Source organism: Tistrella arctica (genome assembly GCF_039630945.1).
Taxonomy (GTDB): Bacteria; Pseudomonadota; Alphaproteobacteria; order Tistrellales; family Tistrellaceae; genus Tistrella; species Tistrella bauzanensis.
The window spans coordinates 745,080-800,637 of sequence record NZ_JBBKTV010000001.1 but is presented as its reverse complement, the minus strand read 5'-3'; the positions used below and the strand labels follow the sequence as shown (position 1 = coordinate 800,637).

At 64.6% G+C, this 55,558-nt stretch carries 57 protein-coding genes, 1 tRNA gene and 1 pseudogene (2 of these 59 only partly in view); 39 read left to right on the top strand and 20 right to left on the bottom strand.

What is annotated here, in order from left to right; translation table 11 throughout:
* Together WG924_RS03730 and WG924_RS03725 are read right to left on the bottom strand one after the other, a co-directional pair.
* Window positions 1-192: the beginning of a DUF2285 domain-containing protein gene (locus WG924_RS03730; RefSeq protein WP_345931657.1), read on the bottom strand. Its footprint begins 570 nt before the window's first position; the window shows 192 of its 762 coding nt (coding positions 1-192); its start codon is at window positions 190-192; the stop codon falls past the left edge of the window.
* Window positions 193-501: 309 nt separating this feature from the next.
* Window positions 502-852: a DUF2958 domain-containing protein gene (locus WG924_RS03725; RefSeq protein WP_034008069.1), complete on the bottom strand. Its 351-nt coding sequence runs from the start codon at window positions 850-852 to the stop codon at window positions 502-504.
* Window positions 853-1,092: 240 nt separating this feature from the next.
* Between WG924_RS03725 and WG924_RS03720 the strand changes: the two genes are divergently transcribed.
* Window positions 1,093-1,398, top strand: a complete 306-nt coding sequence (locus tag WG924_RS03720) for a helix-turn-helix domain-containing protein (RefSeq protein WP_128313424.1) — start codon at window positions 1,093-1,095, stop codon at window positions 1,396-1,398.
* Window positions 1,399-1,461: 63 nt separating this feature from the next.
* On the opposite strand, the gene WG924_RS03715 is transcribed toward WG924_RS03720, so the two are convergent.
* Window positions 1,462-1,776 (bottom strand): DUF736 domain-containing protein, encoded by a 315-nt coding sequence (locus tag WG924_RS03715; protein ID WP_034032508.1) that lies wholly within the window; start codon window positions 1,774-1,776, stop codon window positions 1,462-1,464.
* 814 nt (window positions 1,777-2,590) lie between these two features.
* On the opposite strand from WG924_RS03715, the gene WG924_RS03710 reads away from it, so the two are divergent.
* A complete protein-coding gene (locus tag WG924_RS03710) occupies window positions 2,591-3,109 on the top strand; it encodes a GNAT family N-acetyltransferase (protein ID WP_345931656.1) in 519 nt (172 codons plus the stop codon).
* Window positions 3,110-3,316: 207 nt separating this feature from the next.
* Here the strand turns inward: WG924_RS03710 and WG924_RS03705 are convergent, their stop codons facing one another.
* On the bottom strand, window positions 3,317-5,368 hold the full coding sequence (locus WG924_RS03705; protein ID WP_345931655.1) for a ParB/RepB/Spo0J family partition protein: 2,052 nt from the start codon (window positions 5,366-5,368) through the stop codon (window positions 3,317-3,319).
* A gap of 80 nt (window positions 5,369-5,448) precedes the next feature.
* Window positions 5,449-6,273 carry a DUF932 domain-containing protein gene (locus WG924_RS03700; RefSeq protein ID WP_345931654.1) on the bottom strand — a complete coding sequence of 275 codons (825 nt, stop codon included), beginning with the start codon at window positions 6,271-6,273 and terminating at the stop codon, window positions 5,449-5,451.
* A gap of 626 nt (window positions 6,274-6,899) precedes the next feature.
* Here WG924_RS03700 and WG924_RS03695 point away from each other — a divergent pair.
* Window positions 6,900-9,212, top strand: coding sequence for an ATP-dependent nuclease (locus WG924_RS03695; protein ID WP_345931653.1), 2,313 nt, complete (start codon window positions 6,900-6,902; stop codon window positions 9,210-9,212).
* The gene (locus WG924_RS03690) at window positions 9,205-11,151 is read left to right on the top strand and encodes a UvrD-helicase domain-containing protein (protein WP_345931652.1); all 1,947 of its coding nucleotides are present in this window, start codon (window positions 9,205-9,207) and stop codon (window positions 11,149-11,151) included. The genes WG924_RS03695 and WG924_RS03690 overlap by 8 nt, the downstream gene beginning before the upstream one ends.
* Before the next feature lie 138 nt (window positions 11,152-11,289).
* Here WG924_RS03690 and WG924_RS03685 read toward each other — a convergent pair whose 3' ends face one another.
* The 4 genes from WG924_RS03685 to WG924_RS03670 all read right to left on the bottom strand — a co-directional run bounded on the left by WG924_RS03685 (window position 11,290) and on the right by WG924_RS03670 (window position 14,748).
* The gene (locus tag WG924_RS03685) at window positions 11,290-12,360 is read right to left on the bottom strand and encodes a PDDEXK nuclease domain-containing protein (protein WP_345931651.1); all 1,071 of its coding nucleotides are present in this window, start codon (window positions 12,358-12,360) and stop codon (window positions 11,290-11,292) included.
* Entirely contained in the window at window positions 12,357-13,556 is a 1,200-nt protein-coding gene (locus tag WG924_RS03680) for a tyrosine-type recombinase/integrase (protein ID WP_345931650.1), read from the bottom strand. Before WG924_RS03680 ends, WG924_RS03685 begins: the two co-directional genes overlap by 4 nt.
* A gap of 280 nt (window positions 13,557-13,836) precedes the next feature.
* Complete coding sequence (locus WG924_RS03675) at window positions 13,837-14,043, bottom strand: cold-shock protein (RefSeq protein WP_188578213.1); 207 nt, start codon at window positions 14,041-14,043, stop codon at window positions 13,837-13,839.
* Between the two features lie 498 nt (window positions 14,044-14,541).
* Window positions 14,542-14,748 (bottom strand): cold-shock protein, encoded by a 207-nt coding sequence (locus WG924_RS03670; protein WP_188578215.1) that lies wholly within the window; start codon window positions 14,746-14,748, stop codon window positions 14,542-14,544.
* A gap of 656 nt (window positions 14,749-15,404) precedes the next feature.
* On the opposite strand from WG924_RS03670, the gene atpD reads away from it, so the two are divergent.
* From atpD to WG924_RS03625, 9 genes are read left to right on the top strand one after another with little or no spacing between them, the layout of a single operon-like run.
* On the top strand, window positions 15,405-16,877 hold the full coding sequence (atpD, locus tag WG924_RS03665) for a F0F1 ATP synthase subunit beta (RefSeq protein WP_345931751.1): 1,473 nt from the start codon (window positions 15,405-15,407) through the stop codon (window positions 16,875-16,877).
* Window positions 16,874-17,305: a F0F1 ATP synthase subunit epsilon gene (locus WG924_RS03660; protein ID WP_345931649.1), complete on the top strand. Its 432-nt coding sequence runs from the start codon at window positions 16,874-16,876 to the stop codon at window positions 17,303-17,305. Before atpD ends, WG924_RS03660 begins: the two co-directional genes overlap by 4 nt.
* Window positions 17,302-17,640 (top strand): AtpZ/AtpI family protein, encoded by a 339-nt coding sequence (locus tag WG924_RS03655; protein ID WP_345931648.1) that lies wholly within the window; start codon window positions 17,302-17,304, stop codon window positions 17,638-17,640. The genes WG924_RS03660 and WG924_RS03655 overlap by 4 nt, the downstream gene beginning before the upstream one ends.
* On the top strand, window positions 17,637-17,981 hold the full coding sequence (locus WG924_RS03650) for an N-ATPase subunit AtpR (RefSeq protein ID WP_345931647.1): 345 nt from the start codon (window positions 17,637-17,639) through the stop codon (window positions 17,979-17,981). Before WG924_RS03655 ends, WG924_RS03650 begins: the two co-directional genes overlap by 4 nt.
* Window positions 17,978-18,748: a F0F1 ATP synthase subunit A gene (locus WG924_RS03645; protein ID WP_345931646.1), complete on the top strand. Its 771-nt coding sequence runs from the start codon at window positions 17,978-17,980 to the stop codon at window positions 18,746-18,748. The genes WG924_RS03650 and WG924_RS03645 overlap by 4 nt, the downstream gene beginning before the upstream one ends.
* Window positions 18,745-18,993, top strand: a complete 249-nt coding sequence (locus WG924_RS03640; RefSeq protein WP_345931645.1) for a F0F1 ATP synthase subunit C — start codon at window positions 18,745-18,747, stop codon at window positions 18,991-18,993. The genes WG924_RS03645 and WG924_RS03640 overlap by 4 nt, the downstream gene beginning before the upstream one ends.
* Window positions 18,994-19,005: 12 nt before the next feature.
* The gene (locus WG924_RS03635) at window positions 19,006-19,743 is read left to right on the top strand and encodes a F0F1 ATP synthase subunit B family protein (RefSeq protein WP_345931644.1); all 738 of its coding nucleotides are present in this window, start codon (window positions 19,006-19,008) and stop codon (window positions 19,741-19,743) included.
* Entirely contained in the window at window positions 19,740-21,344 is a 1,605-nt protein-coding gene (locus tag WG924_RS03630; protein ID WP_345931643.1) for a F0F1 ATP synthase subunit alpha, read from the top strand. The genes WG924_RS03635 and WG924_RS03630 overlap by 4 nt, the downstream gene beginning before the upstream one ends.
* Window positions 21,341-22,234: a F0F1 ATP synthase subunit gamma gene (locus WG924_RS03625; protein ID WP_345931642.1), complete on the top strand. Its 894-nt coding sequence runs from the start codon at window positions 21,341-21,343 to the stop codon at window positions 22,232-22,234. The genes WG924_RS03630 and WG924_RS03625 overlap by 4 nt, the downstream gene beginning before the upstream one ends.
* Window positions 22,235-22,263: 29 nt before the next feature.
* Here the strand turns inward: WG924_RS03625 and WG924_RS03620 are convergent, their stop codons facing one another.
* On the bottom strand, window positions 22,264-22,548 hold the full coding sequence (locus WG924_RS03620) for a hypothetical protein (protein ID WP_345931641.1): 285 nt from the start codon (window positions 22,546-22,548) through the stop codon (window positions 22,264-22,266).
* Window positions 22,549-22,944: 396 nt separating this feature from the next.
* Here WG924_RS03620 and WG924_RS03615 point away from each other — a divergent pair, with 396 nt between their 5' ends.
* Window positions 22,945-23,337: a TfoX/Sxy family protein gene (locus WG924_RS03615; protein ID WP_345931640.1), complete on the top strand. Its 393-nt coding sequence runs from the start codon at window positions 22,945-22,947 to the stop codon at window positions 23,335-23,337.
* 4 nt (window positions 23,338-23,341) lie between these two features.
* Here WG924_RS03615 and WG924_RS03610 read toward each other — a convergent pair whose 3' ends face one another.
* Entirely contained in the window at window positions 23,342-24,244 is a 903-nt protein-coding gene (locus WG924_RS03610; RefSeq protein ID WP_345931639.1) for a class I SAM-dependent methyltransferase, read from the bottom strand.
* A 93-nt stretch (window positions 24,245-24,337) separates the two neighbouring features.
* Here WG924_RS03610 and WG924_RS03605 point away from each other — a divergent pair, with 93 nt between their 5' ends.
* Window positions 24,338-24,787: a helix-turn-helix domain-containing protein gene (locus WG924_RS03605; protein ID WP_345931638.1), complete on the top strand. Its 450-nt coding sequence runs from the start codon at window positions 24,338-24,340 to the stop codon at window positions 24,785-24,787.
* Here WG924_RS03605 and WG924_RS03600 read toward each other — a convergent pair whose 3' ends face one another.
* The gene (locus WG924_RS03600) at window positions 24,788-25,438 is read right to left on the bottom strand and encodes an NHL repeat-containing protein (protein ID WP_345931637.1); all 651 of its coding nucleotides are present in this window, start codon (window positions 25,436-25,438) and stop codon (window positions 24,788-24,790) included.
* A 9-nt stretch (window positions 25,439-25,447) separates the two neighbouring features.
* Window positions 25,448-26,668, bottom strand: coding sequence for a helix-turn-helix domain-containing protein (locus WG924_RS03595; protein WP_345931750.1), 1,221 nt, complete (start codon window positions 26,666-26,668; stop codon window positions 25,448-25,450).
* A gap of 219 nt (window positions 26,669-26,887) precedes the next feature.
* On the opposite strand from WG924_RS03595, the gene WG924_RS03590 reads away from it, so the two are divergent.
* Window positions 26,888-27,085 carry a hypothetical protein gene (locus WG924_RS03590; RefSeq protein WP_345931636.1) on the top strand — a complete coding sequence of 66 codons (198 nt, stop codon included), beginning with the start codon at window positions 26,888-26,890 and terminating at the stop codon, window positions 27,083-27,085.
* An 8-nt stretch (window positions 27,086-27,093) separates the two neighbouring features.
* A complete protein-coding gene (locus WG924_RS03585; protein WP_345931635.1) occupies window positions 27,094-27,786 on the top strand; it encodes a DUF899 domain-containing protein in 693 nt (230 codons plus the stop codon).
* A 62-nt stretch (window positions 27,787-27,848) separates the two neighbouring features.
* Here WG924_RS03585 and WG924_RS03580 read toward each other — a convergent pair whose 3' ends face one another.
* From WG924_RS03580 to WG924_RS03565, 4 genes are all read right to left on the bottom strand, one after another.
* A complete protein-coding gene (locus tag WG924_RS03580; RefSeq protein ID WP_345931634.1) occupies window positions 27,849-28,157 on the bottom strand; it encodes a DUF4387 domain-containing protein in 309 nt (102 codons plus the stop codon).
* Window positions 28,158-28,197: 40 nt separating this feature from the next.
* Window positions 28,198-28,755, bottom strand: coding sequence for an NAD(P)-dependent oxidoreductase (locus tag WG924_RS03575; RefSeq protein WP_345931633.1), 558 nt, complete (start codon window positions 28,753-28,755; stop codon window positions 28,198-28,200).
* A gap of 56 nt (window positions 28,756-28,811) precedes the next feature.
* Window positions 28,812-29,630, bottom strand: a complete 819-nt coding sequence (locus WG924_RS03570) for a LysR family transcriptional regulator (RefSeq protein WP_345931632.1) — start codon at window positions 29,628-29,630, stop codon at window positions 28,812-28,814.
* 78 nt (window positions 29,631-29,708) lie between these two features.
* Entirely contained in the window at window positions 29,709-30,743 is a 1,035-nt protein-coding gene (locus WG924_RS03565; RefSeq protein ID WP_345931631.1) for an aldo/keto reductase, read from the bottom strand.
* Here WG924_RS03565 and WG924_RS03560 point away from each other — a divergent pair.
* Window positions 30,651-31,526: a TetR/AcrR family transcriptional regulator gene (locus WG924_RS03560; protein WP_345931630.1), complete on the top strand. Its 876-nt coding sequence runs from the start codon at window positions 30,651-30,653 to the stop codon at window positions 31,524-31,526. The two genes, WG924_RS03565 and WG924_RS03560, sit on opposite strands and share 93 nt — an antisense overlap.
* Before the next feature lie 22 nt (window positions 31,527-31,548).
* Here the strand turns inward: WG924_RS03560 and WG924_RS03555 are convergent, their stop codons facing one another.
* Window positions 31,549-32,502, bottom strand: coding sequence for a quinone oxidoreductase family protein (locus tag WG924_RS03555; RefSeq protein ID WP_345931629.1), 954 nt, complete (start codon window positions 32,500-32,502; stop codon window positions 31,549-31,551).
* A 123-nt stretch (window positions 32,503-32,625) separates the two neighbouring features.
* Here WG924_RS03555 and WG924_RS03550 point away from each other — a divergent pair, with 123 nt between their 5' ends.
* The 4 genes and pseudogenes from WG924_RS03550 (at window position 32,626) to WG924_RS03535 (ending at window position 36,747) form a co-directional block, all read left to right on the top strand.
* Window positions 32,626-33,576 (top strand): AraC family transcriptional regulator, encoded by a 951-nt coding sequence (locus WG924_RS03550; protein WP_345931628.1) that lies wholly within the window; start codon window positions 32,626-32,628, stop codon window positions 33,574-33,576.
* A 128-nt stretch (window positions 33,577-33,704) separates the two neighbouring features.
* Window positions 33,705-33,804 (top strand): annotated as a pseudogene (locus WG924_RS03545) (IS5/IS1182 family transposase); the annotation flags it as partial.
* Between the two features lie 175 nt (window positions 33,805-33,979).
* A complete protein-coding gene (locus WG924_RS03540) occupies window positions 33,980-35,884 on the top strand; it encodes a P-loop NTPase fold protein (RefSeq protein WP_345931627.1) in 1,905 nt (634 codons plus the stop codon).
* A gap of 557 nt (window positions 35,885-36,441) precedes the next feature.
* A complete protein-coding gene (locus WG924_RS03535; RefSeq protein ID WP_345931626.1) occupies window positions 36,442-36,747 on the top strand; it encodes a hypothetical protein in 306 nt (101 codons plus the stop codon).
* 606 nt (window positions 36,748-37,353) lie between these two features.
* On the opposite strand, the gene WG924_RS03530 is transcribed toward WG924_RS03535, so the two are convergent.
* Window positions 37,354-37,443: transfer RNA gene (locus tag WG924_RS03530), tRNA-Ser, on the bottom strand.
* Between the two features lie 804 nt (window positions 37,444-38,247).
* On the opposite strand from WG924_RS03530, the gene WG924_RS03525 reads away from it, so the two are divergent.
* From WG924_RS03525 to WG924_RS03445, 17 genes are all read left to right on the top strand, one after another.
* Entirely contained in the window at window positions 38,248-39,396 is a 1,149-nt protein-coding gene (locus tag WG924_RS03525; RefSeq protein WP_345931625.1) for a lytic murein transglycosylase, read from the top strand.
* A gap of 41 nt (window positions 39,397-39,437) precedes the next feature.
* A complete protein-coding gene (locus tag WG924_RS03520) occupies window positions 39,438-40,421 on the top strand; it encodes a septal ring lytic transglycosylase RlpA family protein (protein WP_345931624.1) in 984 nt (327 codons plus the stop codon).
* Between the two features lie 36 nt (window positions 40,422-40,457).
* Entirely contained in the window at window positions 40,458-41,717 is a 1,260-nt protein-coding gene (locus tag WG924_RS03515) for a D-alanyl-D-alanine carboxypeptidase family protein (RefSeq protein WP_345931623.1), read from the top strand.
* Complete coding sequence (tmk, locus tag WG924_RS03510) at window positions 41,714-42,388, top strand: dTMP kinase (RefSeq protein ID WP_345931622.1); 675 nt, start codon at window positions 41,714-41,716, stop codon at window positions 42,386-42,388. The genes WG924_RS03515 and tmk overlap by 4 nt, the downstream gene beginning before the upstream one ends.
* Window positions 42,388-43,536 (top strand): DNA polymerase III subunit delta', encoded by a 1,149-nt coding sequence (locus WG924_RS03505; RefSeq protein ID WP_345931621.1) that lies wholly within the window; start codon window positions 42,388-42,390, stop codon window positions 43,534-43,536. Before tmk ends, WG924_RS03505 begins: the two co-directional genes overlap by 1 nt.
* Before the next feature lie 85 nt (window positions 43,537-43,621).
* Window positions 43,622-45,178 (top strand): methionine--tRNA ligase, encoded by a 1,557-nt coding sequence (metG, locus tag WG924_RS03500; protein WP_345931620.1) that lies wholly within the window; start codon window positions 43,622-43,624, stop codon window positions 45,176-45,178.
* A gap of 33 nt (window positions 45,179-45,211) precedes the next feature.
* On the top strand, window positions 45,212-46,015 hold the full coding sequence (locus WG924_RS03495; RefSeq protein ID WP_345931619.1) for a TatD family hydrolase: 804 nt from the start codon (window positions 45,212-45,214) through the stop codon (window positions 46,013-46,015).
* Between the two features lie 15 nt (window positions 46,016-46,030).
* Window positions 46,031-46,861 (top strand): MBL fold metallo-hydrolase, encoded by an 831-nt coding sequence (locus WG924_RS03490; protein WP_345931618.1) that lies wholly within the window; start codon window positions 46,031-46,033, stop codon window positions 46,859-46,861.
* 27 nt (window positions 46,862-46,888) lie between these two features.
* Window positions 46,889-47,365, top strand: coding sequence for a hypothetical protein (locus WG924_RS03485; RefSeq protein ID WP_345931617.1), 477 nt, complete (start codon window positions 46,889-46,891; stop codon window positions 47,363-47,365).
* Window positions 47,366-47,460: 95 nt separating this feature from the next.
* Window positions 47,461-47,799: a YkvA family protein gene (locus WG924_RS03480; RefSeq protein ID WP_345931616.1), complete on the top strand. Its 339-nt coding sequence runs from the start codon at window positions 47,461-47,463 to the stop codon at window positions 47,797-47,799.
* A gap of 87 nt (window positions 47,800-47,886) precedes the next feature.
* Window positions 47,887-48,450 carry a sigma-70 family RNA polymerase sigma factor gene (locus WG924_RS03475; protein WP_345931615.1) on the top strand — a complete coding sequence of 188 codons (564 nt, stop codon included), beginning with the start codon at window positions 47,887-47,889 and terminating at the stop codon, window positions 48,448-48,450.
* Window positions 48,434-49,204, top strand: a complete 771-nt coding sequence (locus WG924_RS03470; RefSeq protein ID WP_345931614.1) for an anti-sigma factor — start codon at window positions 48,434-48,436, stop codon at window positions 49,202-49,204. Before WG924_RS03475 ends, WG924_RS03470 begins: the two co-directional genes overlap by 17 nt.
* 145 nt (window positions 49,205-49,349) lie before the next feature.
* Entirely contained in the window at window positions 49,350-50,069 is a 720-nt protein-coding gene (locus tag WG924_RS03465; RefSeq protein WP_345931613.1) for a Bax inhibitor-1/YccA family protein, read from the top strand.
* 107 nt (window positions 50,070-50,176) lie between these two features.
* A complete protein-coding gene (locus WG924_RS03460; RefSeq protein WP_345931612.1) occupies window positions 50,177-50,791 on the top strand; it encodes a DUF2076 domain-containing protein in 615 nt (204 codons plus the stop codon).
* A gap of 650 nt (window positions 50,792-51,441) precedes the next feature.
* Window positions 51,442-52,464 carry an LLM class flavin-dependent oxidoreductase gene (locus WG924_RS03455; protein ID WP_345931611.1) on the top strand — a complete coding sequence of 341 codons (1,023 nt, stop codon included), beginning with the start codon at window positions 51,442-51,444 and terminating at the stop codon, window positions 52,462-52,464.
* A 170-nt stretch (window positions 52,465-52,634) separates the two neighbouring features.
* Entirely contained in the window at window positions 52,635-53,474 is an 840-nt protein-coding gene (gene mazG, locus WG924_RS03450) for a nucleoside triphosphate pyrophosphohydrolase (protein WP_345931610.1), read from the top strand.
* Between the two features lie 48 nt (window positions 53,475-53,522).
* Entirely contained in the window at window positions 53,523-54,278 is a 756-nt protein-coding gene (locus tag WG924_RS03445; RefSeq protein ID WP_345931609.1) for an SDR family NAD(P)-dependent oxidoreductase, read from the top strand.
* A 201-nt stretch (window positions 54,279-54,479) separates the two neighbouring features.
* Here the strand turns inward: WG924_RS03445 and groL are convergent, their stop codons facing one another.
* A protein-coding gene (gene groL, locus WG924_RS03440) for a chaperonin GroEL (RefSeq protein WP_345931608.1) crosses the window boundary here: on the bottom strand, window positions 54,480-55,558 show its 3' portion. The gene runs 568 nt beyond the window's last position; only the last 1,079 of its 1,647 coding nucleotides appear in the window; its start codon lies off the right edge, out of view; it ends in the stop codon at window positions 54,480-54,482.

Genomic DNA, 55,558 nt, shown 5'->3' with positions numbered 1-55,558 from the left:
CGCCGGGTCTTCCAGTAGGCGCAAACCCCAGCGATGCGCCGTGTCTGGCCCGCGATGACGGCGAAGCCAGTCGAGCCGGTAGTCGGGATGCCTGCGCAAATACTCCCAAGCGAGCGCGAGCGCATCCAGCCAAAAGACATACAGGTATGCGGCAGTCGGATACCAATGCGCGAGGTGATTAGGATTGACCATGGCGCCTCCTCCTGCGAACAGGACTCGCCGCCACGGAAGAACTACGCGCTACATCGCCATCGTCAGAGCGTCATGGGTTAAAAAGGCGAATGGGGTTGTCAAGACCGATTGGCTCCGATGCGTTGCGATATTCGTCTCAATGATGCGGCGGCAGCGCCCCGAACTTGGAGTGCTGCACAGGCCAGCCTGCCGCAGCCCGCGCTGGGCATCATGTCTATTTGGATCAGACTGGTCGGGCTACGCCGCAAGAATGCTGATTAAGACCTGCCCGGTATGACGCCAGACTGAAAAAGTCACAGTCGGCCGTATTCAGTCCGGGATCGCGCCGTCGCGCTCGGCCAGCCGGGTGTACTCCGACAGCGTGCGTGTGGGGCGGAAATAGCGGTCGCGCAGCACGGGCTGCTGGCGCGGCCCGACGATGCCGGCCAGCTCGGACAGCTTGACGGTTCCCTGCGCCGGCATCCCGATTCCCAAGTCGATGAGACCCCAGGCGGTATCGCCATCGGCGGGATCGAGTGCGGCCAGCAGCCAGGTCACATGCGCGTCCGGCGTGAACAGCCGCACCACGGGCACCGGGTCGATGGCCCGGCCAGCGGCGCGGGCCTCGCCGTTGGCGAGCAGTTGCGCGCGCTCCGGGACGGTGGCGAGTGGCTGGGGCATGGTCGGCAATCCCACAAATCCAATGATGCACGGATGCGGTTTCACGCCCAAGCGCAGAACCGCCAAACCGGATTTACGCCTTCGTGCGCAAGCACGGATGCGCCTGCGTGGCTTTGCCGGAACCCGCCGATGCGGATTTCCGTGAAGGCACAAAAACGTAGAACACCAAATGAACACTATAGATTGTAGCTCTATAGGGCGCAATGGGCTGTCATCTTGGTTTTTCGAGGGAAACCATAGGTGGCGGCTGGGAACTCATTGGCGAAGGCGTTGAAGACAGTCAGGAAGGCGCGTGGCTTGAGCCAGGAAGCCTTCTCTGACGTGTCCAGCCGTACCTATATGAGTACCCTGGAGCGCGACCTGAAAAGCCCGACCCTGCACAAGTTGACCGAGCTATGCGAGGTAATGGAGATCCACCCGCTCACGCTGCTGACGCTGGCCTTTGCGGGCGACAGCCCGCGCAAGGCCGACGAGCTGCTGGCGCAGGTGCGCCGGGAGCTGGAGGCGGTGTTGAGCGAACGCGATGCGGCGAAGCCGCGCGCGTGATGCGGTGATGTGCTGCGAACAGCAGCACAGCGCCCCGCCGCGATGGGCGGGGCGCTGCGGCGGTCACGCCGCCTTGGGCTTGCTGCGCGACCAGATCAGGTCGTGCGTGCCGTCCTCATTCTCGATCAGGCGGGCATAGACTGTCGCCGGGAACGAAGGATCGTCGAGGGATACGGACACGTAAGGCCGCCCGGCCTCGCTGGTCTTCTTCCACGCCGCGCCGATGTCGTGGCCGGCCGCCTGAAGGCGGAAGTCCGGGGCGTTCTCGGTGTCGCCCTTGTCGTTGGGAACCAGCTTGACCTTGACGTTGAGCGTCAGGGTGCGAAGCGTGCCGGTGAAGCCGTCTTTGTCTGCGGTGAAGGTGCCGATGTTGGCCATGATGATTCTCCTTTCGGTTGAACAAGATTCGCGCCCATCGCGTCCTTGTTGTGATCCGGCCGGCGGGGGACGGGCTGGCTGCACCGCTTGCGGTCGCAACGCAGTGGAGAGCCGGGAGGCGAAAAGAATTTGCCGCGCGAGGAAGCCGCGTAGCGGCGGGGAAATTGTTTTCGCCGGACGGTTGCAGCCATAAGCCCGAGGCGCAGCCGCGCCACCGCCAGGATTCACAACGAGACAAGGACGCCTTGGGCCGAACCGCTCCGAAAGGAGATGGGGCCGACTCGGCATCCCCGCCCGAAGGCTTCTCCGGCTCGCCCGCTGACGCGGGCCAGGTCAACCACCCGACGACAGGCGAGAACGCCCCCGCCGCACCTGGCGGCGCCGCTCTTGAGGCGTGGCGTGGAAGCTCCATAGCGATGCCGGGCGGGTTGTCCGTGAACCGTCCTTCGTGACGTGATGGGCAGGAACCGCCAGCGTTGAGGACGGCACGCACCTGCACAACCTGCCGCAGCGAGCGCCAGCGTGTTCGCCAGCGCCCCGCCCATCGCGGCGGGGCGCTGGCCGGGCCGATCCGGCGCAGCCGGTTCGGCGGCATCGAGGGGCGCCAAGCATCGCGCGGCGGGGATAGCCCGCAGGGCTTTCCCCTGGAGGCAAGCGAAGCGCGCAGCGCCGCAGGCGCGAAGGCGTGAGGGATTGAAGCCGAATGGCCGTGACAGCGAAGTCGGCACGGGGCGCAGCCCGAAAGCCCGGCGGCGCTGTGCGCCGACACGCCCAGGCCGTTCTATATTTTCAGGAAGCAATCGAAGACAAGCCCATGACCCTCCAGCTCCGACACGAAACCCCGGACGACATTGCCGCCATCGAGGCCGTGACCATCGCCGCGTTCGCTGATGCACCACACACCAGCCACACCGAGCAATTCATCGTGCGCGCCTTGCGTGCCGCCAACGAACTGACGCTTTCCATCGTGGCCGAAGAACATGGGCGCGTCGTCGGTCACGTCGCGCTGTCGCCAGTAACGATCACCCATGAGCACGGGCGAAAGACCGAGGGCTGGTATGGGTTGGGGCCGATCTCCGTCCTGCCGCCAAGGCAGGGGCAAGGCATCGGTTCGCGCCTGATGGAACAGGCGCTGTCTGAACTGCGGGCTATGCAGGCCGCAGGCTGCGTGCTGCTGGGCGATCCAACGTACTACACGCGCTTTGGCTTCCAGGCCCATGCGGGCTTGCAACTGCCGGGCGTGCCGCCCGGCTATTTCATGGCGCTGGCCCTGCATGGGACAGTGCCGGAAGGCATCGCGCACTACAGCGATGCCTTCAACGCCGCCGCCTGAGCCAGCGCGAAGGCGGCGGCGTTTTAATTCGGCTATTGGCCTTGAACACCGGACGCGGCCACTGTCGCACCCGGATTTCGCGTCCACCGCGCCCAGGGCGGAACGGCCTGGGCGCGGTGCTGATCGCGGTTATTCCTTCGTCTCGATGCGCCACCACACAAAGCGAAGCGCCCCGGTCGAGGCCGGGGCGCTTGCCTTCGGCGCGGGTCAAGCGGCCAGTGCCTCGGCGGGTTCATCCGCCATTGCCTCGGTATCCTCCGGGGCATCCTGCTCCGGGCCTTCTTCCTGCGCGGCCTCCTGCGGGCCTGCGGTCTTGAAGATGGCGGGCATCCAGCCGGTGCCATCGGCCAGCCGCTCGGCCTCGCTGGCAATGTCGGCCTTCTTGAGCTTCGCCAGCCGGGTGACGGATTCCGGTGCAAACGCGCCCACGGCATCCAGAATCACGGCCTTGGAAACGTGCTTGAAGTAGCCTTCTGCGGTCGGCTTCCACCATGCGGTCATGTCGAGGCCCACGGCTTGCGCCAGTTCCTCGCCGGGCCGGTGCGCCGTGGCGCGAGGCGTCACCACGTCCACCGTGGAAGCCACGCACACGGCCAGCAGCCGCACCAGCTCGTCTTGCGGCTTCGCCAGCAGCGCGGCGAACAGTTCGGCGCCGTCCTCCGGCAAGGCTTCACCGGCTACCTGTTGCAGTTCGCGCAGCGCCACGGCGGCAGGCGATTCCGGCCAGTCCGGGGCCATGCCTTCCAGCCGGTCTTGCGCCGTGAGGCGCACGCCGAGCGGCAGTCCATCGCCGTAGGGGTCGGGCTGCAAGACCTTCTGCACCATGCCATGCACCAGCGCGGCCAGCGCGACCTGCGGATGCCGGGCTACTTCGATTTGCAGCGCCGCCGTGCGGTGGGCGCTCAACCGCTGCGCCAGCCGGTCGGACAGGCTCGCGGCCTTGGGCGCGTCGTCGGTGTCCTCGTGCTCGTCGTCGGCGGCTTCGCCTTCGGTACTGCCGAAACCGCGCCGCAGCTTTTCCAGCGTGCGCAGCGCCTTGGCCTCGGCTTCGCGCAGCAGGCCGCGATGAATGACGGCCTCGCCGTTGCGGTCGATGGTGACGATGGCACCGGCCACCTCGCGCACCTCGGGGGCATAGCCTTGTAAGGCGTCCTCCGCGTCTTGCAGTTCCCCGACCACCTGATCGCGCCGCTGTTCCAGTTTCTCGGCCTTGGCCTCGTCCTCAGCGTCGCAGGCTTCTTCCAGTTCGGCGTCGATCTTGTCGAGGCGGGTTTGCAGCGAGGCAATGCGGCGGGCCTCGCGGGTGGTCGGCTCGCGGCGATGGCGCGGGGCGTTCTGGAAAGCCTGCCGTTCCTCGTAGGCCAGATGCGGCACGGCCTCCACCCATGCCCAGCCCTCGGCGCGCACGTCCTCGGCCAGCGTTGCCAGCTTGTCGCGCACCAGCGTTTCCAGCACTGCGGTATCGGTGAGGTAGGTTCCGGCATCGCCTTCCGCGAACAGGTCGCGGCGGATGCCGCCGCCTGCCTGCCGGTAGGCGTCCAGCCCGACGAAGCGCACCAGCGCGTGCGCGGCGTCGATTTCGCGCTCGGTCAGGCGCTCGCGCAGCTTGGACGGGCTGCGCTGCCATTCCGGCGCACCATAGAACGCGGCTTCCTGCGCGGCGTGGTCGTCGGTGATGGTCAAGGCCATCAACTGTTCCAGCGTGACGCCTCCGGCCCGGTACTCGGCCATGAGGCGCGGCGAGACGTTCGCCAGCTTCAAGCGCCGCTGCACCACCAGCGGGGACACGCCAAAGTCGGCGGCAATGTCCTCGATGGGGCGTCCTTCCTTGACCAGCGCGGCGAAAGCCGCGAACTGGTCGGCGGGGTGCATGTTCTCGCGCTGCACGTTCTCGGCGAGGCTCACGGTACGGGCCGAAGCATCCGCCACCAGCAGGCACGGCACTTCGTAGTCGGCGGCGATGCGTTTCTTCTTCGCCAGCAGCTTCAAGGCGGTCAGGCGGCGGTCGCCTGCGACGACTTCGTATTGCTCGCCATCGGCGGCGAGGATGACGATCAGGTTTTGCAGCAGGCCGATGCGGGCAATGCTCGCGGCCAGTTCGGGGATGGACTGGCGTGGGGTCGTGCGGACGTTGCGCTTGGAGCGGCGCGGCAGCAACTGCGAGAGGGGAACCAAGATCAGGTTCTTGGTCGGGTCGGCCACTTCCAGCGGTGCGGCGGCTTCGATGGCGACGGCTTCGGTTTTGAGTATGGCGTTCATGGTGATAACTCCTATCGGTTCAGGGATGCAGCAGCAAGAGAAGCGGCAAGGGCTGCTGCCTGCCCCTGCCGCGTGGGGATTCAGGCTTTCAACTGGCGCAGGCCATCGGCCAGCAGCCACAGGGCGCGATTCAGGCGCACGCTTTGGTCAATGCCCTGCACGGGCCGGGTGGTCTGGCGGCGGCCATTCGCGGCGCGGGCGGACAGGCCGCCTTTGGTCAAGTTCTCCTGCGTGCGGTTGAACACGCTCCACAGGTCGCGGCGGTCGTCGTCATGGCGGCGCGGCATCAGGATTTGCGATTCCGTGATGGGCGCGGGCCTGTCCTCGTCGTACTTCAACGCCAGCGCAGCGCGGGCGAACACTTCCGATTCCCCGGCGTCCAGCGTGATGGCGCGCATGGCATCGCGGGATTCCTGCGCACGGTCGAAGCCATGCAGGACTTCGTAAGCGCCTTCGATGACGTGCCCGGCTACGTCGCCCTTGTGGGGCACGCGCACGTCGGCCACGGTGTCGCCGCAGACAAGGCCATTGCTGCAAACGAAGCGGAACATCCCGGCCAGCATCTGATAGCTGCTGGTGCCGTCATGGGAGTTCAGCAGGATGATTTCGTTGGCCTCGCGGCCGTTGATCTGGCTGGCGTGGCGCAGCCGGATCATGTGCTTGGTGTAGTCGCGGCGGTCGTCGTGGCGCACGCGGGTCTGGCACACCATGAAAGGCTCGAAGCCTTCCCCGCGCAGTTCTTGCAGCACGGTCGCGGTGGGGATGTAGCTGTACCGCTCGGAGCGGCTTTCGTGCGGTGCCTCGGCGAAGATCGACGGGGCCACGGCCCGGATTTGGTCATCGGACAAGGGACGTTCCGAACGCAGCACCGGGGAGCGGGAAGCGAAGCGGGATGCGAGTTGCATGGCATTTCTCCTGACAAAGAAAAAAGGGTTTGCTGTTCACCGCACACCGGATTCCTAGATTCGGAAGCCCAGCCTTTCGGCTGTTCGGTGCGGTCGGCACGAGGAACCCGGTTGGCCCTGTTGCCACCGTCTTTCCTGAGTTCATCGCCCGCGACGGTCAGGAGCGCGCGGACGGGGGCCGTCAAGGAGAAAAGCGCAGGGTTGGTGCGGCCCGCAGGCGAAGCCGAGGACACGGCCCTGCGCGCCTTGACGGCACACGGCCGCGGGCTACAGTCGCGGACAAGGTGATGGAGTCAGGGAAGACGGCTGGACATGGCAACGGCCCTCCAACACGCCGACCGCACGGCAAGCGAAGCGCGCAGGCCCGAAGCTGGAAGCCGGGCCGAAGGCGTCAGCGATGTGGAAGGCTGGCGAACGCCAGTCCCGTCAGGGATGAGCGAATAGCGAACCTGGAGCAGCGCGCTCCGCGAAGCGGAGACGTAAGGAGGTGTTTCGCTTACTATCCGTTTGTATGAACTGGCTGCTTTCGGCTACGCCTTGGTGCTGCCCCCGATAAGGAAGGAACACTTCGCCATCAATAGCGAATACAGCCTGCTACAAATCATCAAAAGACAGCGGAGGGATTCGTGCATCTTCACTCGTATCGCCTAAGGAACTTTCGACGCCTGAAGGATGCTCATATTGAGCTAGCTGACGACATATCAATATTTGTAGGATCGAATAACAGTGGAAAAACGTCAGCAACTCAGGCCATCCATGCGTTTGTCACGGGTGGAAGGGATCGTTTCAGCCTTTATGACTTCAGCTCTTCATGTTGGAAAACCTTCGATGAGGCCGGAAGTATCAACTTGGCCGAACCGGTTCCCGAGGGTTTCTCACTTCCAAACATAGACCTTGATCTCTGGTTTGAGGTTGCAGCGCCGGATCTCTATCTAGTAATTCCCTTGCTTCCGAGCACCGCATGGGAGGGAACCAAGGTCGGAATACGGGTTTCCCTGGCTGCACGAAGCCCCTTAAACCTTATTCAAAATTACCAAGAAGCTAAGGCTAAAGGTGCCGAGCAGGCCGCGGAGTTGCCGCCAGGGTCGCAATATGTTCCTTGGCCTCGCTCCATGACGGACTATCTTCAGCGCGAACTCAAGAGCGAATATGAGCTGCGTTACTTCATCTTGGATCGCACGCAATTTGATGAGAACTTTCGCGAGATCGGGGGCTATGTTCCAGAAGAGTTAGGTGGAGAGCCAGGTGGCGGAGTGATTCTGAAGTCGCTTATCCATATCGACAATTTGGGGGCTCAACGACACCTCGCTGACCCCAATCCGGAAGCCGGCGGACGATCGGAAGACCTGTCAAAGCGTTTGAGCCGCTTCTACCAGCGCAACCTTAATCAAAGGCAAGACGATCACGCAGCCCTTAAGGCGCTGTTCGAATCCGAGCAAGCGCTCAACATTCACTTAGATGGGGTATTCAAGCCGATGCTTGATCGGCTCGCGAGGCTTGGTTATCCGGGCATTAATAACCCGCGACTGAAAATCATGTCAGCGCTAGACCCCGCCCACGTCATGAGTCAGGACGCGCGAGTCCACTATCAGATCGGAGATGGCGAAGACACTGCCACCCTTCCTGATAGTTACAACGGGCTTGGATTCAAAAATTTGATCTACATGGTTGTGGAGATTCTAGACGCCCAAGCCAGGTGGGTGACGATGGACAATCGCCCCCCATTGCATCTTATTTTCGTGGAGGAGCCAGAGGCCCATCTGCACGCCCAACTCCAGCAGGTCTTCATTCGCAATGTTCTTGAACTCCTGAACATAGAAGGCGACGACGGAAGTATTTTTTGCAGTCAAATGGTCATCACGACCCACTCGCCACACATCCTTTACGAACGAGGATTCAAGCCGATCCGCTACTTCCGACGAAAGAAAGTCGGCAAGGAACAGTTGACGGAAGTTCTAAATCTATCGGCGTTCTACCAAGCCCAACCAGATGATCGCGATTTTCTAGAAAGATATCTGAAACTAACGCACTGCGATCTCTTCTTCTCAGATGCCGCTATTCTTGTTGAAGGCAATGTTGAGAGATTGCTCCTGCCCGTCATGATTCGGAAGGTTGCGAAGACCCTTCGTTCGGCTTGCTTGTGTATTTTGGAGGTCGGTGGTGCCTTTGGGCATCGCTTCCAGTCTCTCATCGAGTTTCTCGGTCTAACGACACTGATCATTACTGATATTGATAGTGTCGCCCTCGTGGCTCCCGCGGCCGGCGCTGCAATTGATGATGAGGAAGTCGAGGAGTTCGAGGTTCCTGCCGATGGGGAGGAAGACGTCGCCATGCAGGTTCAGGGTGACGGACAAAATCCGGCCGGCGAGCCGGCGGCGCCTCCACCCAAGAGGAAATACGGTAAGGCTTGTTTGCCCAATGAGCCAGGCGCTGCGACCTCGAATCAAACCCTTATAAAATGGCTTCCTGGCAAGCTAACAATCGAGGACTTGCGTAACGCCTCGGAAGCCGACAAAACTCACGAACTTGAAGACGACGCAAAGGTTCGCGTGGCCTATCAGACTGAACGGGCTATCACTTGGAACGGAGCCACTGAAACCCTCTGCGGGCGCACCCTTGAGGAAGACTTTGGCCTTGAGAACCCAGAATGGTCTCAAGCCGAGGATAGGAAGCCTCTTGGCCTGATTGTGAAGGGTGGAGCTGCCGATCCCAGTGCTCTTGCCAAAGGTCTTCATGAGAGAGTTTCGCGGAAGAGTTTCGATAAGACGAAGTTCGCGCTCGCCGTACTCACTGAGAACGAGGATGTTTGGCATGTCCCGGCATACATCCGTGACGGGCTGGTTTGGCTAAAGGACGAAGTGCGGATCGAACTCGAAACCGTACTGCCCGACGCTGTTCCAATGGCTGAAGCTGGTGCGACAGGGGCTGAGCATGAGTAGCCGAGCGAATAAGCCGGACACCCAGGCAGACATCGACTTGCGAAACTGCCTTGGAGACGTTCCACCGCGCAGCTTCATAATGAAAGCTGGCGCAGGCTCCGGAAAAACCACTTCTCTGATTAAGGGGCTGTCGTCGGCCATCCGAATACACGGTGATAAGCTGAGAAAATTCCGTCAGCGCATTGCCTGCATTACCTACACTGAGATCGCAGCCGGAGAGATATGGCGAGATGTCGGCAGTGATCCACTGGTTCACGTTTCAACGATCCACAGCTTCATGTGGCTGCTAGCCAAACCGTTTCAGAACGACATTCGGATCTGGGTGTCCGGGCGCATCACGGAGAAAATTGAGGCACTTGAACAAAAACAGGCAACCTATGGCCCCAGGGTTCAACAGCGTACAAAGGACAAAGACACCCGAGACCTAGAGCGCCTTCGCAGGCAGTCGGGGCGGATCGCCGCAGTCAAAGGCTTCCGATACGGAACAGGTAGCGACTATGTAAAGGGGATATTGGGGCACGACGACATTTTGAAGCTTGTTCCGTACCTTATCGCTGAGCGACCTCTCTTTCGAACACTTCTCGCGCGCCAATTTCCTTTCGTATTTGTGGACGAGAGTCAGGATACGACCACCGAAGTCATAGAGGCGTTGAAGACCGTTGAGAGCGAGCCCGGCGTTACGCTTTGCCTCGGCTTCTTCGGCGACCCGATGCAGCGAATTTATGCCACAGGAACCGGATTGGTTGAAGCGGAACCCAGTTGGACTGACATTCCGAAACCGGAGAATTTTCGGTGCTCCACTAAGGTGCTGAACCTCGCAAACGCCATCCGCCGTGATGGTGATGACCTCGTTCAGATTCCGGGCCAACGTCTAGGCCCTGAAGGCATCGTTCCAACTCCTGAAGGTTCGGCTCATCTTTTTGTATTGCCCGCGGACGATACGCGAGATGCCAATCTAGTTCGAGTGCGCGATTGGATGGCAGCGCGAACTGGTGATAATCGCTGGCGACTTAGTGATAGTGGCCAAGAGCAGGTAAAGCTTCTTGTCATAGTTCACCAGATGGCTGCAAAACGCTTAGGGTTCGGAGAGCTATACACGGCGCTTAATTCAAAAGCGCCGACAGCATTCAAAGACGGCTTTCTGGATGGCTCTGCATGGCCTCTTTCACCGTGTGTGAAATTTCTGATTCCGATAGCGATTGCCCATACAGAAGGCCGGCAGCTCGAAGTGATGCGACTGATCCGCGAATATTCACCCCTCCTTGACAAAGGCGATCTCGCCGGAGTGAACGTCGCAGAGCGACTCAAAGCACTTAGAGAGCTTGTTGCCGAAATTGCAGAAGGGATAGCTGGGAATTCCAACGTAACGATCGGCGACCTGCTGAAGCGGGTGTATTCCGCAGGGTTATTAATCTTCGATCCCCGGCTAGCCTCTTACTTGGATCCAGAAGCAGTTCCACCTGCCCAGCCCGCAGGAGGGCTGGACGATGACGACGATCAAGAAGATGATGAGTCCGATAAGGAAATGGCCTCAATGGATGCTTTTTTAGCGTGTCCTGCTAGACAGCTTCTGGCATACCAAACCTACATTTCGGAACGCTCCCCTTTTTGGACTCAGCAAGGCATTAAAGGGGCTGAGTTTGATAGGGTGCTCGTCGTGCTAGACGATGCGGAGAGTACCCATTTCCAGTTCTCCTACGAAAAATACCTGGGCCTCAAGGCGCTTTCGGATACCGACCGAAAACACATCGAGGCAGGCGAAGAAACGACTGTGGATCGAACACGCCGCCTTTTCTATGTGAGCTGCACAAGGGCACTAAAAGACTTAGCGGTCGTTCTTTTTACGGCTGATCCTGAACAGGCTGAGGCGCATATGCGCCAGCTTGGTCTTTTTGAAGGTGACTCCGTCCATACTCAGGCCGTCTTTCAAGCAGGATAAATCGCCTATATCCTTGGATTCCCGCTGGTGGCAAGCGGAACGCCCACGTCGAACGTATCAGGAGTCAAAACTGGATGGCCGTGACTCGGCGCAAGACGCAGGGCGGCACGCTGGGACGCCCAACGGCTTAAGACAGGACTACTCCTGCTCCTTGTTCGTCTTGCGCTGCTCGATCTGCAACTGCGCCCGCTGCGTTGCCTGTTGCAGCCGCTCCACCAGCACGCCCCTTGGCGGCAAGGCGGTCAGGTACTCGGCGACGTGGATGCCCGACTTGTCCAGCTCCAGCAATTCGATCTGCTCGCGCTTCTTGCCGGTGCAAAGGATGATCCCCAGCGGCGAGGCTTCCTCCGGCTCCCGTTCGTGCTTGTCCAGCCAGCGAAGGTAAAGCTCCATCTGTCCCTTGAAAGCCGCCTTGAACTCGCCGACCTTCAACTCCACTGCCACCAGCCGCCGCAGCTTGCGGTTGTAAAACAGCAGGTCGAGGTGGAAATCCTCGCCGTCAATTTGGATGCGCTTCTGCCGGGCCACGAAGCTGAAACCCGCGCCCAGCTCCAATAAGAACGACTCCATTTCGCGGATGATCGCGGCTTCGAGGTCGCCTTCCTGCCAAGTGTCGCGCAGGCCCAGGAAATCGAGGATGTACGGGTCGCGCATGACCAGGGCGGGCGACATGCGCTGCGCATCGCGCATCTTCGCCAACTCCTGTGCGATCGTCTCGCCCGGCTTTTGGGACAGCGCCGTGCGCTCGTACAGCATCGAGTCGATGCGCTCGCGCAGCGTCCGCACGCTCCAGCGTTCAACGCTCGCCATCTGCGCGTAATAGTCCCGCTGGAGCGGGTCTTTCAGCGGGATCAGGGCGATGAAGTGCGTCCAGCTCAATTCTCGTATCAGTGATACGAGAATCTGCTCGTCGGGGAAGGTGGCTGCGAACTGCACCATGCGGCGCAGGTTCTGCTCGGCAAAGCTGTTGCCGTACTCCTTCACCAACTGCGCCGCCAGGGTAGGCAGGACTTCCTTGCCATAAGCGCCCCGGCGCCCGTCCAAGACCTGCGTATGGATGCGCTGGCCGATGCGCCAGTAGAGCATCGTCAGTTCGCTATTCACCGTCGAGGCGGCGCGCTTGCGCGCCGCCTCGATCAGTGCCCGAATGTCGCCCAGCAGCGCCGAAGGCGTTGCGGACGACGCTGCGGATGACCGGCGCGTGTTCATGCTGCCGCCTCCGCAAGCTGGCGCGCGCCCGTGATGGCTTGGCGCCGGCTGGCCACCAGCTCGGCCGCATCGCGCACCGGCTTGTCCTCGGTGTGGACGTAGTGCATGAACATCGCCACGGTCTTGTGGCCCGTCAACTTCATGCCCACTTTGGTCGGCACGCCGGAATTGGCAATGTCGGTGGTCGAGCGATGGCGGATGCCGTGCGTGCCGACGTGCGGGACGCCGGCGGCCTTGAGCACCCGGTACCAGCCGCCATAGTGCTCGCCAAAGGTCAGGTGCTTGGTCGGGTCGTTGGGCGATGGCAGGACATAGGGGCAGCCCTCCCGGCGCGGCGCCGTCGAAAGCAGCCGATAGGCTTCCTCGCTCATGGGCTTGGAAATGCCGCCGACCTTGCTGTCGGGCCACACCACGCGCCGGTTCTCGAAGTCCAGCCAGCTCCATTCGAGCGGGCAGATTTCGGAGCGCCGGGCGGCGAACTCGAATTGCAGCCGGATCGCCAGCGGGATGACGTAGTTCTCCAGCCCTTCCGCCTCCAGCTTCTCCAGATGGCGGAAGATCCGCACCATTTCCTCGTCCACGATGAGCCGGGTTTCCTTGCCCGGCGGGTACATCGGGACGTGGCGGCACGGATTCGTGCCGTCCGGGCGGTAGCCCCACACTTCGGCCAGGTTGAACATCTTGCGCAGCACGCCGAAGGTCTTGTTCGCCTCGGTCGGCTTGTAGGCCAGCTTCTCCATCAGCCCGGCAATGTCGGGCCGCTTCACGTCATGCACCTTCTTGCGGCCCAGCAGCGGGATGATGTTGCGGTCGATGACGCCCTGATAGCCGTCCTGCGTGCTGGGCTTGTTGCGCTTCTTGGAGTAGTCCTCCATGAACTTCTTGCACAACTCGGCCATCGTGGGCGCCTTGCGCGCCTCGGCCTTGGCACCGCCGGGGTCGCCGCCCCGGCGAACCTCGGCCAGCCAGTCCTGTGCCTTGACTCGTGCCTGTTCGACGGTCAGCTCCCCGTACAGCCCCAGCGAGGGCTTACGGGGCTGGCCGGAGTTCGTGCGGTACTGGAGCATGAACACCCGGCGGCCCGTCGGGGTAATCTTGCACAGGAAGCCGGGCACCACGGTATCCCGCAGTTCAACATCCTTGGCCTGGGGCTGGGCCGCCTCCACGGCGGTCTTGGTGAGCTTGATCTTTGCCATGATGACTCCTTGGAACGACCCGGATTCCAAGAGCCAGATAGGAGCGGCGCGAGGGAAAACCGGGTCAAGTTTCAGAAAGCACCGGCATATGATGGACGCGCGTAAGCTATTGATAAACCTGCTGTATCGAGCTATGGCGCAGTCCAGCGAAGTACCGGGCTGGAGTCATCGTGAAACAAAAAAAGGCGACAGCCGGAGCTGTCGCCTTTTTCGAAAGCCTCTGTGGTCCTCAAGCCCGACCGTCCGGTTGCCCGTCCGGTCAGCCCTTGGCCCCTGCCGATCAGTCGGCGGGAACGAGGTCCACGGCCTTCTCACCCTTGCGTTCGGTCAGGACGCTGTATTCGAGGCGCTGGCCCTCGTTCAGCGTCGACAGGCCGGCGCGCTCGACGGCGCTGATATGGACGAACACGTCCTTTCCGCCCTCATCGGGAGTGATGAAGCCATAGCCCTTGGTGCTGTTGAACCACTTGACGGTACCGGTCGACATGTCTGGTCGCTCTTCCTGGTCTTGATGACCCGCCCCCCGCAATGGTGTCGCGGGCGGAGGCCGGGTGCGATGATGGAGGCGGGGTTGGACCGGACGTCGTACGGTGCCGGATTCAGGGCCTGGCCTCCCCCATCGGATGACCCAGGGCCTCTGGCGCCGGCGGCCGCCGCAATGTCATCGGTGCCGCCGGCCCGGGGAGGCACGTCCCCTGATCCTGCCGGCACCTTCCGGTACGCGCACTCCTGTTCCCACGAGCCCCGGCCTCAAAGGGCCGGAGCCGCCCGCCTGCGCCGTCCGGGCGGATGAACCGCCCGCCGTCCGCAATCAGGCGTCTTCTGCAGATCGGGCCTGAAACATCCGGCGGCCACCAGCCGGATTCCCAGCCATGCCGATCTGCGGAAGCTCTTCATCTGCGGTGCCGGTCCGGCACCACATCGGACCGAGGGTCCGGATCCCCCGTGGTCGACATCCGGTCTCTGGTCCGAAACTTGGCAGCACTCAGTCGGCCGGAACCAGGTCCACCGCCTTCTCACCCTTGCGCTCGGTCAGAACGCTGTACTCAAGACGCTGACCCTCGTTCAGCGTCGACAAGCCGGCGCGCTCAACGGCGCTGATGTGCACGAACACATCCTTGCCGCCCGTGTCAGGCGTGATGAAGCCGAAGCCCTTGGTGCTGTTGAACCACTTGACGGTACCGGTCGCCATGGCGCATCGCCCTTCTCATACGACTTTAGAAGCGCCGGCCATTTCCCCGGGCCGGGCGCGACTTGATGTAAGGAGGAGGCGATGAGAACCGGTGCGACTCCGAAAAGGTTGCCGAGGATCCGCAACAACGATACTCGCAAGGCGCGAACAGGCGCACAAGGTATTCTGCCGCAGGTTTGGTAACCGCTTTCGGGGAAACTATTCGGCGATGTCGCCGTGCCGTTGCCTGAACGGATAGGTCTGGAGCCGCGCTGACGGGATCCGATAGACTTGCCGGACGGGGGCTGGGGGCGAATTCGCCTGCCGGTACGCGCGCGCTCCTGATTCCTGAGGTTCCGCCGGAACCTCCGTTCATCATGGCGCAAACTGACGTCCCATGACGACGGATGGTCCACCTGCGGGCCACCGCCGTTTCCGAACGATGACTTCAAGCACTATAGGCGCGTCCGACGCAAGATGCGATACCAAAATGACCCTGAATGATCCCGCATCGGGCTGGAAACGCCCGATTCAGGCGGTCGCCTGCGTGATGCGGCGGGCAGCGTCGAGCAGCGTTGCGCGGTGTCTTTGCGTCGATCATCGGTCATCTGACCAACCATCAAGAGACGCGTGCGGCTTGATCCGCGTCAAGGGCGGCACGTTGTACCGGTGACATGATGCCTGCCGCATGGTGCAATGATGCGGTGCAGCAGCAGGCAGAGGAGAACAGGGTGACGGACACTGTGCCGACGGCAACCGACGGAGCGGGGCGGGTCACGGCCGTGCGCGGCGCCGTGCTCGACATTCACATCGAGGACGGCGATCTGCCCCGGATCGGCCATGTCGTTGAAATCACGGATGGTGACGCTGCGGTGATCCTGGCCGAAGTGCAGTCGCATCTGGACCGGTCGCATGTCCGTGCCATTGCCCTGATGCCGACCGGCGGCCTGCGTCGGGGGGCCGTCGTCCGCCAGACCGGCGGCCCGGTGATGGTGCCGGTGGGCGATGCGGTGCTTGGCCGGTTGCTGGATGCCGCCGGCCGTGTCGCCGATCAGGGACCGCCGCTGCCCGATGATGTGCCGCGCGCGCCGATCCTGCGTGCCGCACCGGCCCTGGCCGATCAGACCGCCGCGACCGATGTGTTCGAGACCGGCATCAAGGTGATCGATCTGCTGACCCCGCTGGCCCATGGCGGCAAGGCCGCGATGTTCGGCGGCGCCGGGGTTGGCAAGACCGTGCTGGTGATGGAGCTGATCCAGGCCATGGCCAGCGGCTATCAGGGGATCTCGGTGTTCGCCGGCATCGGCGAACGGTCGCGTGAGGGGCATGAGCTGCTGCTCGACATGCGCCAGTCCGGGGTTCTGGCGCGCACGGTTCTGGTGTTCGGCCAGATGAACGAGCCGCCCGGCGCCCGCTGGCGCGCGCCGATGACCGCGCTGGCGGTGGCTGAGCATTTCCGCGACGTGCGTGGCCGCAACGTGCTGTTGCTGATGGATAACGTCTTCCGCTTCGTCCAGGCCGGCATGGAAGTGTCGGGCCTTCTGGGGCGGTTGCCGTCGCGTGTTGGCTATCAGCCGACGCTGGCATCGGAAGTGGCGGCCCTTCAGGAACGGATCGCCTCCGTCGGTGGTGCTGCGGTCACCGCGATCGAGGCGGTCTATGTTCCGGCGGACGACTTCACCGACCCGGCGGTCACAGCGATCGCCGGTCATATGGACAGTCTGGTGGTGCTGTCGCGCGGCATGGCGGCCGAGGGCATGTATCCGGCGGTCGATCCGATCGCCTCGTCCTCGACCCTGCTCGATCCGCTGATCGTGGGCGAGCTGCATGCCCGCACGGCCGAACGGGTGCGGCGCACCATCGAACATTACCGCGAGCTTCAGGACGTCATCTCCCTGCTGGGGATGGAGGAGCTGGGTGCCGAGGACCGGCGGCTGGCCGAACGGGCGCGCCGTCTGCAACGCTTCCTGACCCAGCCGTTCACGGTGACCGAAGCCTTCACCGGCACCCCCGGCCGTTCGGTGAGACTGGCCGATACCATCGCCGGCTGTCGCGCCATTCTGGACGGTGACTGCGACGACTGGCCGGAAGACAGCCTGTACATGGTGGGCGATCTTGAAGAAGCGCGCGCGCGGCTGGCGGCATCATGAGCACGCGGCGACATCTGCATCTGATCCTGACCACACCGGCGGCGATGCTGCGTGATCTCGACGACGTCACGGCGATCCGCGCCGAGGATGCCAGCGGCGGCTTCGGCGTGCTGCCCGGCCATGCCGATTTCCTGACCGTGCTCGACGCCTCGGTGGTGATCTGGCGGCGGGCGGATGGCGGCTCGGAATGCTGCCTGATTTCCGGCGGACTGCTGAGGGTCGAGGGCGGTGGCCGGGTGTCACTGGCGGCGCGGGAGGCGATCTTCGGCCAGGATCCGGGTGCCTTGCGGTCGGAACTCGCCAACCGGCGCGCGGCCCTGGACGATGACGACCGTCAGGCCCGGACCGCGCAACTGGCGCTTCAGGCCCGCGCCGTGCGCCAGATGCTGCTGCATCTGCGCGAAACCCCGCGGGAGCCCGCGCCATGACCGTACCTGCCGATCGTGACCCGCCCGATGCTGGCGACGATGCCCCAGGCAGCCCGCGCGCCCGTGCCCAGGATGCCCGCATGGCGGCCGCCGCCGACCGGCAGGCGGCGCGTGAGCGGGCGGCAAAGGCCGATCACGAGGCGGGTATCGGCACCCGCCTCGGCCAGATCGGCGTGCTGGGCTGGATGATCGTGACGCCGATGCTGCTTGGCCTGCTGTTGGGCCGGTGGCTCGACCGGCTGGCATCGAGCGGGATCACCTTAGCGGCAGCGCTGCTGCTGCTGGGGGCGGCGCTGGGGTTGTGGTCGGCCTGGAAATGGATGCAGCGCCCATGATCGACATCATCACCACCATCGACCGCGACATCACCCATCTGTCGGCCGTGGCGTCGACCCTGCCGACCGCTTTGCAGGTGGTGTTGGCGGTGGTTGCCGGCTTCGCGCTGGGGCAGGTGCATTTCCGCGGCCTCGGCCGGGCGACCACATTGTTCGCCCAGGGTCGCACTCTGCCGGCGCTGGCCTGGCAGATCGGGCGCTTTCTGCTGCTGATCCCGATTCTGGTCCTGGCGGCGAAACTGGGGGCCGCCATACTGCTGGCGCTGGCGGCGGGTCTGCTGATCGCGCGTCATCTGGTGGTCGCGGCCGCACGCAGGCGCGGCCGGGAGCGGGCAGCATGATCCAGTCGCCGCTCGAAACCCCGGTCGCCTTCCATCTGGGGCCGGTCGCGATCACCCAGCCGGTCCTGACCACCTGGGGGATCATGATTGTTCTGGTTCTGGGGGCGGCACTCGCCGCCCGGCGGCTGCGGCTGCAGCCGGGGCAGCTTCAGGCATCGCTCGAACTGATCGTGCAGGCGCTCGACAACCAGATCCGCGAGACGATGCGGCTGGACCCCGCGCCGTTCCGGGCGCTGATCGGCACCCTGCTGATCTATATCCTCACCGCCAACTGGTCGTCGCTGGTGCCGGGCATCGAGCCGCCGACCGCACATATCGAAACCGACGCGGCGCTGGCCGGCATCGTCGCGGTGTCGGTGGTGGTGGTCGGCGTGCAGCGCCGCGGGTGGCGCGGCTATCTGAAGACCTTTGCCGAGCCGAGCTGGATCATGATTCCGCTCAATCTGGTCGAACAGGTCACCCGTACCTTTTCGCTCGTGGTGCGCCTGTTCGGCAATGTCATGAGCGGGGTGTTCGTCATCGGCATCGTGCTGTCGCTGGCCGGCCTGCTGGTGCCCATTCCGCTGATGGCGCTCGACATGCTGACCGGCGCCGTCCAGGCCTACATCTTCGCGATTCTCGCCATGGTGTTCATCGCCTCGGGGCTGGAGGGAGAGGCCCATGCGCCGCCCACTCCACCTGCGCCGGCCGATCCACCCGCGCCGGCCGGTCGGCCGCCACTGGAACCAGAACTTCCGCCATCTGCCACTGAACGGACCCCGTCATGACCAACTGGATTGAACTCGTCAGCATTCTTGCTGCCGCCATGGCCGTGTCATTCGGCGCCATCGGCCCGGCGCTGGCCGAGGGCCGGGCGGTGGCGGCGGCGATGGAGGCCATCGCCCGCCAGCCCGAGGCGGCGCCGACCCTGTCGCGCACGCTGTTCGTGGGTCTGGCGATGATCGAGACCATGGCGATCTATTGCCTGGTGATCGCATTGCTGGTGCTCTTCGCCAATCCCTTCGCCGGCTGATCGGGCAGGGCGATGCATATCGACTGGTGGACGATCGCCATCCAGGCGGTCAATGTCCTGATCCTGATCTGGCTGCTGAGGCGCTTTCTGTTCCGGCCGGTGGCCGGGATCATCGAACAGCGCCGGCTTGCGGTGGTGGCGGAGATGGACGCGGCGGCCGCCGCACGCAGCCAGGCCGATGCGCTGGCGGCCAGGGCCCGCGAGGACCATGATCGCCAGCAGGCGAACCGCGCGGCCGCCACGGCCCTTGCCACCGCCGATGCCACCCGCGCCGCGGCGGCGGTGATCGCCAAAGCCCATGCCGATGCCGATGCCATCATGGCGCGCGCCGCCGACGATGCGGCGCGCCTGGCCCAGGCGGGGGCGGCCGACACGGCGCGTGGTGCGCAGGATCTGGCGGTCCGGATCGCCGGACGGCTGCTCGATCGCCTGCCGCCCGCGGCGCGCATCGACGGCTTCATCGACGGCTTCGCATCGGCACTTGCCGCTCTGCCGGCCGATCTGCGGGCCCGGCTGGCGGCGGGACCGGTGGACGTGGTGGCGGCGGTCGCCCCCGACGGTGAGACGTCGGCACGGCTTGAGACAGCGGTACTGGCGGCGCTGGGCCGCGCCACCACGGACGCAAAGGTCCGCGTCGCGGTCGATCCGGCCTTGATCGCGGGCCTGGAACTGGTCGCCGATCATGCCGTCGTCCGCAACAGCTTCCGGGCCGATCTGGCCCGGATCACCGAGGAACTGGCCAGACCATGACCGGGGCTGACGACAGGACGTTCGAGAACGGCGGCGGCGACCGAGACCATGACCATGACGGTGACGCCGGCTGGGTCGCACGCGCGGATGCCCGAATTGTCGGGGCCGCAATCGGCCCGGATACCGAGGCGGTGGGCCGGATCGAGCATATGGGCGATGGTATCGCCCTGGTCTCGGGGCTTCCCGATCTGCGGCTGATGGAACTGCTCGATCTGGGGGCGGGACGACGGGGCTTTGCGCTGACGCTCGACACCGGTCACGTCGGCGCGGTGCTGATGGATGACGGCGCCGATCTCGGTGCCGGCAACGCGGTGCGTGGCACCGGCCAGGTGGTGACCGTGCCGGTGGGACCGGGGCTTCTGGGCCGGGTCATCGACCCGCTGGGCAGGCCGCTGGATGGCGGCGGCCCGGTTGACGCCGCCGGATGGATGCCGGTCGAGCGGGCGGCGCCGACGATCATGGACCGTGATCTGGTCACCCAGCCGGTCGAGACCGGCGTGCTGGTGGTGGATGCGCTGTTCGCGCTGGGGCGCGGACAGCGTGAACTGATCGTCGGCGATCGCGCCACCGGCAAGACGGCGCTGGCGGTGGATGCCATGATCAATCAGGCGCGGGGCGACATGACCTGCGTCTATGTCGCGGTCGGGCAGCGGGCATCGGCGGTCAAGCGGGTGATCGAGGCGGTGACCCGGTTCGGCGCGCCGGAGCGCTGCGTGTTCGTGGTGGCGGCCGCCGGTGCGCCGGCCGGGCTGCAATGGATCGCGCCCTTCGCCGGCATGACCATCGCCGAGGCGATACGCGATGCCGGCGGCCATGCGCTGGTGGTGATCGACGACCTGACCCGCCATGCCGCGACCCATCGCGAACTGGGCCTGCTGACCCGTGAACCGCCGGGACGCGAGGCCTATCCGGGCGACGTGTTCTATCTGCATGCCCGGCTGCTGGAACGGGCGGCGAAGCTGTCACCAGCCCTGGGGGGCGGCTCGCTGACCGCCCTGCCGATCGCCGAGACCGATGCCGGCAATCTGTCGGCCTATATTCCGACCAACCTGATCTCGATCACCGACGGCCAGATCGTGCTCGACCGGGGGCTGTTCGCGGCCGATCAACGCCCGGCGGTGGATGTCGGGCTGTCGGTCAGCCGGGTGGGCGGCAAGACCCAGACCCCGGCGCTGCGCAAGGCCGTGGGGCGGTTGCGGCTCGATTATGCCCAGTTCCTGGAGCTTGAAATGTTCACCCGCTTCGGGCGGATGACCGACACCCGGGTACGGGACCGCATCCACCGGGGCGAGGCGATCCGTGCCTGGCTGCGTCAGCCACGCTTCGGTGCCCTGCGACCGATCGACGAAATCGCGGTTCTGGTGGGGCTGTCGGCGGGGGTGTTTGATGCCGGCGGTGCGGCACTGGTCGATCGGGTCCGGCCGCTGCTGGCGGCACATCTGGATGCCCATGCCGGCGATGCCACCCGCGTCATCGCGGCAGGGCAGGCGCTCGATGACGCGACCCAGGCAAAGCTGGTCGAGGTGATGCACGACCTGGTGGCTGGTGCCGATGCCGATGCCGCTGCAGCGCCGGCGCCATCGGTGGCGGGCGGGGCATGAGTGGCCGGCTGCACGATATCGAAGCCCGGATCGGCACGGTCCGGCAGCTTCAGGCGATCGTCACCGCCATGCGCGGCATCGCGTCAGCGCGCGCGCGGGAGGCGCGGACGCGGCTGCCGGCGGTTCAGGCACATGCCGCCGTCATCCGCCGGGCGATGGCCGATGTGCTGGCGATGGCCCCGGATGCCGGGACGGCCGATGCGTCGGGTGGTGTCGGAGCGGGGGGCATCGCCGGGGCGGGGGGCGCGACCGTGCTGGTGGTCGTGACACCCGATCAGGGGTTCGTGGGCGGGCTGCCCGACCGCCTGATCGACGAGGCGGTGCGCGCCGCCGGCCGCCATGCGGCGACGGAATGGATGATGATCGGCGACCGCGGCCTGATGCTGGCGACGGCACGGGGGGTGGATATCCGCTGGTCGACGCCGATGTCGGCGCATGTCGACGACATCACCACGCTGGCCGATCATCTGGCATCGGCGATTTATGGCCGAATGGCCACGGGCGCCGTGTCCGGCGCGGAAATCATCCATGCCCGGCCCGATGCCGACATCCTGTGCCGGCGGCTGGTGCCGTTCGATCTGGGGCGCGTGACGACCGGGGCGGGGGCCGCGCCGTCCCCTCTGCTGCCGCTGATCACCCTGCCACCGGCACAATTGCTGGCGGGGCTGGTCGGCGAGCATGTGTTCGCGGATCTGTGCGAGGCGCTGCTTCTGGCCTATGCGGCGGAAAACAACGCCCGCATGACCGCCATGATCGCCGCGCGCGGCGGCATCGACCGCCGCTATGACGACCTGACCGGCCTTGCCCGTCGCATCCATCAGGACGACATCACCGCCGAGATCCTTGAACTGGCGACCGGCGGCTTCGCCATGGCCGGCCGCGAGGGCTGAGATCAAGGCGGGATCCGTGGCGCGCGGCGTCAGGTCGCGGGGCTGCTCGGCGGGGTGGTTTCGACATCGGCCATCCAGGCGGTGACGTCTTCTTCAAGCTGGTTGACCGAGCGGTCAAGCTCGTCGAGGCTGTTTTCGCCCGCATCGACACGGCGCTTGAGATTGCGATAAGACTGGTTCAGGTCACGATAGTCATCCGACATGGCGCCGCCGTCATTGCCGTCGCCATGCAGCTTTGCCGCCTGCATTTCAAGCATGGCCCCGACATCCTGAAGCTTCTTTGCGATCCGGTCGCGGTTGTTGCTGCTATCCACTGTTCTTCATCTCCGGGCGTGTTTGCCCCGATGGTTGGGACATCGATGGTCTGAAGGATCTGGTCGCGCCACCGTCCGAGAGGAAGGCCGGACCCGGAGATGACCTGATGAAGACGCAAGCCGGCCACCAACCCGTGCGTCGTCACGGGCCTGCTGTCACGGGCCGGTGTTGCGACAAGCGGCAACATTATCGGCCTTTGACATGAAGAGTGTATTTTTGACACTAAACGAGACGACCATCCGTCTGTGCCCAACCAGCATGAACCATCACGACATCATGCCAGCCATGAGGTGACGGACATGCCGCCGGGGCGTGGCGTCACGCCCCCATATACGCCAAACTGCACCCCGTGCCGCCTGTACGGTGGCATGGACCACATAAGCGGCGAGGACACCATGAGCATGGAAACCGAACGCCGGCATGCCCAGGACCTGGCAGACATGCTGGCGCCGCTGGGCGAGGTGGGGGTGACGCGCTTTTTCAGCGGCGCAGGGCTGACGCTGGCGGGGCGTCAGTTCGCCTTCGTCATCGATGGCACGCTCTATCTGCGCACGGATGCCGAAGGGCGCGCCGCCTTCGAAGCGCTGGGCGCCGGCCCGTTCAGCTATGACGGTCCTTCACGGCAGGTGATCGTCCGGGCCTATTATCAGGCGCCCGACGAGATCATGGACGATCCGGAGATGCTGTGCGACTGGGCCGCGCGCGCCTTCCAGGCCGCGACGCGGGCGGCGGCGGCCAAACCACAGCGCCAATCCCGCCCACGGCGCCGGGGCACCAGCCCTTCGTGATCTCTCATGCCACGGCGGTTGCCAGCCAGCATGCGGCGGTGAACCGCACCATGTCGCCGCTCACGAATGGATCGAAGGCGGGGCGGATCGCCTTTACGATGCGCGTCCGGGTGGCGTCATCGGCCCCGCTGAGCGCCAGCCCGACGGGGCCAAGCCGGGAGATATAGCCGGTCAGCGCGGATGCCGGCATGGAACAGACCACATCGATCGCCTCCAGCCCGACAGCGGCCCAGCCACTGTCGCTCAAGATGCGCCGCACCCGGTCTGGGTCGGCAAAGGCGAACTGGCCGGGAAGATTGGCTTGACCGGGGAGAGCGGTATGGCGGGATGGCAGGTCCGGCAGCAGCGGCGCCGCGGCGGTCTCGGCCGTGGTCATGAACGGATTGTCGGCGGCGGACCGCCAGGCGATGAACCGCAACTGCCCGCCCTGGCGCGCCGCACCTCTCACATTGCGGAACGCCGCCACCGGATCGGCGAAGAACATCACGCCGAAGCGCGACATGATCAGATCGAAGCGGCCGGTGCCGAGATCATGGGTCTGGGCATCGGCCAGAACGAACCGCACCGGTAGCCCGGCCTGTTCCGCATGGCGTCGCGCGGCCTCGATCATCGGCGCCGAAACGTCGACACCGGTGCAGCCGGAATCGTCGGGCCGGGTGGCGCCGATCCGGCGGGCCGCCGCGCGTGTCGTGCCGCCGGTGCCGCAGCCGACATCGAGCACGCTGTATCTGCCGCCGTCACCGGCGCCGGCAGGTATCGTCCTGATCAGCAGATCCTGAAGCGGCTCGAACAGTTGGTCGAGCATGGGCCGGGCGTCCACCCAGGCCTGTCCGGCGGCACCGTTCCAGCGGGCTGCCTGATCATTGTGCCGGATGTCATTGGCATCGCGGGCGATATCGTCGTCCATGACCGGTCTCCATCCTGGTCGCCATCAGGGCAGGCTTGCCTAGACGGCCCTCTCATCGCACTCTGCCACTTCAAGTCGGATTGAGGTCAAGATATGAAAGACCTGGATATTGCCGAGGTGGCGCAGCGCGTAGGCGTGCCGGCATCGACGCTGCGCTATTACGAGGAAAAGGGCCTGATCGCCTCGACCGGGCGCCGGGGGTTGCGCCGGTTGTTCGATCCGGGCGTGATCGACCGGCTGGCGCTGATCGCGCTCGGCCGGGCCGCCGGCTTTTCGCTCGACGAGATCGCGCAGATGTTCGCGCCCGATGGCCGGGCGCAGATCGATCGGCAGATGCTGACATCCAGGGCCGACGCGCTGGACCAGACGATCCGCAGGCTTGAAGCGATGCGCGACGGCCTGCGCCACGCTGCCGCATGCCCGGCACCCAGCCATATGGAATGCCCCAGCTTCCGCCGGATCATGGCGGCGGCGGCATCAGGTGCCATCAGGGCGCCGGACGGGCCGATGGGGCAGGGGGCAGCCCGCCCACGCAGACGATGATCATGATTCGGTCATGGTGTCACGCGGCCGGCGCACGGCGCGAAGCGTGCCGCCGGGGCCACCGCCGCAGAAGAACCGGTCGCCGCCATCCGACTCCAGCCCTGAAACCCCGACACCCGGCGGCATCTCCAGGCATTGCAGTACCGCACCGGTTTCGGGGGCGATCTGCCGGATATCGCTCTGATCATCCGCCCAGGTGCCGTGCCACAACTGGCCGTCGACCCAGCTTACACCGGTGACGAAGCGGTCGCTGTCGATGGTTCGCAGCACCGCGCCGGTTTCGGGATCGACCTGATGAATACGGCGGCCCCGATACTGACCGACCCACAGCATGCCATCGGCCCAGGCGAGACCGGAATCATCGCCGCCGCCCGGCGCATCGATCGTGGCCAGCACCGCGCCGGTCGCGGGATCGATCTTGCGGATGACGCCATCGGCGATCTGGAAGATATGCCGGCCGTCGAAGGCGGTTCCGGCCTGTGCCGCAATGTCGATCATGGACCGGACAGCGCCGCTGTCGGGATCGAGCGTGTTCAGGCGGTCGCCGGAGGCGAACCAGACCCGACTGCCATCGAAACTGACCCCATGGACGCCGTCGACACCGGGAAAGGGGCCATAGTCCCGGAGGATATCGGCTGCAATGCGTTTCATGGCGTCAGTCTAGCCGTTCGGCCCTTCGGCCGGGAGTAACAAGCTTGTCGGGAAACCCGGAACCGTCGGCGCCATCCAGCGGCAGGCGCGCCCGCGCCCGCAGCGTTCCACCTTGCCCAGCCGCGCCAGAACTTCGAGCGCGCGTTGCACGGTGCGCGGGCTGACCCCAAGCGCGCCGGCCAGTGCCGAGGTCGACCAGGCCTCGCCATCGCTGAGCAGGGCCAGCACGTCGCCATGGGCACCGTCGACCGGCGGCACAAGCACGGTGACGGTACCGGCCGCAGATGGCATCAGCACGAAACCGCGCGTCGTGGCCCGCAGCCGGGCGAGCGGCCTGATCAGCGCCCGAAGCCGGCCGATCTCCACACGCAGCCGCGCGCGATGGGTCTCATCGGCCTCACGCCCCCCGAAAGCGCGGGCGATCAGGGTTTCGCGGGGAACAGCGCCCGGCCAGCCTTCCGCCAGCGCGCGGGCCAGCGCCAGCAGCACCGGGCGGCCGGCAAGAGACAGCCGTATCGTTCCGGCCCGCACCAGATGCCGGCCGGTATCGACAATCAGTGCGTCCGAGGCCAGCAATGCCTCGACCGCATCGAGCCGCAGCCATTGTTGACCCCGGCTTCCGACCGCGCAGGCGGCAGGGGCGTCGAACAACTGCTTTGCCCGGTCCACTTCGGCGATCAGGGCGGGAATGCCCGCCGCGCGCGCGGCCTCCGCCGCCAGGATCAGTGCCGCTCTGGCCGGCGCCGCGCGAATGCGCCGCATCGCGATGCCCGCCTCGACCAGACGGTAGCCGGCCAGCGAGGCCGGCGGCAGGGCTGCGACATCCACCGCGTCGAGCGCTTGCCCGGCCGCGTCCAGATGCCCGGTCAGCAGACGGTATCGGGCCTGGAGATAGCCGGCATGAGCCGCGTTCGCATGGTCGCCATGGGCCGCCAATGTCGCGCGCACGGCGCCCAGCGCCTGCACGGGGCGCCCCGGATCGCGCGCCACCAGCGCGATTTCCGCCAGAGCGAGGCGGCACCGGGCAAGCGCCACGGCATCATCCGTGCCGAAGGCGCGGGCCGCATCGCGGAGCAGGGCGCGTGCTCGCGGCAGATCGCCCAGCCGGGCCATCACGATCCCGCGCAGTGCCAGCGCCGGCGGGTCGGTACGCAGCGCCACCAGCTTCAGCGCGGTCAGCACGTCGCCGGCCGACAGCGCGCGCGCCGCAAGCGCGATCAGCCGGTCCATCGAAATCCCGTCACGCTTGTCACTCCCGGCCATGGCGCCGGGGGCGTTAGGACTGGGTTCGGGTCTGCAAGGCCCATCCAGACGGCAACCACCCATCGGCAAGGCGCTCCACACATGACGTCAGATGCTCCACCAGACTGGAAAAGGCGAGGGCGGGCGGGACTGTCGGTCGGAGGCGCCGGATGGCTGCGGCTTGCGGCCGCGCCGACCTTCGCACTGATGGCATGGCTGACTGCTGCCGGCGCGGACAACAACCCGATCTGCGCTCAGAACGCGGGGCCGCTCGCCATCGGCGGCATGGCCTGGATGTATCTGCTGATGTGCCTGTTCCACATCCCGCCCTGGCTGGCGCTGGCGACCCCCCGCACCGACCGGCCCGCATGCACCGTTCCCACACGCCCCATTGACGGAGACTGATCATGATCATGCACCATCCCATAGTGTCCCGGGAAGACTGGCTCGCCGCGCGCAAGGCGCTTCTCGCCAGGGAGCGGGAGATGACCCATGCGCTCGATGCCTTGCGTGCCGAACGCCGGCAACTGCCCTGGGTCCGGATCGACAAGCCCTATGTCTTCGACGGTCCCGATGGCCGCCGCACGTTGGCCGACCTGTTCGACGACCGGAGCCAGCTCGCCATCTATCACTTCATGCTGACCCCGGGCTCGGACCATATCTGCGCGGGCTGTGCGTTTACCGCCGACCATGTCGATGCCGCCCGTCAGCATTTCGAGCGGGCCGACCTCGCCTTCGCCGCCGTCTCCCGCGCTCCGATCGACCAGATCGAGGCGGCCCGCCGGCGCATGGGCTGGCGCTTTCCCTGGGTGTCGGCCGCGGACAGCGATTTCAACCACGATTTCGCCGTCTCCTTCACCCCTGAAGAGCGCGCCGAGGGCCGGGCCATCTATAATTACGGCACGGTCATCCGCAACAGCCCCGACATGTTCGGCGCCAGCATCTTCGTGAAGGACGACAGCGGCGCCATCTTTCACAGCTATTCAACCTATCACCGCGGCACCGAACTGCTGATGGGTGCCTTCAACTGGCTGGATCTCGCGCCAAAGGGGCGCAACGAAACCGACGGCACGATGAGCTGGGTGAAGCTGCATGACAGCTATTGATGCGAACGCGCCCGGCTCCGGTATGCCGGGGCCGGGCGCGTCTCGGGCTGTGGCCAGTCCGGTCATTCCACCTGGATGCCGAGCAGCCTGACATATTGCTGGCCGCTATGCATGTCGCGCTCCAGCACACCGCCCTGCGGCTGCTTGCGGGGCAGCGAGATCTTGATCGCGCCGAGGGTGTCGATCTGGAAGACCTTCAATGCGGCGGGATCGGCCTCATAATATTCGGCGATCTTCTCGGCCGAGATCGCCGGGGCGTCCTTGTAGCGCCGATAGTGGGCCTCGTCCTTGAACAAGATGTCGATCGTGACCCAGAACGGCCCGGCATTCTTGGAACGGACATATCTGGTGACGTCGGCCAGGCGGATCATGCCACGTCCCCATCCTGAGGCTGGCCGAGATCGACCCAGTTCAAGCGCACGAGTTCCATGGGATGATCCACGTCGACGACGTGGTTGAGCCTGAAGTCATACACCTGCCCACGCTCGATCTCGGCGGGCGAGAACGGGAAGCCATCATGTCTGTCGTCGCGGCCGTGGCCGGTACATGCAGACTGACATAGTCGGACCCTGAGAGCAGCGTCGGCAGATCGACGATTTCGACACCGGAGGGCGCGCCGGCGGCCGCTTCTGGTGTACGGGTGTGGACCAGAATATGCGCATCGAAGCCCATGAGGCGAGGTGCCACCTTCCGTGCGATCGCCCCGAAGCCGACAAGACCGACCGTCTTCCCATAGAGGTCGGTCCCGGTCAGGATCGCCCAGCGACCCGCGCGCATGGCATCGCGCTGTTCCGCTTGAAGAACGAGATCATGCCGTCGTCGGGAAAGCGTTGCGAGAACAAGACTTTCGGTCGATGTGGAGGAAGCGTCGATGTCACCGGAGCCGGCCTGTTCGTTGATCTGTCGGACATATACGGGGCTGAGCCGGAGGCGCTTGATGCAATGGCGCCATGCGGCGCCGTCCGGCACGGACCAGAGTCCGACACAGCTGTGACAGCCGTCAACGCATCAAACCATGGCTGAATTCAGGTGGCGGGGCCGCGTGGTTTATGCCGGCGAGGGGCGCTGGCCTTCCTTGTCCTTGACGCCGCGCCAGAAGGCCTCGGCAACCGGCGACTGGCGCGCACCGCCGACAGGATGCGGCCCATCCCGGACTCGGCCGTGAACTCGATGCGCGGAATATCCGCCGCATCCATGCTGGCCAGTAGCTGCGGGGCGGCGACCGGGAGCAGGGAATCCTGTCCGACATGGGCCGAAATGAAGGCCTGATCGAACCGGGTATGGGCAAGTTCATGATGGTGGCACAGAAGAAACTGGACCTCGGCCTTGATCATCAGGCTTTCACAGGCGGCCATATGGTCGGCGACAAGTTCGACGGTCGGCGGATTGACCGTCTCCAGCTTTCGCAGCCAGGACGGAAAGAAGGTCAGGGCCAGCGCATGCGTCGCGGCGAAGCGGAGCTTGACGGTCTGGATGGCCTGCATCTGCTGCAGCTCGACCTGCGCCAGATGCAGGCGTCGAAGAAGATCCTCGGCGATGTCCTTGAAACGTTCGCCGGCCGGGGTCGGCTTGACCGTATGGGTGCTGCGGTCGATGAGCGTTGCGCCCAACCAGTCCTCCAGCGCCATGATCCGGCGGCTGAAGCTGGGCTGTCCCACGGATCTGCGTTCCGCCGCGCGCGAGAAGTTTCCGCTTTCCAGCAGAACCAGGACATCTTCCATCCATGTCGAATTCACGGTGCCCTCCTGAGAGGCAAACATCGGCCGAAGGCGGTCGAACTGCCTTGGCGAGGATGTCTCAGAGGCCGGTATACCGCAATGCGCCGGTTTTCCCGCCGCGTCCACAAGGCTTTCGCCGTGTCACTCGGCTCCCGCCGCGTCACCTGTCGTCCGTCGCGGCGGGGCTCGGGCTGTGCCGTCACATCAGGCGACGGCCCGCTCTGCAGTCGGCAGACGGCGCAGTGATGTCTGCGCGATCGCGCGCGGCACATAGGCGGCACCCTCCAGCGGCGCCACATCGACACCCGGCGGCACGATGTCGTCGATCCGGTCGAGAATCTCGTCACTCAGCACCACTTCCGAGCCGGCGAGCAGCCCGTCGAGCTGCTCCATGGTGCGCGGACCGATGATCGCACAGGTGAGCGCGGGATGCGTCACCACGAAGGCAAGCGCCATGTGCATCAGCGACATGCCGGCGCTTTCCGCCAGCGGCAGAAGCTGCTCGACCACGTCGAGGCTGGCCTCGTGGGACATGGCCTTCGGCATGTATCTCGCCCGCAACGAGTCCGGCTGCGGCGCGCCCTTGCGGTATTTGCCGGTCAGCATGCCCTTCGCCAGCGGGCTCCATGCCATCACGCCCATGCCATAGCGCTGGCAGGTGGGCAGCACCTCCCGCTCGATCGACCGGTTCAGGATGGAGTAGGGCGGCTGTTCGGTGCGGAACCGGGCGAGGCCGCGACGCTCGGCAACCCATTGCGCCTCAACGATATCGGAGGCGGGAAAGGTCGATGCGCCGATCGCGCGAACCTTGCCCTCGCGCATCAGGTCGGTCAGAACCGACAGCGTCTCCTCGATATCGGTGTCGGGCGCCGGCCGGTGAACCTGGTAGAGGTCGATATAGTCGGTCTGAAGGCGCTGCAACTGGTCTTCGATCGCCCGCGTCAGCCAGCGCCGCGAGCTGCCACGCCGGTTGGGATCGTCGCCCATCGGAAGGAATGCCTTGGTGGCGAGCACGACGTCGTCCCGCCGTCCTTTCAGCGCCTTGCCGACGATCACCTCCGAGTCGCCGCGGCTGTAGGCATCGGCGGTGTCGATAAAGTTTATGCCGAAGTCGAGCGCCTTGTGGATCATACGGATGCAGTCGTCATGATCGGCATTGGCCATGGTCCCGAACATCATGGCACCCAGGCAATAGGGGCTGACCTGGATGCCGGTTCGGCCGAGCGGGCGATATTTCATGGTCGTCTCCCTGGCGGTCTGGTCTTTGGTGGTCTGGCGGACATCCGGCAGACGCGCTATATAAACGGAACAGCCATCCATTTATATGGAACCATGTTCCGTTTATCAAGGGCCACGTTTATCAAGGGCCAGGTGTATCGCAAGGAAGGACTCCCTGTCGTGGTGAAGGATACCGATCGTTCCGAGGCAGACGACGAGCACAGCCGCCCGATGCGGGCCGACGCGCGCCGGAACGTCGATGCTCTTCTTCGGGCGGCGATGACCGTCTTCGACACGCTGGGCGTGGATGCCCCGATGCGGCGGATCGCGGACGAGGCAGGGGTCGGCGTCGGCACCCTGTACCGGCACTTTCCACAGCGCTCGGACCTGATCAGGGCGATCATCAAGCGCGAGGTCGACGCCTGCGTGCAGGCCGCCGTGACGCTGGGCCGCACGCAGCCGCCGGGCGAGGCGCTCGGGGCATGGGCTCAGCGTCTTGTGGATCTCGCGGCCACCAAGCGTGGCCTGGGGCCGGCGCTTCATTCAGGCGATGCGGCTTACCAGTCGCTTCCGAATTATGTTCTGGGCCAGCTCGCCCCTGCGCTGCGCGGACTGCTCGATGCCGCAGCGGCGGCCGGAGAGATCCGCGCCGGCGTGGATGCGCGCGAATTGCTCTTGGCGGCCATGCGGCTGGCGGCACCTGCGAGCAATGGCGAGGTCGAGGAGGCGCGCCGTATGGTGGCCCTGCTTGTCGACGGTCTGCGCTTTCGTGCAGGCGGGCCGACCGACCCCGGATCTGGCTGAACGGAGCATCCATGTGCCGTGCTCAAACCGGCGGATTGGGCCGCATGATGTATCGGACCCGTGGATCCCCGTTCCAGGCCTCCGCCACCTTGTTGAGCGGCAGGCTCTGAAACGGCGGGGCAAAGCCGGCCGCGGGGGCGGCCATCAGCAATTCACCAGCGCCGGCCAGCAGATCCTTGACGGCAACGCTGCCGATACCGCTCCCCGACAGTTCCAGCCCCGAACTGCGCAGCATGTCGCCTCGAAGCGGGATCTCATCGCCCGCCAGCGTTCCCAACTGGACATAGCGAAGCCGGGGCTCGCCTGCGGGTGAACCGCGCCTGCCGGCTGCGGCCTTCAGAAGGCGGCCGGCAACATCTCCCCATACGAAGTCCAGGACGATGTCGACCCCGATGTCGAATTGGGCGCGCAGGGCCTCGTCGGCATTGTCGTCCATCGCGATCCCGACATCGGCACCGAGACCGTCGAGCCTGGCAGGTGTGCGGGCGACGGCGATGGTCTTGCCGGCGCCCAGATAGCGCGCGATCTGCAAGGCCATTCGGCCGGCGGCGCCGTTGGCGCCGGTGACGAGCACGGTTTCTCGGGCCCGCAATCCCGCTCGCCTCGTCAGCGCCACCCATGACGCAAGGCCGCCGGTGGCGATCGCCGCGGCTTCATCATCGCCAAGCGCGTCCGGTACGGGAACGAGCATGCCGCTCGATACCAGCGTTTTCTCGGCCATCGACCCGAAGGGCGCCTTGGGGAACAGGAAATACACACGGCGGCCGTCCGGGTCGGTTCCGACGCCGTCCACGCCGGCCACGAAGCCGGTCTTTCCGGCGCTTGCATAATGCTGTCCCGCCGCCAGCGCCCGGACGATCGGGCTGAGCGGCGCCGCACCGACAGTCACGACCATTTCGCCCGCGCCGGCCACCGGCTCGTCGACCGTGGCAAATTCCGGCGCTGCGTCAAAGGTGGTTACAACGGCTGCTTTCATCATCGTCCTCCGCTGATCATTCCGCGCAGCCGCAACGGCAACGCATGACCTTAGATAGACGGAGAACCTTGCACGATCTATACTTGGTACGCCACTATTTGTTCGCGATCATCCAGGGGTGTTATGGATCCGCTCTCCGACGTTCTCGCCCTGCTCAAGCCGCGCAGCTACATCACGGCAGGCTTTGATGCCGGGGGGAGATGGGCGCTGACGCTGGACGACCTTGCCGGGCGCATCAAATGCTATGCCGTGGTCAAGGGCGGGTGCTGGCTGTCGTTGGGCGACGATGTCGCTCCGGTCCGGCTCGATGCCGGCGATTGCTTCGTTCTTCCGAGCGGGCGTGAGGTCAGGATCGGCAGCGATCCGCATGTCGAGCCACGGCGCGCCAGCGAGGTGCTCGACCCGACCCGGAGCGGAGCGGTCATCACCTATAATGGCGGCGGCGACGTCTATCTGGTCGGCAGCCGGTTCGAGGTGAGCGGGCGCCACGCCGCCGTCCTGCTGCGAACGCTCCCGCCTCTCATTCAAGTGAAGGCATCGGGCGATCAGGCGAGGCTCAGATGGTCGATCGAGCTGATGATGGAGGAGTTCCGCGAGGCACGGCCGGGATCGTCTCTGATCGCGCAACAGCTATCGCATATGATGCTGGTGCAGGCGCTCCGGCTTTATCTGTCCGATCGCGCCCATGGCGAAACGGGATGGCTCGCGGCATTGGCCGACCCGCAGATGAGTTCGGCCATCGCTGCCATGCACCGCGATCCGGCTGTCACCTGGACGGTGGACGAGCTGGCGCGACATGTCGGCATGTCGCGGTCGGCCTTCGCCCAGAGATTCCGGGACCGGGTGGGGGAGCCGCCGATCGCCTATCTCACACGCTGGCGCATGACGCTTGCCGGCGAGACACTGACCCATAGCCGCACCACCATCGCAGAGGTCGCCCAATCCTTCGGCTACACGTCAGAGCACGCCTTCAACACGGCGTTCAGGCGAACCATGGGATGCTCGCCCAGGCGATATGCCAGAGATGTGGCGGGCGTTGAGCATCCTGTGCCAGAGGGGCGAGCGCGCAGGTGACTGACGGCTGGGTTATGCGGTAAACTCGTAAACCTGCTTAGCATATAGAACTTGTCATGGTTCAAGGCTTTCCGAGAGAGACTTGATGTCACGTCGCTGCAGTTGAACTCACCGACTATGAACGGTCAATCATTTCGCCGCTGCTGCCAAATAAGCTACCGGGAGTTGCCCGTCTATGATCGGCGAGTGCTGAACGGCATTTTCTGGCGATTCTGGGCAGATTCGCCATGAGCGGAGATCCAGCCCGCCCACGCCGTTCGCTCGATTGGGATGAGGGCGTTGAAGGGGTAAAAGCGCTATATTGACCGACCCACACGCTGACATGAGAAGTCAGTTTTTGTTGTGATAGGTTTTCAGTATGCAAACCCTAGACAGTTTCTTATCAAGCGAGGCAGAGGTCACAATGAACGAAAACGCAATCAGAGTTCTTGATGCATACCTTGATGCAAATAGTTTGTCTGTTCCTCACGCAATATTGATTGAGGGGTGTTGGGGGAGCGGTAAAACTTATTTCTTGCGGAATATTTATGAACCAAGCCGCATACGGCGGATGAAGGCGGAGGTCCGGCACCACGTCCCATTTCTTTTTGTCAGCCTTTTCGGAGCTAACTCCGCTAGCGATGTGGAATTGCGGATATACAAGACTGCTTGCCCTGGCGAAGCAGTTGCAGGCAGCATCGCGGGTACGATCGCTCTCGGCATAGGAGAATTCTTTCGAGTCAAAGATGCGACTAAAGGCATAGTAGATAAGCTAGGGAAAAAGGCAATTAAACGCCTGAATGATTTTGTCTTTGTGTTTGACGATCTAGAGCGTGTGGAGAAGCAAGCATTTGGTGAGGTGATGGGCCTTGTGAACTCTCTTATCGCAGATCATGGGCGTCGCGTGATTTTGGTGACGGATGAGCGAAAATTAAAAGAACTAGTCAGTGGCGAAATTTGGAAAGAACAGAATGAAAAAATAGTTGGAAGAAGAGCCTCTATCGATGCTGATTTCAAGAGCGTGATCTGTAATTCGATCGAAATTTTACCAGACGGCGCATCGAAGGCGCTCATTAAAAACAACCTCGATAATCTTCTTAAAATTTCTATGGCTTCAAGAGTTCAAAATCTCAGAAACCTTAGTTGGGCGATGCACAACGCCATTGCATTTGTGGATTGCCTCATCGCCGATAGCGAAATACCGAAGCGGCATACCGTGTGGGTGATGGACTTCGTGGTTGCGACAACCTTGTGGATGAGATCAGGACTACTTGATACAGAAGCGCTAGAGGAAATTCCCGGACTTTTAAGAAACCTTAAAATTAAATCAATCGGCAATCAAAGCAAAGATTCTTTTTTAGATTCAAAGACGGAGAAAGCAAAGGACTTTTCTGAAACATTTCCATTACTTTCTGTTGATGCTCCACCTTTAGATTATAAATTTGTTAAAGGCTTTGAAGATAGCGGTGTGCTCGATGACGCCGAAGTTAACTTGTGGATCAAATCTCAGTTTGGGTTTGGGAAAGAACACAAGGAACCCTCTTGGCGGAAGCTATGGTACAGTCACGAAAGACCCTTATTGCAGACAAAACAGGCGCTATCCGATCTCAGAGATGAACTTTCTGGACGTGTTTATACTGAGCTTGGTCCAATTCTGCATGCCGCAGGACTAGCGATCCGGCAATGGGCAATTGGCGACCACACTCTCACAGAGAATGAGGACGTGACAACGTTCTTCAAACGCTACATAGATGAACTTGCCGATAAGAATCAGTTAGAAGAGGTTAAATGTGATCCACTTCATTTTCCTCCCGATCACCATGGTGGCTTGGGCTTCAGTTCAAGTAACACGGTAGAGTTTCGAGAAATTTACCGATATATTTGTACCAAGTCGCAGGAAATTGCAACCGCACACCTCGAAGAAAGAGCAAATGCCATCCTAACTGACGCAGAGGCTGGTAATCTAGAAGCTTTGTTCAATCTTACGCACACCACCGATTATGAACTGTCCACGAAACCTGCCTTAGTAAATATTCCGGTAGATAGGCTCGCCACACTGATGGCTCGGGACAATCCGGCTTTAAATGCTGGAGCGAAACTTCTGGCTTTTCGATATTATAGGACGAAAGATGGGGATCCGCTTCTTCAGGAGATCAAATGGGCTCGCGGTGTTTATATTGCCGTCTTGGAAAAACTCAATCAATGGGAAGAACCTTATCGAACGATGGCATCAAAGCACCTGAAAGATATGATCCTCTATTACGAACAAGACAAGGAACCTCACAACAAGATCATTCCGCCTGAAAATAAAGGCGAATCAAAGAAATAATCGACATGGGTCTTCTCTTACCGCGAGGTCATCTTCACATGTCTCGATTCGAATTTCCATTTTCGATGAACTGTCCGCGTCTCATTGCTACCGTTCGGGAGTGGTAAGCTGTTTTAAATTAGGTATATCGGGTTGTAGCGTAAAATCGGCAGCTTCTTATGCAGCCTTGTGACGGATGCGGTGGTCGGCGACAATATCGCTCCAAAGGTGGACATAGGCACCCAATGGCGGGCAGCGCCCGATGAAGATGAGAACTATGAAATCGTCATAACCCTTTGATGATTATGAAGATACTTGGTGTTGTGCGGTTGTCGGTGGGTTTTGGCGGCATTTGGGTGGCCAACGGCGACTATTTCGGGCGTTTGGCAGGGTATTTCCGTTTTGTCCGCCGATTCCGACATGCAGTCGCTCTTTCGATCTGCCGGTTCCTCCGACCTGCTCGACTGATCGATCAAACGACGGGAACTGGGACATTGCGGGCATTCAGGATACCCTTGCTGAATGGCAGGATCCGCCCGTACCTGTCGTTCCCGAGCTAACCGTGCTGGCGATCAGCCATGCCTGATCTGTTGTGGAAACCGGAACGGCAACTCCTGGGATCGAATTACGCCGAAGCGGACATTAGCAAATTCCCTGGCGCCGTTGAACGGGAGAGCATCCGGCAAAACCATCGAACCGTGCCGGATGTGCCGGAGGCAATCGCTTCGGAGCGTAGGCGAAGGTGCCTTCCCGGCCATATCTCGGGTCAGTTCCGCCTTAACGACCCTGCACGCTTCTTAGACAAGATCGCGCAGTTTCTGCCGGTGAAGACAACCAGCACCCATGCAGATGCAATCGAAATTCGCTACGAAGAAAGATCGTAAAGCAACATAGAACATTGTTTTCAATAAATTTTTATCCTAACTGCGCAATTGGATGATAGCTAGGCATCATGCAAATCAATGCTTACTTGGAGATCTCACGTGGCTGCAGTTTCTTCGATCAATCTCGTCCTGGCCCAAAGCTTCCAGCTTTTTCTTACGAGTGGGGCCCCGGCGGGCCACCCGCTCAAGGCTGGGAATTACGTTGCGGAACCAAACGTCGGACAACAAGCCTGCACGTTCTCACTCTACGAAGCCGATGCGAGTTTCGTCAAAGGCACGCACGTAGCCAACGTCCAATTGACCATCGCTCCGAACGGCCAAGTCGTCCTCATGGCCTAAATCGCCCAAGCGAAGTCAGAGCCCGGCAGGTTTGGGCGAACGCATTGCATGCAATGTGCTCGCCTCTACTTACGGGCAGTATCGGCGATGAAGCCGACATTCCAGGCACTACGTCGGAACGTCGCAACCTGGGTCGGAAGCTGTCGCGCTGCCAGCTTGGACATGGAAGTATCGGACAATAGCGTGGAATCGACGGTTCGCTACACCGCATGGTGGTGTGCGATGATCGGCGGCAATATCGGGTCATAGAGGTAAATCGGCAATGTCTGGCGGATGGGGTGGGATTCGAACCCACGGTGGGTTTAACCCCACGCCGGTTTTCAAGACCGGTGCCTTAAACCGCTCGGCCACCCATCCTTCGAAGGAATGGGCCATGGGTAGCAGATGGCGCACGGGCGGGCAAGATGGTGGCGTGGTCTTGCGTGGAAATCTGGGGCGGTGTGGGGCTGAGGCGGCCGGGTGGGGCCGGGCGGAGGAGGGGGCGCCGGCAGCGACGGGCGGGGTGGACGGGAATGTCCCCCGCACCGGCGCCGCCGGGCCCGACAGTCGGACGGGGCGAGCCGCGCGCCTGCTCATCGAGGTGACCGCATCGCATCGGCGACGGGTCTTGCGGGTGGCGGGCCGACATCGCGGACAGTCGCGTTCCCGTCGGGATCATGGCACGTCGGGTATGGGGCCGGGCTGGGCGCCCTGGCCGCACGTCCGACGCGTCCCTCAGGCGGGGGGCGCCGTCGCCGCTGTTCGGGCCGCAGCCGCACGCGCGTGTGCCGCTGACAACTCCGACCGTTCATGCGGGTGGCCCTCTGTCAGGCTGGCGGAGGATCGCTCCGGCCGCCTGTCCGCGCACCCGCGCCTTGTTGCATGAAGGCTTTCGGCATCAGGCGGGGCAATCTCATCGGCCCGGCCCTGAGCGCCATCATGCGTCCTGTTATTTGGATTGGCGTCGATCCCGATCCGGGTCAAGCGGGTGGCCGATTTTTTTTCAGGGGTCGAGATCCGGCAGTCTATGTCCTGTTCCCGCGATATGTGACGGCGGCTGGACTTGCCGCGCCGTCGACGCCTGTGGCACAACCGGATGCAACGGGCATCCATATGGGGTGCCGATGCGTGACCCCGACCGGCCCGACCCGGCCGATCGCCCCTGACATTCCGGAGAACGGCATGACCCGCCAGATCGGCCTTCCCGCCGCCCGCGCCCGCAAGGCCCGTCGTCCGCAGGCTGCTGCCCGTCTTGTGGCAGCCGGCGGCCTCGCCGCCCTGCTTGCCGCCTGCGCCAGCGCGCCGGTCGCCGAAACCGCCGTCGCATCGGTGCAGCCGCAGGTGGCGCCGGTGCCGGCACCGGCGGCGCCCGCCGCTCCGGTGCCGGTGTCGCTGGCCCATGCGCGCAGCGTCAGCCCCGACGATCCCGCCTTCGATGCCTGGGTGCAGGGCGTGAAAGCCGAAGCCCGCGGCAAGGGCATCTCGCAGGGCATTCTGGATGCGGCCTTCCGCGACGTGAAGCCGATCCCGCGGGTGATCGAACTCGACCGGTCGCAGCCGGAATCGACCATCACCTTCGAGCAGTACATGACCCGGGTGGTGCCGCAGCGGCGCGTCGACCAGGGCCGTCGGATGATGGCCGAGTTCCAGTCGGATCTGGCCGATGTCGAGGCGCGCTTCGGGGTGCCGGCCGAGGTGGTGGTGGCGCTGTGGGGGGTCGAGACCGATTTCGGCCGCGTGACCGGCAATTATCCGGTGATCGCATCGCTGGCGACGCTGGCCTATGAAGGGCGCCGCGCCAAGTTCTTCCGCGGCGAGCTGATGCACGCGCTGAAGATTCTCGACGAAGGCCATATCTCACCCGATCAGATGCGCGGCTCCTGGGCCGGCGCCATGGGCCAGAGCCAGTTCATGCCGTCGAGCTTCGTATCCTATGCCATCGATGGCGACGGCGACGGCCGCAAGGATATCTGGGGCACCCGCAAGGACGTGTTCGCCTCGGCGGCCAATTATCTGGCAAGCCGGGGCTGGGAACGTGGCTTCGGCTGGGGCGGCCCGGTCGATCTGCCGGCCGGTTTCGACCGCAGCCGCATCGGCCTGAAAGGCGAGACCCGCACGGTCGCGCAATGGGCGGCCGCGGGCGTGACCGGCAAGGATGGCGCGCCGCTGCCGGCACCGGCCAATGTTTCCGCACGCATCGTGCTGCCCGGCAAGCAGAATGGCCCGGCCTTCCTGGCCACCGACAATTACGAGGTCATTCTGCGCTGGAACCGCTCGCAGTATTTCGCAACCGCGGTGGGCACGCTTGCCGACCGCATTGCCGGCCGGTAACATCCGCAGCGCCTGCTTATCGTCAAGGAGACGACACGTCCATGGCTCCATCCGTCGACGGCAGCGTCATCCGCGCCAACCGCCGCAGACTGATGCTGACCGGCATCGCCGCCGCGACGCTGATGCTGGGCGCCTGTGCCGGGCGCCCGACGAGCGGTCCGATCACCTCGGCACCGACGGCCGGTGGCGCCGGTGCCTCGCAGGCGACATCGTCGCCGGGCCTGCCGAACCAGAAGATCGGCAAGCCCTATCAGGTGATGGGCAACTGGTATTATCCCTCCGTCGACCCGGATTATACCGAAGAGGGGCTGGCATCCTGGTATGGCCCGACCTTCCATGGCAAATACACCGCCAATGGCGAGGTCTATGACCAGAACGCCTTGTCGGCCGCCCACAAGACGCTGCCGTTGCCCTCGATCCTGCGGGTGACCAATCTTGAGAACGGCCGGGTGCTGATGGTTCGGGTCAACGACCGCGGGCCGTTCGTCGGCGACCGTATTCTGGATCTGTCCAAACGCTCGGCGCAGCTTCTTGGCGTGATCCAGAAGGGCACGGCGCGGGTGCGGGTCGAGAATGTCACCGATCAGGTCGGGCTGGACTATCTGCCGGAAGCCGACGGCGTGATGCTGGCATCGCTTGGCGCCGAGGCGACCGCCCAGCCGCCGGCCTCGTCGCCACGCGGCCCGGTCGTCGCCACCGCCAGCATCGTCGACGAACAGGTCGAGGCGGTGCCCACAGGCCAGGTGTATGCCACGCCGATCGAGCCGCCATCCGGCACCCGCACCACGCCCGGGTCGGCGCGGACCTATATTCAGGTCGGTGCTTTCCGCGAAGCCGAGAACGCGCGGGCGCTGGAAAACCGCCTGCTGGACTATGGCCGCACGGTCATCGCCACGGCCGATGTCGATGGGCAGCGGTTCTATCGCGTGCGCATCGGCCCGTTCGGCGCCACGCGTGAAGCGGAACAGGTGGTCGCGAAACTCAGCCGCGACGGGTATGGTCGTGGATCGCTGGTGGTCGACTGACGGCGTCGCATGAACATGACGAGCAATCGAAAGAGTATGACGGTGATCGCACAGAGCTTGCGCAGTGGCATGGCCGCCTTCGGCCGTCGCCGCGACATCCGAAGCGGCATCGCGCCCCGGGGCGTCGCTGTCGCCCTGATGGCGGCCGTGCTGGCCCCGGGTGCCGTGCTCGTGGCGTCCGGCACCGCGCTTGCGGCCGCACCGACCTTCGAGAGCGCCGGCAAACAGGCGATCCTGGTCGATGACCTGACGGGCAGTGTCCTTTACGCCAAGAATGCCGACGAACGCATGGCGCCGTCGTCGATGAGCAAGCTGATGACCGCCTATGTCCTGTTCGATCGTCTTAAATCGGGCCGGGTATCGATTTCCGACGAGTTCCCGGTCAGCGAGAAGGCCTGGCGGATGGGGGGCTCGAAGATGTTCGTCGAGCTGAACAGCCGGGTGAAGGTCGAGGATCTGATCCAGGGCATCATCGTGCAGTCGGGCAATGATGCCTGCGTGGTGGTGGCCGAGGCGCTGGCCGGCAGCGAGGACGCCTTCGCGCGGGTCATGAACGACACCGCCCGCGAGCTTGGCATGACCGGCAGCCATTTCACCAATGCCTCGGGCTGGCCTGATCCTGAGCACTATATGACCGCGCGTGATCTGGCGACCCTGGCCCGCCACATCATCGACGAGTTTCCCGAATACTATAAGTATTACTCGCAGACCGAATACACCTATGGCGGCATCAAGCAGGGCAACCGCAACCCGCTGCTGTACAAGGATATCGGCGTCGACGGCATGAAGACCGGCCATACCGAGGCCGGCGGCTATGGCCTGACCGCCTCGATGAAGCAGGGTGACCGGCGGCTGATCATGGTGGTCAACGGGCTCAGCGGCGTGAACGAGCGCTCGAATGAGGGCGAACGTCTGCTGTCGTGGGGCATGCGCGAATTCGAGAACCGCAAGCTGTTTTCAGCCGGCGAGGTGGTCGAGACCGCCGAGGTCTGGTTGGGCGATACCGGCACGGTGCCGCTGGTGCCGGCGCGGGATCTGGTGGTCACGATTCCGGTTGCCGACCGCAACAGCCTGACCGCCAAGGTGGTGTATGACGGCCCGGTACCCGCGCCGATCGCCGAAGGCCAGGAAATCGCGAAACTGGTGGTCGACGCGCCCGGCATCGAGCCCCTGGCGGTGCCGCTGGTTGCCGGGCAGACGGTGACCGAAGCCGGACCGATCGGCCGCATCCTGGCTGCCATCTCGCATTTCGTATCGGGTGTGGCCGAGGGCGGCGAGCCGCAGAAGCAGCCGTGACCCAGCGCGGCCGGTTCATCACCCTGGAAGGCGGCGAGGGCGGGGGAAAATCGACCCAGTTGCGCCGCCTGGCCCGGGCGCTGCGGGAACGGGGGCTCGATGTCGTCGAGACCCGCGAGCCCGGCGGCGCACCGGGAGCCGAGGCGATCCGGCCGCTGTTGACCCAGGGCGACACGGCGCGCTGGGACGTGTTGTCCGAAACCCTGCTGCTGGCGGCGGCGCGGCGCAATCATCTGGTCGAGACCATCCGCCCGGCGCTGGATGCGGGCCGGTGGGTGGTGTCGGACCGCTTCATCGACAGCACCCGCGCCTATCAGGGGGCGGCCCGCGGGCTGGACACCGCCATCATCTCGACGCTGGAGGTCTGGGTTCTGGACGGGCTGATGCCCGATCTGACCATCATTCTGGATATCGACCCGGCCATCGGCCTGGATCGTGCCGGGCGGCGGATCGAGACATCCGCCCCGGCATCGCCGGGGGCGGGCGAGGACCGGTTCGAGCGGATGGGGCTGGCCTTTCACCAGTGCTTGCGCGCGGCATTCCTCGACATCGCCGCCACCGAGCCCGGCCGCTGCGCCGTGGTCGATGCCGGGGACACGGCCGATGTGGTCGAGGCCCGGATCAGTGATCTGGTGACCGCGCGGCTTCTGCCGGCGGCGGATCGGGGCTGATGAAGCGCGATGATGGCGGCATGCAGGCCGCCGGCGACCTTGCCGGGCATCCCCGGACCGCCGCCGTGCTGGTGGGCCACCAGGCGGCGGAACAGGCATTCCTGGATGCCTGGAATGGCGGCCGGCTGCCCCATGCCTGGATGATCACCGGCCCCAAGGGCCTGGGCAAGGCGACACTCGCTTATCGTGTCGCCCGGTTCGTGCTGGCCGTCAGCGGTGATGCCGCGGCGGCCGAGGCCGGGCCGGGCCTGTTCGGTGCTGCCGGCCGCAATGACGGCGGGCCGGCGGCGACGCTGGATATCGCGGCCACGCATCCGGCCGCGCGCCGGCTGGCGGCCGGCAGTCATCCCGATCTGCTGGTGCTGGAACGCGGCATTGACGATCGCGGCCGGCCGCGGGCCGAGATCACGGTGGGCGAGGCGCGGGCGCTGAGGCCGTTTCTGGGCCAGACATCGGCCGCCGGCGGCTGGCGGGTGGCGATCATCGATGCCGCCGATGAGATGAACCGCAATGCCGCCAACGCGGTGCTGAAACTGCTGGAGGAACCGCCGTCACGGGCGCTGATCCTGATGGTTGCGCATGCGCCGGGGCGACTGCTGCCGACCATCCGCTCGCGCGCCCGGCGTCTGGCGCTGACACCGCTGGATGACGTCGCCATCGACCATTTCCTGGCGGCACGGGCCGCAGATGTGCCCGAAGCCCGACGTCTGATCGCCCGTGCCATGGCCGGTGGTGCCCCCGGCCGGGCACTGACCCTGGCCGAGGGCGATGGGCCCGCTTTGCTGACCGCCCTGATCGCCTGCCTGAACACCGATCGCCGCGAGCCCGACTGGCGGGCCCTGATCGCCCTTGGCGAACTGGTCGGCCGGCCCGACGCGCTGGAGGCCTATGAAGGGCTGGTCGAAGCCTGGGGTTGGTGGATGGCACGCTGGCTGCGCGCCCATGCCCGTCATGGCCGGATCGCGGCCGAGGTCATCACCGGTGAGGCCCGGCTTGCGGCGCGGCTGGCCGCGGCGCGTCCCCTTGAACAATGGATCGAGCTGTGGGATAGGTTGAGCGCGCGGCTTCGCCAGGCGCTCTCCGCCAATCTCGATCGCAAGCAGGTGCTGATCACCGTCGTTGCCGAGTTCGCGGCGGCGGGCGGTTGACGACGCCTCGCATCACGACCTGACCCGGCCCCGCTGTCCCGCGAGCGGCCGGCATGCCCCTGTCCGGGATCTGGAGAGCCAGCCGATGTCCGCGGCCGACGCGTTTTACATCACCACGCCGATCTATTACGTCAACGACAAGCCCCATATCGGGCATGCCTATACGACGATTTCATGCGACGTGATAGCCCGGTTCATGCGGCTCGACGGCAAGCGGGTGATGTTTCTGACCGGCACCGACGAGCACGGCCAGAAAGTCGCCAAATCGGCCGAATTGAAGGGCATCGCCCCGCAAGCGTTCACCGATGACGTGTCGGAGCGGTTCCGCGAACTGACCAAGCTGCTGAACATCAGCAATGACGATTTCATCCGCACCACCGAGCCGCGCCATCGCGACGCTTGTCAGGCCCTGTGGAAGACGCTGGTCGACAAGGGGGAGATCTATCTGGGCTCCTATGCCGGCTGGTATTCGGTGCGCGACGAGGCGTTCTATCAGGAAAGCGAGCTGGTCGGCGGCAAGGCCCCGACCGGCGCCGAGGTGGAATGGGTGGAGGAGCCCAGCTATTTCTTCCGCCTGTCGGCCTGGGCCGATCGTCTGCTGGCGCATTACGAACGCAATCCGGAGGCCATCCAGCCCGCCAGCCGCCGCAACGAGGTGCTGAGCTTCATCCGTGGCGGTCTGCATGACCTGTCGGTATCGCGCACGACGTTTTCGTGGGGCGTGCCGGTGCCGGGCGATCCGGCGCATGTGATGTATGTCTGGATCGATGCGCTGACCAACTACCTCACCGCGCTCGGCTATCCCGACACCACCGACGACCGGTTCAAGGCGTTCTGGCCAACCGTGCATCATACCGTCGGCAAGGACATCGTGCGCTTCCACGCGGTCTATTGGCCGGCCTTCCTGATGGCCGCCGGCCTGACGCCGCCGCGCCGGGTCTTCGCCCATGGCTGGTGGACGATCGAGGGCGAGAAGATGTCGAAGAGCATCGGAAACACCGTCGATCCGCATGATCTGGTCTCGACCTATGGCCTTGATCAGACCCGGTATTTCCTGATGCGCGAAGTGCCGTTCGGCAATGACGGCGATTTCTCGCGCCAGGCGATGATCGGCCGGATCAACAACGACCTCGCCAATGATTTCGGCAATCTGGTGCAGCGCGTGCTGTCGATGGTGCAGAAGAATTGCGGCGGCAAGGTGCCCTCGCCGGGTGTCGACGCCTCGCTTCTGGCTCAGGAACCGCTGATCGCCGATGCCCACGGGCTGGTCGAACGGGTGCGGCCGCTGATCGTGGCGCAGAGCTATCACAAGGCGCTGGAAGAAATCTGGGCCACTGTCGGTGCCGCCAACCGCTATATCGACCGGGAAGCCCCCTGGACCCTGCGCAAGACCGATCCCGATGCCATGGCGCGGGTGCTGTACATCCTGATGGAGACCATCCGCCATCTGGCGCTGGTGGTGCAGCCCTTCCTGCCGACATCGGCGGCACGTGTGCTGGATTTCCTGGGCGTCGCCGCCGATGACCGGGATTTCAAGGCCGTCGGCACCGCCCATGCGTTGCTGCCGGGCCGTGACATCGCCCAGCCGCAGCCCATCTTCCCCCGTATCGACACCTCGGCACCGGCGCCCGGCGCCGGCTGAGCCATCCTGCAAACAGGAACCGCGACGGATATCATGCTGGTCGACAGTCACTGCCATCTGGACTTCGCCGATTTCGACGGCGAGCTGGACACCATTCTGGATGCCGCCCGCGCCCAGGGTGTGCGGGCCTTCCAGACCATCTCCACCCGGCTGTCGACTTATCAGCGCGTGCGGGCGGTTGCCGCCGCTCATGACGATGTCTGGTGCTCGGTCGGTATTCATCCCCATGAGGCCGGCCCTGAAGGCCCGGTCGCGGCCGAAACCCTGATCGGGCTGGCGGCCGATGATCCCAAGGTCATCGGCATCGGCGAGACCGGGCTCGATTACTATTACGGCAAGAGCCCGCGCGAGGACCAGATCCGCACCTTCGAGGCCCATTGCGCCGCGTCGCGCGCCACCGGTCTGCCGGTGATCATCCACACCCGCGATGCCGATGACGACACCATCGCGGTGCTGGAACGCCAGATGGGGCAGGGGGTCTTTCCCGGCCTGATCCACTGCTTCACCGGCACCGACCGGCTGGCCGATGCGGCACTGGCGATGGGGCTGTCGATCTCGATTTCGGGCATCATCACCTTCCGCAATGCCGAGGAGCTGCGCCAGACCGTGAAGCGCGTGCCGCTGGACAAGCTTCTGGTGGAAACCGATGCGCCCTATCTGGCGCCGGTCCCGAAGCGCGGCAAACGCAACGAACCGGCCTTTGTTGCCTATACCGCGGCATTCCTGGCAGATTTGAAGGGCGTATCGGCCGGGGATCTGGCCATCGCGACCACCGACAATTTCTACCGGCTGTTCTCGAAGGCCGTACGACCGGCCCTGTCTGCGGCGGCGGGCTGAACGATGCTGTCGCCGATGCCCGCCCATCCGCACCCGCGCACGCCGCCCGATCCGGGCCGCATCCGGGTGGTGGTGCTGGGCTGTGGCACATCCACCGGCGTGCCGGTGATCGGCTGCGGCTGCCCGGTCTGCCTGTCGACCGACCCGCGCGACACGCGGCGGCGAGCCTCGATCATGGTGGAGACCGCCACGACCCGCATCGTGGTCGATACCGGCCCCGATTTCCGCGCCCAGATGTTGAGCGAGCGGGTCGACCGGCTGGACGGCGTGCTCTACACCCATGCCCATGCCGATCATATCCATGGCATCGACGATCTGCGGCCCTTCGCCTTCCGCACCGACCGGCCGATGCCGATCTATGCCGACGACGTCACCATGGACCGGCTGCATGACGGCTTCCGCTATGTGTTCCCCAACCCGGCCCGGCCCAATCCGCTGTATCCGCCGACCGCACAGGCGATGCGGATCGCGCCGGACGGTATGTTCACCATCGGCGACATCCCGGTCCGGGCCTTCCCCCAGACCCATGGCCGGATCACCAGCCTGGGGTTCCGCTTCGGTCCCATCGCCTACTCGACCGATGTCAACGCACTGGACGATGCCGCCTTCGACGTGCTGGCCGGTACCCGGTTGTGGATCGTCGATTGTCTGCGGGAACGGCCGCATATGACCCATTCCTGGCTGGACCAGACCCTGGAATGGATCGGCCGGGTCGGGCCCGAACAGGCGGTTCTGACCCATATGAATCACGAGATCGGCTATGCCGGTCTGGCGGCGCGCCTGCCGGACGGGGTCGTTCCCGGCCATGACGGCCTCAGCCTGGACCTGCCCCACAGCGCGGCCTGACCGCCCCTGCCTTGAAGGCCCCGCCCCATGGACCAGACGGCCATTCAGACCATTGTCTATGCAACGATGCGTGATCCGATTCTGTGGGTCTTGTGTATCGCCATTGGTTGGCGGCTGAACCGGCCGCTGATCACGCTGTTGTGGATGCTCACCGCCGGCGGCCTGTTCTTCGGCCTGTTCCGGGGCATGATCTATCGGGTGGCCTTCAATGAACCGCTGGAAGGCGGCGCCTTCGGCATCGTGGTTGCGTCAGCTCTGATCCTGACCCTGGCCGGCGGCATCGCAGTTCATGGTCTGCGCATGCTGACGGCGGGTCGCGGCACCTCGGCCACGAATGGCACCGACACTGGCGCCAGTGGTGGAACGCCGGCAACCAAAGCCGGCCCCGCCAGCCGCCGCGACGATCGTGCCGGCCGTCGCGGAAAGCAGGGTGGCCCTGGTCGGGGCGGCCAGAATCGGGGTAGCCCTGGTCGGGGCGGGCAGGGGCGCCGCGACCGGGGCTGATCGCTCCCCTTGGCAAGCGACGCCGTCATGCCCATTTGTGCGTCAGACGGGAAGATTGTCTTGCCCGTGTCGCATCATGGGAGACGCAGCCAGCCATGGCCAGACTGCGCCTGTTCCGCGTCGCCGCTCTGCTCGGGCGCGATGCCCTTGCCCTGATCTCCAGCCTTCGTGACCGCCGGCAGAGCTGGTCGGCGCGGATGGCCATTCTGGGCGTGCTGCTTTATGCGATCAGCCCGCTGGATCTGATCCCCGACTTCCTGATGATCATCGGCGTACTCGATGACCTGGCGGTGGTGGGCTTCGGGATGCGCTGGGCGCGTCGTCGTACGCCCGAACATGTGATGGCCGACCACCGTGGCCGGGTCGACCGGGTGCTGGACCGCTGGTTCGGCCCCTCCAATGCCCCGGCCGATGCCGGCAGCCGGCGGTTCTGACCGGCCCACGCGTCCAGAAAAGCCTCCCCCTCGATAAAAATCGTCAACGGCCGGGATGAAACCCGGCCGTTGCTGCGTATACAGGATATGAACACAAATCGCAGTGGCTTCGATGTGGTGGGGGAACTGGGCGCGCTTCGGCGTTATGCCCGGGTGCTGACCCGCGACGAGGCCGAGGCGGAGGATCTCGTTCACGATGCGCTGGTGCGGGCTTACGAGCGCCGCAGCAGCTTTCGCAGCGGCGGCAATCTGAAGGGCTGGCTGCTGGCGATCGTGCACAACACCTTCATCTCGGCGCGACGCGCCAGCCGTGCCCGCACCACGCGCGACAATCACGCCGCCAGCCTGGATCCGCTGCATGTCGAGCCATCGCAGGATGGCGTCGTGCGCCTGGATCAGGTGCGGCGGGCGTTTCTGCGCCTGCCCGACGAACAGCGCGAAGCCCTGCATCTGGTCGCCATCGAAGGCATGTCCTATCAGGATGCGGCGGCCACACTGGATGTGCCGGTGGGGACGCTGATGTCACGGATCGGCCGCGCCCGTGCGGCCTTGCGGGCGATGGAAGACGCAGCCGACGCCGCGACGACGAGCGGCGGCGACGGGATACCGCATCTGCGTGTGGTGGGAGGATCGGATGACCGTGCCAACTGAACGCATCCCCGATTTCGACCTGCACGCCTATGTCGACGGCCAGTTGGACATCGCGCGCCGGATGGATGTGGAGGATTATCTGTCCCGCCATCCGGATGTTGCAGCCCAGGTGATGGCCGATCTGCGCACCCGCGATGCCCTGCGGATCGCCTTCGCGGCGCCGGCGGGCCGGTCGACGCCGCGGCTGGTGGAAGCCGGCCGACGACTGGAGCGTGGCCTCGCCTTCGCAGGCGTGGCCCGCCGTTTCCAGCGCGCTGCCGCCGTCGTGGCTCTGCTGTCGATCGGCTGGGCGGCCCATGGCCAGTTCGGCGGCATTTCCACCAGCGAGGCGGCGCCGAGCCCGCCGGCTTTCGTCGATGAGGCGCTGGTTGCCCATCAGGTGGCCCTGCTGCGCCAGTCGATGACCTCGGCGGCGGTGGCGGCGCATCTGGATGCCGAAGAGATCCGGGCGGCGACCCGGATCGCACTGCCGCAGTTACCCGCGGACTGGCAAGTGGTGGATGTGCAGGTTTTCCCGGCCGGCGATGGCCCCAGCGTCGAATTGACCCTGGATGATCGCAAGCTGGGCCGGATGTCGTTGTTCGCGGTCAGGGTGGACGATTTCGCCGTGTCCTGGCCGCAGGAAGTGAAGGCCGACGCCGCCACTGCCGCCTTCTGGCAGATCGGCGATCAGGCCTATGTGTTGACCGCCAGTGCCGCCGATCTGCGGGATCTGGGGGCGGCTGCGGACCGCCTGGCCCGCAGTTTGTACTGAGAACATGACGAAGGGCAGGGCGGCCGGCTTTGGGCGCCATTCCCTTCAAAGACGACCACAAACGATCCGGACCCACAGGTGTCATCGCCCGCCGTCATGGCGGGCACGGCCCTGCAAGCGGTCCTGCAACGGGGACTGAACGCATATGAACCTGCCTCCCTTCGCCCGCGAAGCCGTCCAGGGCCAGACCCGCGGCGCCGTTTACGACGAGGGCCTCCGGCGGCACATGCTCCGGGTCTATAACTATATGGGCCTGGGGCTGGTCCTGACCGGTCTCGTCGCGTTTCTGGTCGGCACCACGCCGGCCCTGTATGTGCCGATCTTCAGCACCCCGCTCAAATGGGTGGTGATGCTGGCGCCGCTGGCCTTCGTGCTGGTGTTCTCGTTCCGCATGCACAAAATGTCGGCTGCCGGCGCCCAGATGGCGTTCTGGGCCTTCTGTGCGGTGATGGGTCTGTCGCTGTCGTCGATCTTCCTGGTGTTCACCGGGGCCAGCATCGCGCGCACCTTCTTCATCGCCGCCGCCATGTTCGGTGCCACCAGCCTCTATGGCTATACCACCAAGCGTGACCTGTCGAAGTTCGGCTCGTTCCTGATCATGGGCCTGATCGGCGTGGTGATCGCCAGCCTGGTCAATATCTTCGTCGGCTCGACCATGCTGCAGTTCGCCGTGTCGGTGATCGGCGTGCTGGTCTTCGTCGGCCTGACCGCCTGGGACACCCAGTCGATCAAGGAACAGTACTCGGAAAACTGGGATGCGGAATCGACCCAGAAGCTGGCCGTGTTCGGGGCGTTCTCGCTGTATCTCAACTTCGTGAACCTGTTCCAGCTTCTGCTGAGCCTGACCGGCCAGCGCGAGGAATGATCCGCTAACCCGGCTCGGCGCCGTCTCCGCCACGCAGGGGCAGGGGACGGCCTTGAGCCCATACGCACCCGACCACATCATCTTTCCATCAGGGAACCGTTGACGTCATGAACGCTCAGGACCGCAAAGCCATCGACGACCTTTTCGCCAGGCTGGGACAGGTCGAGCAGAATGCCGGTCCGCGTGATGCCGAGGCCGACGCGGTGATCCGTCAGCAGGTATCGAGCCACCCGGCGGCGCCCTATTACATGGCGCAGACCATCGTGGTTCAGGAACACGCGCTGAACGCAGCCCAGCAGCGGATTCAAGAGCTTGAACACGCGCTGGCATCGCGGCCGGCCGGCGGCGGGTTTCTGTCCAGCCTGTTTGGCGGCGGCAATCGCGGACCACAGCCGGCACCGCAGCCACGCGCTGCTGCCGGCTATGGCCAGCAGCAGCCGGGCGGGGCGGCCGGATATCAACAGCAGCAGCCGGGCGGCGCTCCCTGGGGTGCGCAGGCTCAGCAGCCCCGCCGTGGCGGCGGCTTTCTGGCCGGCGCCGCACAGACCGCCATGGGTGTTGCGGGCGGTGTCGTGCTCGGCAACATGATCGCCGGCATGCTCAGCCCCGATGAGGCCATGGCGGCCGCACCGGGAGAGCCGATGCCTGACGAGATGGATCCCGCCGCCGACATGCCGGCGGATGACGGCGGCTTCTTCGGTGGCGACGACGAGTTGTTCTGACGAGACCGGAATTTCGGCCACCCCCGGACGCTGATCGCACGTGCTCCGGGGGCAGCCATACCAGGTTCGATGGCCGGCACGACGAGATCTTGTGCAGGCCATCGACCACCGACCGGCCAAGCATCGACCTTTGCCCGCTTGCCGGTCGTGCCTTCGGCGGTCCGCCCTGACCTCCGAAGGTTTGCCCATCCGATCCGGCTGCCCCCGGATCGGTCGCCGATGCGGACGTGACTGTCTCCCGGGGAACGGTTCAAAGACCGTTCCCCGGCTTTTTATATGGGGCACCCGCTGGTGCTGAAGTCCCGCGCTGTCGGGAAGGGCAGGCCGGTCAGACCAGCGGCCCTGTCCGCTTCCGCGCGTCGTGATCATCCAGGGGTGTCGATATCGGCAGCATCTCCAGCACCTCGAAGGACCGGATGGATGGCGTCAGATGGCATCCAAAGGGTCGTGTGGGCGCGGATAGAATATCTCGGCGAAGTTCCTGGAAACACAGATGGTTCTGGGTCTTCGGCCAAGTCTTATTTTCCATAATATAGCTTATGCGATTTACTGGTTGAAAATCATTATGGTGGGATGGTGCAATCCCGACCGGATCGGTCTTATATATGGGGCCTGTACAAGGTCGCCCCGATACGGAGCCAGTCGATCTCATGAGCCTGCTCGCCCAAACCCCGATCTCCGTCCTGGACCTGTCGCCGATCCGGGCCGGACAGACCATCGCCCGGTCCTTCACCGACAGTCTGGCGCTGGCCCGCCATGTCGAGCGGCTGGGTTATACCCGCTACTGGCTTGCCGAGCACCACAACATTCCCGGTGTCGCCAGTTCGGCGACCGCGGTGCTGATCGGCTATATTGCCGGCGGCACGTCGACGATCCGGGTCGGATCCGGCGGCATCATGCTGCCGAACCATGCGCCGCTGATCGTGGCCGAGCAGTTCGGTACGCTTGAGACGCTGTATCCCGGCCGCATCGATCTGGGGCTTGGCCGGGCGCCGGGTACCGACGGCATGACCGCGCGGGCGCTGCGCCGTGACCTCACCAGTCACGGCGACGATTTCCAGCCGCTGCTGGCTGAGCTGCGCAATTACCTTCGCACGCCGGAGGCACCCTCGCCTTACGCCGTGCGCGCAATTCCAGGCGAAGGCACCAATGTGCCGATCTGGCTGCTGGGCTCCAGCGGCTACAGCGCCGAACTTGCCGGCCGCCTTGGTCTGCCATTTGCCTTCGCCGGCCAGTTCGCGCCACGCTATATGATGCAGGCGCTGGCGATCTATCGCCATGTCTTCGAGCCGTCGGAGGTGCTGGACGCGCCCTATGCGATGATCGGCACCAATGTCATCGCCGCTGAAACCGATGCCGAGGCCGACTATCTCTCGACATCGGCCAAGCAGCATATTCTGAACCTGATCCGCAATGATATGAAGCCGATGCAGCCGCCTGTCGACAGCATGGATGCACTGTGGACAGCCCGTGAGGCCGAGGCTGTGGCCAGTTTCCTCGGCGCCTCGGTCATTGGTGGCCGTGAGACGGTCGCCGCCGGGCTGGAACACCTGCTGGACGCCACCGGCGCCAATGAAGTCATGATCAACGCCGCCGTCTATGACCAGGCCGCTCGCCAGCGCTCATACGGTATCGTGGCCGAGTTGCGGGATCGCGCCGCCAGCGCGGCCTGATCAATCGAGCTACCGGGCCACGTCCGGTCCACACCATGGGCCAGAGGTGGTTCGTCATGGACCGGTCGGCGAGGGAGCGGTAGAAAGGAGCGCCGGAGGATGGTGCCCGTCGGGGGCACAGGCCGCCCGCGCTCCGACCTCACCCGCTCAAGGCCGAGGCCCTGCCCGTCATGACCGATGATGCCGCATTCCTCCGCAACCGCCGCCAGATCGATGCCCTGATCGCGGTGATGGTGCGGCTGCGCGATCCGAACACCGGATGTCCATGGGATCTGGCGCAGGATTTCTCGACCATCGCGCCCTATACCATCGAAGAGGCATACGAGGTCGCCGACGCCATCGACCGGGGCGCCATGGCCGATCTTGCCGACGAGCTTGGCGACCTGCTGCTTCAGGTGGTGTTCCACGCGCGGATGGCCGAAGAGGCCGGCGCTTTCGCATTCCCCGACGTGGTCGAGGCGATCGTCACCAAGATGATCCGCCGGCATCCGCATGTGTTTGCCGATGATGCCGCGCCGGATGCAGCCGGCATTGCGCAGGTGAAGCGGCGCTGGGAAGATATCAAGGCCGAAGAACGCGCCGCGAAGGGAACCACCACCGCTGGACCGGCCAGCCTGATGGACGATGTCGGCCGCGCCCTGCCCGCCTTGATGCGCGCCACCAAGCTTGGCAAGCGTGCCGGCCGGATCGGCTTCGACTGGCCCGACGCCGGCGGCATCCTAGACAAGGTCGAGGAAGAGGCCGCGGAACTGCGGGAGGCGATGGCGGCCGGCCGGACCGATGCGATGCGCGAAGAGGTGGGCGACCTGCTGTTCACCGTCGCCCAACTGGCCCGCAAGCTCGACATGGATGCCGAAGATGCGCTCCGGCTGGCCAACGCCAAGTTCGAGCGTCGCTTCCGGTCGGTCGAACAACAGCTTGATCCGCAGGAACGATCTGCCCCAGTCGATGCCGATCGGCTGGAGGCTTTGTGGCAGGTGGCGAAGGCCCGTACCGGTGCCGACACCTGACCACCCGACCATCACCCACCCGACCAGATCCCCCAGGGAGATTTCTCGATGACCGACCGTCTGACCGTACTGATCACCGGCGCCACTGCCGGCTTCGGTGCCGCCCTCGCCCGCGCCTATGCGGCATCGGGCGATCGCCTCGTCCTGATCGGGCGGCGGACCGAGCGGCTTGAGGCGCTGAAGGCCGAGCTTGGCGGCGAGGTTCACGTCGTCACCCTCGACGTCCGCGACCGTGCGGCGGTGGAAACCGCCATCGCCGCCCTGCCCGCACCGTTCGATGCCGTCGACGTCCTGATCAACAATGCCGGCCTCGCCCGGGGTCTCAACCCGGCCCAGTCGGCGGATCTGGACGACTGGGACACCATGATCGACACCAACATCAAGGGCGTCACCTATATGGCGCGCGCGGTGCTGCCGGGCATGGTGGCGCGCGATCGCGGCCATGTCATCAACCTGGGCTCGGTCGCCGGCACCTATCCCTATCCGGGCGGCAATGTGTATGGCGGCACCAAGGCCTTCGTGCACCAGTTCTCACTTAACCTGCGCGCCGACCTTCTGGGCTCGAACGTCCGTGTCACCTGCATCGAGCCGGGCATGGCGGAAACCGAATTCAGTCTGGTGCGGTTCTCGGGCGACGACAGCCGTGCCTCGAAGGTCTATGAGGGCATGACCCCGATGAGCGCCGACGACATTGCCGGCGTCATCCATTGGGTGACCAAGATGCCGCGGCATGTGAATGTCAACACGCTGGAACTGATGCCGGTGATGCAGGCGTTCAACAATTTCGCGATCAAGCGTAGCTGATACCGCCACCATCCGCCGCTTGACGACATGCCCGTCCGGATTGATCCGGGCGGGCATTTTTTCGTCGGCAGTGCTGTCCGGCACAAGGACCCACAGAGACGTCGCCACAAAGAAAAAGCCGCAGCCCCGTTTCCGGGACTGCGGCCTCGTCTTTGGTCAGATCCGAGACCCGAAGGTCCGGATGGTCCGGGTTCGGCTGGATCAGAAATCCATGCCGCCCATGCCACCCATTCCGCCCATGCCACCGGCCGGGGAGGAGTCCTTCTTCTCGGGCTTCTCGGCGATCATCGCCTCGGTGGTGATCAGCAGACCGACAACCGATGCCGCGTCCTGCAGGGCGCTGCGGACAACCTTCACCGGGTCGATGATGCCGGCCTTCACCAGGTCGGTATACTCGCCCTTCTGGGCGTCGAAGCCCCAGTTGGTGTCGGTGCTCTCCAGCAGCTTGCCGGCGATCACCGCGCCATCGACGCCGGCATTGTCGGCGATCTGGCGAACCGGGCGGCTCAGCGCACGGCGGACGATGTCGATGCCGGTGGTCTGGTCGGCATTGGCGCCGGCCAGGCCTTCAAGCGCCGAGATGGCATACAGCAGCGCGGTACCGCCGCCGGGGACGATGCCCTCTTCGACCGCGGCGCGGGTCGCATGCAGCGCGTCGTCGACGCGGTCCTTGCGCTCCTTCACCTCGGTCTCGCTGGCGCCGCCGACGCGGATCACCGCGACGCCGCCGGCCAGCTTCGCCAGACGCTCCTGGAGCTTCTCACGGTCGTAGTCCGAGGTGGTTTCCTCGATCTGCGCCTTGATCTGCGCCACGCGGCCCTGGATTTCGTCCTTCTCGCCCGCACCGTCGACGATGGTGGTGTCGTCCTTGGTGATGCGGACCATCTTGGCGGTGCCGAGCATGTCGATGGTGACAGTCTCAAGCTTGATGCCCAGATCTTCCGAGATCACCTGGCCGCCGGTCAGGATCGCGATGTCCTGCAGCATGGCCTTGCGGCGATCGCCGAAGCCGGGGGCCTTGACGGCCGCGACGCGCAGGCCGCCACGCAGCTTGTTGACCACCAGGGTGGCCATGGCCTCGCCTTCGACGTCCTCGGCGATGATCAGCAGCGGGCGGTTCTGCTGAACCACCGACTCAAGCACCGGCAGCATCGGCTGAAGGCTCGACAGCTTCTTCTCGTAGAGAAGGATCAGCGGGCTCTCAAGCTCGGCTTCCATCTTCTCGGCATTGGTGACGAAATACGGCGAGACATAGCCGCGATCGAACTGCATGCCCTCGA

Bases quoted from the DNA above. Each gene is read 5' to 3' on its own strand.
- WG924_RS03640 (WP_345931645.1), top strand. From the start codon at position 18,745: ATGACCAACTGGATTGAACTCGTCAGCATTCTTGCTGCCGCCATGGCC.
- WG924_RS03505 (WP_345931621.1), top strand. From the start codon at position 42,388: ATGAAGCGCGATGATGGCGGCATGCAGGCCGCCGGCGACCTTGCCGGG.
- WG924_RS03465 (WP_345931613.1), top strand. From the start codon at position 49,350: ATGAACCTGCCTCCCTTCGCCCGCGAAGCCGTCCAGGGCCAGACCCGC.
- WG924_RS03445 (WP_345931609.1), top strand. From the start codon at position 53,523: ATGACCGACCGTCTGACCGTACTGATCACCGGCGCCACTGCCGGCTTC.
- WG924_RS03690 (WP_345931652.1), top strand. From the start codon at position 9,205: ATGAGTAGCCGAGCGAATAAGCCGGACACCCAGGCAGACATCGACTTG.
- WG924_RS03605 (WP_345931638.1), top strand. From the start codon at position 24,338: ATGAAAGACCTGGATATTGCCGAGGTGGCGCAGCGCGTAGGCGTGCCG.
- WG924_RS03660 (WP_345931649.1), top strand. From the start codon at position 16,874: ATGAGCACGCGGCGACATCTGCATCTGATCCTGACCACACCGGCGGCG.
- WG924_RS03525 (WP_345931625.1), top strand. From the start codon at position 38,248: ATGACCCGCCAGATCGGCCTTCCCGCCGCCCGCGCCCGCAAGGCCCGT.
- WG924_RS03595 (WP_345931750.1), bottom strand. From the start codon at position 26,668: ATGGACCGGCTGATCGCGCTTGCGGCGCGCGCGCTGTCGGCCGGCGAC.
- WG924_RS03655 (WP_345931648.1), top strand. From the start codon at position 17,302: ATGACCGTACCTGCCGATCGTGACCCGCCCGATGCTGGCGACGATGCC.
- WG924_RS03580 (WP_345931634.1), bottom strand. From the start codon at position 28,157: ATGATCCGCCTGGCCGACGTCACCAGATATGTCCGTTCCAAGAATGCC.
- WG924_RS03555 (WP_345931629.1), bottom strand. From the start codon at position 32,502: ATGAAAGCAGCCGTTGTAACCACCTTTGACGCAGCGCCGGAATTTGCC.
- WG924_RS03630 (WP_345931643.1), top strand. From the start codon at position 19,740: ATGACCGGGGCTGACGACAGGACGTTCGAGAACGGCGGCGGCGACCGA.
- WG924_RS03560 (WP_345931630.1), top strand. From the start codon at position 30,651: ATGATCGGCATTGGCCATGGTCCCGAACATCATGGCACCCAGGCAATA.
- WG924_RS03705 (WP_345931655.1), bottom strand. From the start codon at position 5,368: ATGAACGCCATACTCAAAACCGAAGCCGTCGCCATCGAAGCCGCCGCA.
- WG924_RS03600 (WP_345931637.1), bottom strand. From the start codon at position 25,438: ATGAAACGCATTGCAGCCGATATCCTCCGGGACTATGGCCCCTTTCCC.
- WG924_RS03725 (WP_034008069.1), bottom strand. From the start codon at position 852: ATGCCCCAGCCACTCGCCACCGTCCCGGAGCGCGCGCAACTGCTCGCC.
- WG924_RS03475 (WP_345931615.1), top strand. From the start codon at position 47,887: ATGAACACAAATCGCAGTGGCTTCGATGTGGTGGGGGAACTGGGCGCG.
- WG924_RS03635 (WP_345931644.1), top strand. From the start codon at position 19,006: ATGCATATCGACTGGTGGACGATCGCCATCCAGGCGGTCAATGTCCTG.
- WG924_RS03480 (WP_345931616.1), top strand. From the start codon at position 47,461: ATGGCCAGACTGCGCCTGTTCCGCGTCGCCGCTCTGCTCGGGCGCGAT.
- WG924_RS03455 (WP_345931611.1), top strand. From the start codon at position 51,442: ATGAGCCTGCTCGCCCAAACCCCGATCTCCGTCCTGGACCTGTCGCCG.
- WG924_RS03490 (WP_345931618.1), top strand. From the start codon at position 46,031: ATGCCCGCCCATCCGCACCCGCGCACGCCGCCCGATCCGGGCCGCATC.
- WG924_RS03625 (WP_345931642.1), top strand. From the start codon at position 21,341: ATGAGTGGCCGGCTGCACGATATCGAAGCCCGGATCGGCACGGTCCGG.
- WG924_RS03550 (WP_345931628.1), top strand. From the start codon at position 32,626: ATGGATCCGCTCTCCGACGTTCTCGCCCTGCTCAAGCCGCGCAGCTAC.
- WG924_RS03610 (WP_345931639.1), bottom strand. From the start codon at position 24,244: ATGGACGACGATATCGCCCGCGATGCCAATGACATCCGGCACAATGAT.
- WG924_RS03585 (WP_345931635.1), top strand. From the start codon at position 27,094: ATGCACCATCCCATAGTGTCCCGGGAAGACTGGCTCGCCGCGCGCAAG.
- WG924_RS03685 (WP_345931651.1), bottom strand. From the start codon at position 12,360: ATGAACACGCGCCGGTCATCCGCAGCGTCGTCCGCAACGCCTTCGGCG.
- WG924_RS03615 (WP_345931640.1), top strand. From the start codon at position 22,945: ATGAGCATGGAAACCGAACGCCGGCATGCCCAGGACCTGGCAGACATG.
- WG924_RS03485 (WP_345931617.1), top strand. From the start codon at position 46,889: ATGGACCAGACGGCCATTCAGACCATTGTCTATGCAACGATGCGTGAT.
- WG924_RS03535 (WP_345931626.1), top strand. From the start codon at position 36,442: ATGCCTGATCTGTTGTGGAAACCGGAACGGCAACTCCTGGGATCGAAT.
- WG924_RS03645 (WP_345931646.1), top strand. From the start codon at position 17,978: ATGATCCAGTCGCCGCTCGAAACCCCGGTCGCCTTCCATCTGGGGCCG.
- atpD (WP_345931751.1), top strand. From the start codon at position 15,405: ATGCCTGCCGCATGGTGCAATGATGCGGTGCAGCAGCAGGCAGAGGAG.
- WG924_RS03590 (WP_345931636.1), top strand. From the start codon at position 26,888: ATGGCATGGCTGACTGCTGCCGGCGCGGACAACAACCCGATCTGCGCT.
- WG924_RS03520 (WP_345931624.1), top strand. From the start codon at position 39,438: ATGGCTCCATCCGTCGACGGCAGCGTCATCCGCGCCAACCGCCGCAGA.
- WG924_RS03700 (WP_345931654.1), bottom strand. From the start codon at position 6,273: ATGCAACTCGCATCCCGCTTCGCTTCCCGCTCCCCGGTGCTGCGTTCG.
- WG924_RS03670 (WP_188578215.1), bottom strand. From the start codon at position 14,748: ATGGCGACCGGTACCGTCAAGTGGTTCAACAGCACCAAGGGCTTCGGC.
- WG924_RS03515 (WP_345931623.1), top strand. From the start codon at position 40,458: ATGACGGTGATCGCACAGAGCTTGCGCAGTGGCATGGCCGCCTTCGGC.
- mazG (WP_345931610.1), top strand. From the start codon at position 52,635: ATGACCGATGATGCCGCATTCCTCCGCAACCGCCGCCAGATCGATGCC.
- WG924_RS03675 (WP_188578213.1), bottom strand. From the start codon at position 14,043: ATGTCGACCGGTACCGTCAAGTGGTTCAACAGCACCAAGGGCTATGGC.
- WG924_RS03710 (WP_345931656.1), top strand. From the start codon at position 2,591: ATGACCCTCCAGCTCCGACACGAAACCCCGGACGACATTGCCGCCATC.
- WG924_RS03470 (WP_345931614.1), top strand. From the start codon at position 48,434: ATGACCGTGCCAACTGAACGCATCCCCGATTTCGACCTGCACGCCTAT.
- WG924_RS03460 (WP_345931612.1), top strand. From the start codon at position 50,177: ATGAACGCTCAGGACCGCAAAGCCATCGACGACCTTTTCGCCAGGCTG.
- metG (WP_345931620.1), top strand. From the start codon at position 43,622: ATGTCCGCGGCCGACGCGTTTTACATCACCACGCCGATCTATTACGTC.
- WG924_RS03540 (WP_345931627.1), top strand. From the start codon at position 33,980: ATGAACGAAAACGCAATCAGAGTTCTTGATGCATACCTTGATGCAAAT.
- WG924_RS03680 (WP_345931650.1), bottom strand. From the start codon at position 13,556: ATGGCAAAGATCAAGCTCACCAAGACCGCCGTGGAGGCGGCCCAGCCC.
- WG924_RS03565 (WP_345931631.1), bottom strand. From the start codon at position 30,743: ATGAAATATCGCCCGCTCGGCCGAACCGGCATCCAGGTCAGCCCCTAT.
- WG924_RS03715 (WP_034032508.1), bottom strand. From the start codon at position 1,776: ATGGCCAACATCGGCACCTTCACCGCAGACAAAGACGGCTTCACCGGC.
- WG924_RS03650 (WP_345931647.1), top strand. From the start codon at position 17,637: ATGATCGACATCATCACCACCATCGACCGCGACATCACCCATCTGTCG.
- WG924_RS03495 (WP_345931619.1), top strand. From the start codon at position 45,212: ATGCTGGTCGACAGTCACTGCCATCTGGACTTCGCCGATTTCGACGGC.